The sequence below is a fragment of the Pseudomonas sp. 22526 genome, from assembly GCF_052044735.1.
Lineage (GTDB): Bacteria > Pseudomonadota > Gammaproteobacteria > Pseudomonadales > Pseudomonadaceae > Aquipseudomonas > Aquipseudomonas piscium.
Genome location: NZ_JBQENK010000019.1, coordinates 1 through 55,749, shown reverse-complemented (window position 1 = coordinate 55,749; position 55,749 = coordinate 1). Strand labels below are relative to the sequence as shown.

The following is a 55,749-nucleotide window of genomic DNA, read 5'->3' as shown; positions in this document are numbered from 1 at the left end:
GCCTTCAGTGGCCTCNGATCGCAGCCTGCGGCAGCGGCTACAGGGTTCAGCCTGGACGGCTCATGAACACCACTTGTCTGCGACATGATGTCCTTTCATATGCCATCTAAAACCCGTTGGGTTAGAATGCCCCCCTTTTCTGCCCCGATCCTTGAGGACCGCCATGTTCAGCCGTGATTTGACTATTGCCAAGTACGACGCCGATCTCTTTGCCGCCATGGAGCAAGAAGCCCAGCGCCAGGAAGAGCACATTGAGCTGATCGCTTCGGAAAACTACACCAGCCCTGCGGTGATGGAAGCTCAAGGCTCGGTGCTGACCAACAAATACGCCGAGGGTTACCCAGGCAAGCGTTACTACGGCGGCTGCGAATACGTCGACGTGGTTGAGCAGCTGGCCATCGACCGTGCCAAGGAACTGTTCGGCGCCGACTACGCCAACGTCCAGCCGCACGCCGGCTCGCAAGCCAACGCCGCCGTTTACCTGGCGCTGCTGTCGGCTGGCGACACCATCCTGGGCATGAGCCTGGCCCACGGCGGTCACCTGACCCACGGCGCCAGCGTTTCCTCCTCCGGCAAGCTGTACAACGCCATCCAGTACGGCATCGATGCCAACGGCCTGATCGACTACGACGAAGTCGAGCGCCTGGCGGTCGAGCACAAGCCGAAAATGATCGTGGCCGGTTTCTCTGCCTACTCGCAGGTCCTGGACTTCCCACGCTTCCGCGAAATCGCCGACAAGGTCGGTGCCTACCTGTTCGTCGACATGGCTCACGTAGCCGGTCTGGTCGCCGCTGGCGTCTACCCGAACCCGGTGCCTTTCGCCGACGTGGTAACCACCACTACCCACAAGACCCTGCGCGGTCCACGTGGCGGCCTGATCCTGGCTCGCGCCAACGCCGACATCGAGAAGAAGCTGAACTCCGCAGTATTCCCGGGTGCCCAGGGCGGCCCGCTGGAGCACGTGATCGCAGCCAAGGCGATCTGCTTCAAGGAAGCGCTGCAGCCTGAGTTCAAGGCCTACCAGCAACAAGTGGTGAAGAACGCCCAGGCCATGGCCGGCGTGTTCATCGAGCGCGGTTTCGACGTGGTTTCCGGCGGTACTCAGAACCACCTGTTCCTGCTGTCGCTGATCAAGCAGGAAATCTCCGGTAAAGATGCCGATGCCGCTCTGGGCAAGGCCTTCATCACCGTGAACAAGAACTCCGTGCCAAACGACCCACGCTCCCCGTTCGTCACCTCCGGCCTGCGCTTCGGCACTCCGGCAGTGACCACTCGCGGCTTCAAGGAAGCCGAGTGCAAGGAACTGGCTGGCTGGATCTGCGACATCCTGGCCGACCTGAACAACGAAGCGGTGATCGACGCCGTTCGTGAGAAAGTCAAAGCCATCTGCAAGAAGCTGCCGGTATACGGCGCCTGATTCGCAGAACGTTGCATGAGAAGCCCGGCCTTAGCGCCGGGCTTTTTTTCGCCTGCGAATTGTCTGGCCCGCTATTTGTAGCCGCTGCCGCAGGCTGCGATCGGCCACGCAGTGGTCGTGCTCTTGGGATCGCAGGAAGGCCTTCGGCCTTATCGCAGCCTGCGGCAGCGGCTACAGGAACAGCACCACTGGTCAGACCGGTCATGCCAATTTTCGGATTTACCCTTGTATTCGCGGGAAAATCGGGCATAGACTGCGCCTGCACTGGACATACCGGTAAGACCACAATAATTAAGTCCCGAATCTGATGCGCTCCGCGCACGGCAGCCGGGACACCGACCAGGATTCCCCTCATGCTCAGATGGTGCTCGCGTTCGATTTTCCTCCAGGTAGTCCTCGGACTGATGCTCGGCATCGTGTGCGGACTGACACTCCCCGAATACTCCTCGCAACTCAAGCCACTGGGCGATGCCTTTATCAAGCTGATCAAGATGCTGATCGGCCTGATCGTCTTCTGTGTGGTGGTCAGTGGCATCTCCGGCGCCGGCGACCTGAAAAAGGTCGGACGCATCGGGCTCAAATCGGTCATCTACTTCGAAGTCCTGACCACCATCGCCCTGGTGATCGGCCTGGTCTTCGCCTTCACCACCGGCATCGGCAGCGGCGCCAATATCCATCTGGAGCAGCTGTCCGCCGCCGACATGGGCGATATCGCCCAGCGCAGCCAGCACATGCACGGCACCTCCGATTTCCTGATGGGGCTGATCCCCAACTCGGTCCTGGGCGCCTTCGCCGAAAACAACATCCTGCAGGTGCTGCTGTTCTCCGTGCTGTTCGGCAGCGCGTTGAACCTGGTGGGCGAAGCCGCTTCCGGCATCTCGCGGCTGATCAACGAACTCAGCCACATCATCTTCCGCATCATGGGCATGATCGTGCGCCTGGCGCCGATCGGCGTGTTCGGCGCCATCGCCTTCACCACCAGCAAGTACGGCCTGGACTCGCTGCAGCACCTGGGCAGCCTGGTGGGCCTGTTCTACCTGACCTGCTTCGCTTTCGTGGCGATCATTCTCGGGGTGGTGATGCGCTGTTCCGGCCTGCGTATGCTGCCCTTCCTCAAATACCTGCGCGAAGAGCTGCTGATCGTCCTCGGCACCGCCTCCTCCGACGCCGTATTGCCACAGATCATGCGCAAACTGGAGCACCTGGGCATCGGCAGCTCCACGGTCGGCCTGGTCATTCCCACGGGTTACTCGTTCAACCTCGACGGGTTCTCGATCTACCTGACCCTGGCCATCGTCTTCATCGCCAATGCCACCGGTACTCCGTTGTCGACGTCCGACCTGCTGACCATCCTGCTGGTGTCACTGATCACCTCCAAAGGCGCCCACGGGATTCCCGGCTCGGCGCTGGTGATCCTGGCCGCCACCCTGACGGCGATCCCGGCCATCCCGGTGGTGGGCCTGGTGCTGGTGCTGGCGGTGGACTGGTTCATGGGCATCGGCCGGGCGCTGACCAACCTGATCGGCAACTGCGTCGCCACCGTGGCCATTGCCCGCTGGGAAAGAGACATCGATATTCAACGGGCCAACAAAGTCCTGAGCGGCCAGCAGGGCTATGGTTTCCAACCGCGAAAACCGCTGCCCGGCACGCAGCAGCAGGAGTTCTGAGGCATGCCTTGTGCCTGTCGCCGGCAGGCACAACAATCAGCGCCTGCCATGGGCCTCATCCGCCATATTCCAGGGAGTGAACAGTGATCACCTCGTCAACGGTTGTAAATTCAGTGGTAGAAAAGCTGCGGGCGGCCTTGGCCCGTGGCCAATGGCGCTCCGGCGACATGCTGCCGGGGCAACGTGAATTGGCCGAGCAGCTGGGCATCAGCCGCCCGAGCCTGCGCGAGGCGGTGACTGTTCTGGAAACCCTGGGCCTGGTGCGTTCCATGCCCGGCAAAGGCGTGGTGGTGCTGGAGGCCAGCCTCAACGAACAACCGGCCAGCGACAGCGGCGTGGCGGGCGCCAGCCTCGAGGACGTGCTGCAACTGCGCTACACCCTCGAACCCTTCATCGTCGGCCTGGTGGCGCAGTCCATCAGCAGCAAGGAAGTGGGCCAGCTGCGCCTGACCCTGATGGACATGCGCGAGGCCCTGGAGGCCAACGACAGCGAAGCCGGGATGAACGCCTACATCGCCTTCCATGAAGAGCTGTTCACCCTGACCTCCAACCCGATCTTCCAGAACGTGGTGCAGCAGACCAGCAACGCCCTGAAGCAGAGCGCGGAGATCCTGCGCAACTCGCCGGAGCACCTGGCCGAACGCCTGGAAGAAAACGAAGCGGTGGTCCGGGCGATCCGCAACAAGAACAGCGCGCTGGCCAGTGCCGAAATGCGCCGGCACATCCTCAAGGAAGGCCAGCGCATGGGCATCGAGCTGAACATCCCGGACGACCATCTGGGCAACTGAGCCGCACCCACACTTTCGTATCGGTAACCGGACTGGAGACAGGCCATGGCCAGCTACGCCTTGAATAAACTTGCATTCCCCCTCCCCGGTGCCCTGCCACGGCGCCGCACCGGCGAGAAAAAACTGTTGGTCGACGATGTCTATCCGCAGATTTTCGATGCCATTCTCGAACAACGCATCGCCCCCGCCAGCCGTTTCACCGAAGACAGCCTCGGCGAAGTGTTCGGGGTCAGCCGCAGCATCATTCGCCAGGTCCTGGCGCGCTTGTCCCACCAGCAGGTGATCATCCTGCGGCCCAACCACCGGCCTCAGGTAGCAGCGCCCGATCATGAACAAACGCGGCAGATCCTGCACGCCCGCCGCCTGACGGAAATCACCCTGGTCCGGCTCGCCTGCCAGCAACCGGCACCGCGCAACCTCAAGCGCCTGCGGGAATTGATCGCCGCTGAACGCGACTGCATCGACCGCGGTTTGCGTGGCCCAGCGATCCGTCTGTCCGGCGAGTTCCACCTGCAATTGGCCGAGGTGGCCGGCAACGCGCCGCTGGCGCATTTCCTCGGCAGCCTGGTGCCGCTGACTTCACTGGCAATCGCCCACCATGAAAGCCGTATCTGCAGCCATTGCGCCTGGCAGGAGCACGCGGCGATTGTCGATGCCATCGAAGACGGTGACGTAAAGGCCGCGGTCGCCTTGATGACCGGGCACTTGGATCACCTGGAGGAAAGGCTGCTCAAGGCCAGTGCAGGATCGAAATAACGCGCTGAGCCTGAGATCGTTTCGCGAGCAAGCTCGCTCCTACAGGNTGTCCCCCATGTAGGAGCGAGCTTGCTCGCGATAACGCCGGTACAGACACTATAACGACCCTAGTGCGCCGCCATCCGCGTGAACCCGGCCCGGATCTTCTCTTCCGGCAGATCGTCGGCAATGAACACAATCACGCTTTCCCGCGCCTCGCCTTCGGCCCACTCGGTATCCCAGTCGAAACCGTACAGCTTGAGCACGCCCTGGAACACCAGGCGCCGCGGCTCGCCGGCAATGTTCAGCACGCCCTTGTAACGCAGCAGCTGCTTGCCGTGTTCTTCCAGCAGTTCGTTCATGAACTCGCTGAGCCGGTCGATATCCAGCGGCGCGTCGGTACGCAGCACCAGGCTGGAAATACGATCGATGGAAGGCGCCTTGCTCACCGGGCGCAGACTGACACCGCCCCCCAGGTCGGCATTCAGGTTGAAGCCGCGCACATCCAGCAGCTCGGCCAGATCAATGCGGCCATGCTCGACCACACGGATCGGCGCACGGCGGTTGATCCGGGTCAGGCGCTCGCTCAGCGCATTGAAAGTGGGCTCGTCCACCAGGTCACGCTTGCTCACCAGCAGGCGGTCGGCGAAGCCGATCTGGGCCTGGGCAATGGTCTGGGTCAGGTGATGCTCGGCGTGCTTGGCGTCCACCAGGGTGATGATGCCGTCGAGGATGTAACGCTCGCGCAGCTCTTCGTCGATGAAGAAGGTCTGGGCCACGGGCGCCGGATCGGCCAGCCCGGTGCATTCGATCACCAGCCGGTCGAAGGCGATCTCGCCACTGTCCAGCCGCTCAAGCAGCAGGTACAGCGCCTTGGTCAGATCGGTGTGGATGGTGCAGCAGACGCAGCCATTGGACAGCGTCATCACTTGCACCGGCTCGTCGCCCAGCAACTGGGTGTCGATACCGGCGTCGCTGAATTCGTTTTCGATCACGGCGATTTTCAGGCCGTGCTCGGCCTTGAGCAGATGACGCAGCAAGGTGGTCTTGCCGGCGCCGAGGAAACCGCTGAGAACGGTGACGGGGATTGGAGAGGACAAAAGCGGTTCTCCTGATAAATGGGAACGCAAAAACAACTGTAGGAGCGAGCTTGCTCGCGAAGAACTCAAGGACACCGCATGCGTTCAGAATGAACTCGGCGTCTTTAGGTTTTTCGCGAGCAAGCTCGCTCCTACAGAGACACTAACGAATCAACAGCATTTCGGCCCGGCTTTGCCGCCGTACCGCGCTTCCTGGCGTTCCCGGAAGAACGCCTCGTACGACATCACCGGCTTGTCCGGGTGCTTGGTCTGCATATGCTCGACGTAGTTGTCGTAGTCGGGCATGCCGACCATCAGGCGCGCGGCCTGACCGAGGTATTTACCGAGGCGACTCAGGTCATTGAACACGATTGCAATCCTCGATTACGCATCCGGCAGTGCATGGAATGGCGATTCTTTATCCGTGCGTTCTTTTTTACCCCAGGCGGAGATACCCACCTTGAGTGCGTAGAACAGGATGCTGAATACCACCAGCAGGAACAGCACCGTCAGCGTGGCGTTGGTGTAGGCGTTGAAGATCACGTGCTGCATCTGCGTGATGTCCTTGGCCGGTGCGAGGATCTGACCATTGGCCAGGGCATCGCTGTACTTCTTGGCCAGGGCCAGGAAACCGACTGCCGGGTTGGCGTCGAACAGCTTGATGAGGCCCGCGGTGGTGGTGCAGATCAGCAGCCAGGTGGCTGGCAGCAAGGTCACCCAGATGTAGCGTTGACGCTTCATCTTGATCAGCACCACGGTGCCGAGCATCAGCGCGATACCCGCCAGCATCTGGTTGGAGATGCCGAACAGCGGCCACAGGGTGTTGATGCCACCCAGCGGATCGATCACGCCCTGGTACAGCAGGTAACCCCAGAGGGCCACGCAGCCGGCGGTGGCGATCAGGTTGGCGGTCCAGGACTCGGTGCGTTTCAGTGCTGGCACGAAGGAGCCCAGCAGGTCCTGCAGCATGAAACGACCGGCACGGGTACCGGCGTCCACCGCGGTCAGGATGAACAGCGCTTCGAACAGGATCGCGAAGTGGTACCAGAACGCCATGGTGTTCTCGCCCGGCAGCACCGTGTGCAGGATCTGCGCGATACCGACCGCCAGGGTCGGCGCACCGCCGGCACGGGCCAGGATGGTGGTTTCACCAATGTCCTTGGCCACTGCTTGCAGGGCGTCCGGAGTAATGGCGAAACCCCAGCTGCTGACCGTCTGCGCCACGGTGACCACGTCACCGCCGACGATGGCCGCCGGGCTGTTCATGGCGAAGTACACGCCAGGCTCGATCACCGAAGCGGCGACCATCGCCATGATGGCCACGAAGGACTCCATCAGCATGCCGCCGTAACCGATGTAACGGGCGTTGGTTTCGTTATCCAGCAGCTTCGGCGTGGTCCCGGAAGAGATCAGCGCGTGGAAGCCGGACACCGCGCCACAGGCGATGGTGATGAACAGGAACGGGAACAGGCCGCCTTTCCAGACCGGGCCGGTGCCGTCGGTGAACTGGGTCAGCGCCGGCATTTTCAGCTCGGGCATGGTGATCAGGATGCCGATCGCCAGGGCGATGATGGTCCCGATCTTGAGGAAGGTCGACAGGTAGTCGCGAGGCGCCAGGATCAGCCATACCGGCAGCACCGCGGCGACGAAACCGTAGCCGATCAGCATCCAGGTGATCTGCACGCCGGTGAAGGTGAAGGCCTTGGACCACACGGGGTCCGCGGCAATCTGGCCCCCCAGCCAGATCGAGCCCAGCAGCAGGAGCACGCCGATGATGGAGATTTCACCGATGCGGCCCGGGCGGATGTAGCGCATGTAGACGCCCATGAACATCGCGATCGGGATGGTCGCCATCACCGTGAAGATGCCCCACGGACTCTCGGCCAGGGCCTTGACCACGATCAGCGCCAGCACCGCGAGGATGATGATCATGATCAGGAAGCAGCCGAACAGCGCGATGGTCCCCGGGATCCGGCCCATTTCCTCACGGACCATGTCGCCCAGGGAGCGGCCGTTGCGCCGGGTGGACATGAACAGGACCATGAAGTCCTGCACCGCCCCCGCCAGCACCACCCCGGCAATCAGCCAGAGCGTGCCGGGCAGATAGCCCATCTGCGCCGCCAGTACCGGCCCCACCAGCGGGCCCGCGCCGGCGATGGCCGCGAAGTGGTGACCGAAGAGAATGTGCTTGTTGGTCGGAACATAGTCCAGACCGTCGTTGTTGAGCACGGCGGGGGTGGCCCGGCGCGCATCGAGCTGCATCACGTTGTTAGCGATGAACAGGCTGTAGTAACGGTATGCGACCAGATAGATGGCCACGGCAGCGACCACGATCCACAAGGCGTTGATCGCCTCGCCTCGGCGCAATGCCACTACGCCGAGGGCGCACGCTCCTACGATTGCCAGCACCAGCCAGGGTAAGTGGCGTAGCGGGCTATTATTATTTTTCATTTTATTATTCCAGCCAGGGTGGACAAGAAAGACAGCCACCGGGAGTTTAGCGCTACTGGCCCCAAAGACCACCCCCCACGTTGGTCTAGAGCGTCCTTTTGAGTTTTTTCCTAGGTTTTGCACCGCCGCGGTGCAACCGCCCCTGTAGCACTGAACCACCCGGGCGAAAAAGCGGTCGCACCTGTAAGGACTCGTCGTCTGGAGTGCCCATGTCCTCGCCACCCGATGGACCGCTGCTGTCACCGCCGCTGCTGTATCTGCTGTTCCTGGTGGTGGCGCTGTTGCTTGCCGACGCTGTGCCCCTGCCGGTCCCGGTCAACGGCTGGCTGCGCACCCTGGCCCTGCTGTTGATTATCGGCGGCCAGGGCCTGTCGTTCTGGGCGATGTGGTGTCTCAGGCAACGGCACACCACCAGCAGCAATCTCGGCGAACCCCGGCGCCTGCTGTGCGACGGCCCGTTCGCGATCTCGCGCAACCCCATCAATCTCGGCGACACCCTGGGTTACTGCGCCATCGCCCTGTTGCTGGGCAGCCTGTGGCCGTGGCTGCTGTTGCCGCTGCTGATTTACCTGATGAACCTGACGGTGATCCGGCCGGACGAGATCCGCCTGCTGGAGTTGTTCGGCGACCGCTACCGTGACTATTGCCGCAAGGTGCGCCGCTGGCTGTAGCGGTGGGAGCGCACCCGGGTCTGGTCTATAGTCATTTCACCATGCAGAGGGGCAGCTCATGAGCGAACACCATTCCGATCGTCGTCGTTTCAAACGCATCGCCTTCGATGCCCGCACCGAACTGAGCCAGGGCCCTCATCGCTGGTCCGTGCAGTTGGTCGATCTCTCGCTCAAGGGCATGCTGATCCAGCGTCCTGATCCCTGGCTGGGGGACGAAAGCCAACCGTTCGAGGCCGATATCCATTTGAGCGATGACGCCGAAGTGCGCATGGACGTGCAGCTGGCGCACGACGATCACGGCCAGCTGGGCTTCGTCTGCCTGCATATAGACCTGGAATCGATCGAACACCTGCGCCGGCTGATCGAACTCAACCTCGCCGACCCGCAGGAACTGGAGCGCGAGCTGGGGGCGCTGCTGGAGGTTTGAGCGCCCGCCGCTTCCCGCCAGCCGCTCAGGGGAACGCCGAGGGCTCGGGGAATTCGCTTTCCATATCCCAATAACCGGGCTGTTGCCGACTGGCGGCGGTCCACTGCCCGTCCACCCAGCGATAGATCCGGTAGGTGGTCACAAAATCGTCACCCTCGCTGGCAGGCGCCGAAGACACTTGGGCAATCGCCTCGGTAGCGTCCGCCGCCGCTGGAAGGATCTGCCAGGCCGCCTTGCCGGTCTGGGCCAACCCCAGCGGACGCTGCTCCCCGTCTTCGTCGCGATAGACAACCGGCTCCAGCCGGCTTCGGGTCGGCGCCAGGAGCTGCGTGGCCGGACCGCTGTAGCTGCCCAGCGGAGCCGTCTGATCGACGGTGAGGAAAAACGCCGGGTATGGCAGGCCGCTGAGCGGCGCCTTTTCCACCTTCGCCAGCGGATAGCCCAGGGACTGCTCGGCAAGCACTTCGCCGACCTCCGATACCAGGCGTACCCGGGCCTCCAGTTGCGGCTGATGTTCGCTGTCCGTCGACTCGTCGAAGGTTTCTTCGTCCAGGCCGTTGCCCCAACTCTGCGCGTGCAATTGCGCGGTGATGCGCCGGTCTTCCAGCACCTCGAGCACCGTGCCGTCGCCCACCAGCAACTCCTGGGCGATCCGATAACCCTGCGGCGCATCCTCCTGGCTGGCTACAGCCAGGCCGCTGCCCCACAACAACGCAAAACCGAGGGCACCCAGGCCCGCTCCTGTCATCCGCATGAACTGCATCCTTTCAGTGGCACAAGGGTTATTCGAACAGCGCATCCAGCGCCTGCTCCAGACGAGTTACCGCAATGATCCGCAGGCCCTGTGGCGGCTCTTTCGGGGCATTGCCCTTGGGCACGATGGCCCGTTTGAAGCCGTGCTTGGCCGCTTCCTTGAGGCGCTCCTGGCCACTCGGCACCGGGCGCACTTCGCCGGACAGGCCGACTTCGCCGAACACCAGCAAGTCGTGGGGCAAGGGCCGGTTGCGCAGGCTGGACATCACTGCCGCCATCAGCGCCAGGTCGGACGCGGTTTCCAGCACCTTGACCCCGCCGACCACGTTGAGGAACACGTCCTGATCGTGGGTCGGGATGCCGCCATGGCGATGCAGCACCGCCAGCAGCATCGCCAGGCGATTCTGGTCCAGACCCAGGGTGACCCGCCGCGGGTTGGCCAGGTGGCTGTCATCCACCAGCGCCTGGACTTCCACCAGCATCGGCCGGGTGCCTTCCCAGGTGGCCATGACCACGCTGCCCGGAACTTCTTCCTGGGCACGGGTGAGAAAGATCGCCGAAGGGTTGGAAACCTCTTTCAGGCCGCGATCGGTCATGCCGAACACGCCCAGCTCGTTGACCGCGCCGAAGCGGTTCTTCACCGCCCGCAGCAAGCGCAGGCGGCCGTCGGATTCACCTTCGAAATACAGCACAGTGTCGACCATATGCTCGAGGACCCGCGGCCCGGCCAGCGCGCCCTCCTTGGTCACGTGGCCCACCAGGAAGATCGCCGTGCCGCTCTGCTTGGCGTAGCGCACCAGCAGCGCCGCGCTTTCGCGCACCTGGGAAACACCGCCGGGGGCCGATTGCAACTGCTCGGTGAAGATGGTCTGGATCGAGTCGATCACCATGACCTTGGGCTTCTCCAGCCGGGCCGTGGCGATGATGGTTTCAATACAGGTTTCGGTCATCACCCGCAGCTGGTCCTGGGGCAGGCCCAGGCGCCGGGCACGCATCGCCACCTGTTGCTGCGATTCCTCGCCGGTGACGTAGAGCGCCGCCATGCGGGTGGCGATGTTGCACAGGGTCTGCAGCAGAATGGTCGACTTGCCGATCCCCGGGTCGCCGCCGATCAGCACCACCGAACCGTCGACCAGCCCGCCGCCAAGCACCCGGTCCAGCTCGCCGGAAGCCGTGGAAAAGCGCGGGATCTCTTCGACGCTGACCTCGGCCAGGGTCTTGATCTGCGCCTGCTGGCCGGCCCAACCGGTGCGACCGCTGGGGGCCGCGGCGCCGCCGCTTTCCACCATGGTTTCGGTCAGGGTGTTCCAGGCTCCGCATTCACCGCACTGGCCGGCCCACTTGGGAAAGGTTGCGCCGCACTCGGTGCAGCCGTACATGCGCTTGGCCTTGGCCATCTGATCCCCCGGCAAAAACCGCGATGATAGCTCAGCTGGAGCGGATCAGCGCGGCGCGGCCGTGTGGATTTCACCGTCGGCCAGACGCGCGGCGCTGTTGCCCAGCGGATCTTCGGCATTCAGGTCGGCACCTTTGGTCGCCAGGGCATCGAGCAGCTCCACCCGCTTGAACAGCCCGGCGTACATGGCTGCGGTCTGGCCGGCGCCGTTGCGCTGGTCGGGGTTGCAGTCGGTGGCCAGCAGGCGCCGGGCGATCTTCACCTCGCCCTTGAAAATGGCGCCCATCAGCGCCGTATTGCCTCTTTTATCCTGGGTACAGGCGTTGGCACCGGCGGCCAGCAAACGCTCCACCGCCGGCCCCTGGCCGTGATACGCCGCAAGGATCAGGGCGGTGTAGCCCTTCTCGTCCTGGGTATCGAGGGAATAACCGGCCTCGATAAAGGTATCGAGCATCTCGACGTCGCCGCGACGGGCCGCATCGAAGTAGTAATTCTGTAACTGGGCTTTGACCGCCGCCGGGTCCGTGGGGACCGGTTGCTCGGCATAAGCGCCCAGCGAGCAGGCGGCCAGCAGCAGCGAAATGAACAAGCGCATGGTGCGACTCCCTTGCCTTGCAAAAACCTGTAGGAGCGAGGCTTGCCCGCGATGACTTCGGCCCGGGCAAATGCGTTCGTCAGGGAGAACGCAGTCACCGGTATTGGGGCCGCTGCGCGGCCCATCACGGGCAAGCCTCGATCCTACAGAAAGGGAAGCGTCACGCCTGGGCGTGACGCTGGTTGAGGTTAATCCGACAGCTTGGCGGCCAGGGCCTTGACCCGGGCCAGGTCGCCCTTGGCCACCTTGGTCACTCCGGTGCCGTACTCGGGGTCGGCCTTGTAGAGGAACGACAGCATGATGTGCTTGCTCTCGTCATCGGTGGTCGCCAGGGAGCCGCCAAAGTTCTCGATCAAGTCCTGACGCTCCTTCTGGCTCAGCGAGCGATACAGATCGCCGGCCTGCTTGAAGTTCTGCTCGCGCTGGATCTTCGCCTGCTGGGTACTGCCACTCAGCGCTAACTGGCTGTAACGCGCGCTTTGCGGTTCTTCACGCGGCATCAGGCGGCTCGGCTGGTAGTTCACGCCGGTGCTGGTGCTACCGATGTTCATCGCGCCGTCCTGGTTGCCGTTGTTCACCGCGACTTTCGGCGCGTTGATCGGCAATTGCAGGGCGTTGGCGCCCAGGCGGTACAGCTGGGTATCGGCATAGGAGAACACCCGACCTTGCAGCAGGCGGTCTTCCGACGGCTCGATGCCCGGCACCAGGTTGGCCGGAGCCATGGCTACTTGTTCGGTTTCCTGGAACACGTTGGCCGGGTTGCGGTTGAGCACCATCTGCCCGACCTTGCGCTCAGGCACACCCGGCCAGATCTTGGTGGCATCCAGCGGGTCGAAATCGAACTTGGCCAGATCTTCCGGCTTCAGGACCTGGACATACAGGTCCCATTTCGGGAAATCGCCCTTGTTGATATGGGTGACCAAGTCATTGGTCATATGGCTGTAATCACGCCCCTGCACCTCGACCACTTGTTTGGGATCGAGGTTGTTGATGCCCTGCAAACTCTTCCAGTGAAACTTCACGTAATGCACTTCGCCCTTGGCATTCACCAACTTGTAGGCGTGCACGCCATTACCGTCCATTTCCCGGTAACTGGCCGGAGTACCGGAATTGGAATACAACTCGGTCAGGGTCCGGGTGGCTTCCGGAACATGGGAGAAGAAATCGAAGCGACGGGAATCGTCATCCAGGTTGGTGCGCGGATCAGGTTTGAACGCATGAACCATGTCCGGGAATTTGATCGCGTCACGAATAAAGAAAGTCGGGAAGTTGTTGCCGACCAGATCCCAGTTGCCATCGGCGGTATAGAACTTGGTGGCAAAACCGCGCGGGTCACGCAGGGTTTCCGGCGAATGATTGCCGTGCACTACCGCGGAGAAACGCACGAATACCGGCGTTACCTGGCCGGCGGCGAAGACCTTGGCCTTGGTCAGGTCGCTCAGGCTGTCGGTCACGGTGAAGGAACCATGGGCACCGGTGCCACGGGCATGCACCACCCGCTCTGGAATGCGCTCGCGATCGAAGCGCTGGAGCTTCTGGATCAACTGCACGTCCTGCAGCAATACCGGCCCGGTAGCGCCCGCGGTCTGCGAGTTCTGGTTATCGCCCACCGCGGCCCCGTTATCGCGGGTCAGAGTGGCGGCCTGTACGGAAAGAGAAAGCATACTGGCGGCGAGTACGCCCACTATGCGTCGTTGGGAAAAAGTCCCAAGGCCAATGATCATGGTCATGTTTTATTCCTCTGGTTTTAATCAAACGCATCCAGGTGCGCCATTCAGAGGCTAGTGACCAAAGAGTCGAAATCTAAATAGAAAGGTCGCAACAGTCCGATTGAGAAAATATTCTGGTATGAAAGAAGAAGTGCGGGTATTTCGCGCGCGATTGATGGCACTTTGTAAACTATTTGCCGTTAACTCGGTCGATAACTCCGAACGCTGTAATCCGTTGCTTCAAGCAAGATGCCTTTTGCTGAATTACACTGCGTTCACCAACCTCATCTGTAACAAGGAATAACCTATGGGCGTGCTAAGTGAGTTCAAGGCCTTCGCGGTCAAAGGTAATGTGGTCGACATGGCCGTCGGTATTATCATCGGCGCCGCATTCGGCAAGATCGTTTCGTCGTTTGTGGGCGATGTGGTGATGCCGCCAATCGGCTTGCTGATCGGTGGGGTGGACTTCAGTGATCTGGCGATCACGCTCAAGGACGCAGTCGGCGAGACGCCGGCCGTGGTGCTGGCCTACGGCAAGTTCATCCAGAGCCTGATCGACTTCATCATCGTTGCCTTCGCCATCTTCATGGGCGTGAAGGTGATCAACCGCCTGAAGCGTGAAGAAGCCGTGGCACCGGCCGTGCCTACCAAGGAAGAAACGCTGCTGGGCGAGATCCGCGACCTGCTCAAGGCGCAGAACAACAAGCCCTGAGGCTGCTGCCGCAACAAAAACGGCGCCCCTGCTGGTATTGCAGGCGGCGCCGTTTTTTTACCAGTAGTTTTCCACCGCCACCTGCCCCGGCCGCCGGGTCAGGCTCAGGTGCATGTCGCGCTGCTTGAGCAGGGCGCGGGTGTCGTCGATCATCTGCGGGTTGCCGCAGAGCATCACTCGCGAGTGCTCGGCGCTCAGCGGCACGCCGGCGACGCGCTCCAGCTCGCCGCTCTCGATCAAATGGGTGATCCGCCCATTGAGGCTGCCCGGATGCAATTCCCGGGTCACCGTGGTGATGACTTGCAGCTTGTGCGCGACTTCCGCCAGATAATCGCGCTGTTTCAGCTCGGCCAGCAATTGCTGATAAGCCAGCTCCTTGGCCTCGCGCACGCTGTAGACCAGGATGATCCGCTCGAATTTCTCCCAGACTTCGAAGTCCTGGAGGATCGAAACAAAAGGTGCGATCCCGGTGCCGGTGGACAGCAACCAGAGGTCGCGGCCATCGACAAAACGGTCCAGGGTCAGATAGCCGAACGCCTGGCGGTCCACCATCAGGGTATCGCCCTCCTCCAGCCGGCTCAGTTCGCTGGTGAACTCGCCGCCGGGCACGACGATGGAGAAAAACTCGAGAAACTCGTCGAAGGGCGAAGACACCATGGAGTACGCGCGCCACACCGTGCTGCCATCGGCCTTGGTCACGCCCAGGCGGGCGAATTGCCCGGAACGAAAGCGAAAGCCCGCATCCCGCGTGGCGCGCAGGGTAAACAGGCTGGGAGTCAGGGGCTGGACGTCGAGCAAGGTCTGGCGCGTGTATTTTTCTGCACTGGCAGTCATGGCAGGCTCCAATAAGCGAATGCCCTTAGTGTCCCGCAAAGCGCGCGACAGAAACACCGGCGGTTTGTAATGGCATAGAGCGCGGGCAATCGGGCGCAAAAAAACGTACCATTGGCCCCCTCTTCGGGCAGCTGCCACGCGGCCTGCGCGCCACCTGCCCGAACGGTCCAGCCCGCATCGCGCCCCTCCCGCCGGCAGGACATTCACCGATTACCAAGAGTCCGCCCCATGCCCCTGCTCGAAAGCCCCTTTGCCCAGCTCGACCTGATCCGCCAGCCCGAACAACAGAACGAGCCCCTGCAAGCCTTCGACGCGGCGGACGAGTACCTGCTCAATCACCTGGCCGAACAGCAGCCGACGGCGGACACCCGGGTGCTGGTCCTCAACGACAGCTTCGGCGCGCTGGCGGCCAGCCTGGTCGGACGGGTGCAGGTGCGCAGCAGCGGCGATTCGTTTCTCGGCGCACTGGCGCTGGAGAAAAACCTGGTGCGCAATGGCCAGCCGTTCGACGCCGTAACGGTGGTACCGGCCAGCGAGCCGTTGACCGGGCCCTTCGACCGCGTACTGATCCGCGTGCCCAAGACCCTGGCCCTGCTGGAAGAACAGCTGATTCGCCTGCAAGGCCAACTGGCCCCGGGTGCCCAGGTGGTGGCGGCGGCGATGGTCAAGCACCTGCCGCGGGCCGCCGGCGACCTGCTGGAACGCTACATCGGTCCGGTGCAGGCTTCGCTGGCGGTGAAAAAAGCCCGTTTGCTGATCGCCATACCGGAGGCGAAAACCCCGGCGGTTTCGCCCTACCCAACCCGCTATAAGCTCGACGAGCCCGCCATCGAGCTGCTCAACCACGCCAATGTGTTCTGCCGCGAAGGCCTGGACATCGGCACCCGTGCCTTCCTTCCGCACCTGCCGAAAAACCTCGGCAAGGCCCGGGTCGCGGACCTGGGGTGCGGCAACGGCGTGCTCGCCATCGCCAGCGCCCTGCACAACCCCGACGCCCACTACACCCTGGTGGACGAATCCTTCATGGCCGTGCAATCGGCCCTGGAGAACTGGCGCGCGACCCTGGGCCAGCGCGAAGTGACCGTCCGTGCCGGCGACGGCCTGGCCGGCCAGGAGCCGCAGTCGCTGGACGTGGTGCTGTGCAACCCGCCGTTCCACCAACAGCAGGTGGTCGGCGACTTCCTCGCCTGGCGCATGTTCCAGCAGGCCCGCGAAGCCCTGGTGGTGGGCGGCGCGCTGTACATCGTCGGCAACCGCCACCTGGGTTATCACAGCAAGCTGGCGCGGCTGTTCCGCGGCGTCGAACAAGTGGCCGCCACGCCCAAGTTCGTGATCCTCAAGGCGCGCAAATAGCACCACCCTGCCCCTCTGTAGGAGCGAAGCTTGCTNNCATCGCGAGCAAGCTTCGCTCCTACGGAAGAAAGACATGGAAATATCCCCCAGGCAAAAAAAAAAACCCTCCAAAGGAGGGTTATAAAACCGTGCCGCAAGGCAACGGGATGGGATGAGCGGTGGTGAAAATCAGTGCGTGGTCAGGCCCGCGGCGTTCATGAACATGCGCATCAGGCTGGCGACGATAAACAGCGCCAGCACGCTGCCGACCCAGATCCCGGCGAGCCAGCCCAGACGCTGCCAGAGCGGTTTCTTCTCGGCTTCTTCGATTTCCTGCAATGTGGGTTTGCCAGCCATCATCGAATACTCCTTTCGCTGTGGAGACGATGGCGTCGTTCAGGACGCCATCGCGAGCAAGCTTCGCTCCTGCACAGGAGCGCGCATTGACTAGTGGTAGCCGTCTTCGTGGGTGACCTTGCCGCGGAACACGTAGTAGCTCCAGAAGGTGTAACCCAGGATGAACGGGATGATGAACAGCGTGCCCACCAGCATGAAGCCCTGGCTTTGCGGCGGCGCGGCGGCGTCCCAGATCGAGATCGACGGCGGCACTATGTTCGGCCACAGGCTGATGCCCAGGCCGCTGTAGCCGAGGAAAATCAGCACCAGGGTCAGCAGGAACGGCGTGTAGTGGGCATTGCGGGCCACGGCGCGCAGCAAGCCGTACATGGTCACCAGCACCAGGATCGGCACCGGCAGGAACCAGAACAGATTCGGCAGGGTGAACCAGCGCGAAGCGATTTCCGGGTGGGCCAGCGGCGTCCAGATACTGACGACACCGATCACCGCCAGCAGCACGAAGGCCAATGGCCGCGCCAGGTCATGCATCTGCTCCTGCAGCTTGCCTTCGGTCTTCATGATCAGCCAGGTGCAGCCGAGCAAGGCATAGGCCACTACCAGCGCGACGCCGCAGAACAGGGTGAACGGCGTGAACCAGTCCAGCGAACCGCCAGCGTACTGGCGGTCGACCACCGGCAGGCCATCGATGAAGGCGCCCAGGGCCAGACCCTGAAAGAAGGTCGCCGCCAGCGAACCGCCGATGAACGCCTTGTCCCAGATGTGGCGCTTGGCTTCCTTGGCCTTGAAGCGGAACTCGAAGGCCACGCCGCGGAAGATCAGGCCGATGAGCATCAGGATCAGCGGCATGTACAGCGCCGAGAGCACCACCGAATAGGCCAGCGGGAAGGCGCCGAACAACGCGGCACCGCCCAGGACCAGCCAGGTTTCGTTACCGTCCCAGACCGGGGCGACGGTGTTCATCATCACGTCACGGTCGCGGGCGTCCTTGACGAACGGGAAAAGAATCCCGATCCCCAGGTCGAACCCGTCCATGACCACGTACATCATGATGCCGAAGATGATGATCACGGCCCAGATCAGCGGAAGATCAATACCCATGACTCAATTCCCCTTGTTCAGGCTGGTGCCGTTGTCTTCGGCATCGTCGTCGGCGGCCGACAGCGGACGGGCCGGCGTGCGTTTCTGGCCAGGGCCACCGTGGCTGACTTCCGCGCCTTCGTTGGTCTTCGGCCCTTTGCGCACCAGGCGCATCATGTAGCCGATACCGACCCCGAACAGCGAGAAATACACCACGACAAACAGCGCCAGGGTGATGCTCATCTGCATCAGGCTGTGCCCGGACGAAGCGTCCGCGGTGCGCATCAGCCCGTAGACCACCCACGGCTGGCGGCCGATCTCGGTGGTGAACCAGCCGGCGAGGATCGCGATCAGGCCGGACGGCCCCATCCACAACGCCAGGTAGAGGAACGCACGATTCTCGTAGATGCGGTCACGCTTGCGCAGCCACAGGCTCCACAGGCCGGTGAGGATCATCAGCATGCCCAGGCCGACCATGATCCGGAACGACCAGAACACGATGGTCGAATTCGGCCGGTCTTCCGGCGGGAATTCCTTGAGCGCCGGCACCTGCTTGTCCAGCGAGTGAGTGAGGATGAGGCTGCCCAGATACGGGATCTCGACGGCGAACTTGGTCTTTTCTTCCTTCATGTCCGGCCAGCCGAACAGGATCAGCGGGGTCGGCTCGTTACCGACGTTTTCCCAGTGACCTTCGATCGCGGCGATTTTCGCCGGCTGGTGCTTGAGGGTGTTGAGACCGTGGAAGTCGCCGATCACGGCCTGGATCGGCGCGACGATCAGGGCCATCCACATCGCCATCGACAGCATGCGGCGAATTGCCGGGTTATCGCGGCCGCGCAGCAGGTGCCAGGCGGCGGACGAACCGACGAAGAACGCCGTAGCGACAAAGGCAGCCGTGGCCATGTGCGCCAGGCGGTAGGGGAACGACGGGTTGAAGACAATGGCGAACCAGTCGACCGGGATCACTCGGCCGTCGACGATTTCAAAGCCCTGGGGCGTCTGCATCCAGCTGTTGGACGAGAGGATCCAGAAGGTCGAAATCAAGGTACCGATGGCCACCATCACGGTGGAGAAGAAGTGCAGCTTGCGCCCGACCCGGTTCCAGCCGAACAGCATCACGCCGAGGAAGCCGGCTTCGAGGAAGAACGCGGTGAGCACTTCATAGGTCAGCAGCGGCCCGGTAACGGAACCGGCAAAGTCGGAGAACCGGCTCCAGTTGGTGCCGAACTGGTAGGCCATGACCAGGCCCGAGACCACCCCCATACCGAAGTTGACGGCGAAGATCTTCGACCAGAAGTGGTACAGGTCACGGTAGGTATCGTCGCGCGTCTTGAGCCACAAACCTTCGAGCACCGCCAGGTAGCTCGCCAGACCAATGGTGATGGCGGGGAACAGGATGTGGAACGAGATGGTGAACGCGAACTGAATTCGGGCGAGATCTAGCGCCTCCAAACCGAACATAAGCTTTCCTCTGTCAGGTAATACCGGCTGCCGGCTGGAGGCCTGCACCCACTGCCCCCACGGATCTGGAGTGTGGCGAATTCGAATTCGTTCTTTTTAAACCCATCGCAACGCAGGGAGTCTGGCCATCTGGCCGCCAGACCCAACCTTGGGAAAAGGTTTTGATCTGGATCAATCAACGCTGAAAGAGTAGTCGTATTTTCATCATTGGTTTGTGTGGTCTTTTGTCGCGTGACAGGTTGCCTCACCACGTCAAGAACGGGGTTTTCCCGGAATTTTGCTCACTCTGTAGCCGCTGCCGAAGGCTGCGATCGGCCGGAACGGTCGTGGCGATTTCTGCGCCGCCGAAGGTCCTTTGGCCCTTTTCGCAGCCTGCGGCAGCGGCTACAGGGATTGGGCCATTTCGAATAAACGGGATAGATGCAGAGCTAATGATTCTGCAACTATTGGTTACATCTTGGTGATAACCTCGCCCTACTCCACGCCCAGACCTGCCTTTCAGATGCCCAGCCAAGACCCTCTGCTGCTTCGCCATCACCGTCCGTTCATTGCTTTCTGGCTGGCGCGGATCTTCACCGCCAGCGGCTTCCAGATGCTCACCGTGGCCATCGGCTGGAACCTCTACCAACTGACCGGCAACGTGCTCGACCTGGGCCTGGTCGGGCTGGTGGAGTTCGCGCCGCGGGTACTGTTCATGCTGCACACCGGGCATGTGGCGGACCGCTATGACCGGCGCAAGGTGGCGGCCATCTGCCAGTCGCTGCAGGCGCTGATCGCCCTGTCCCTGGCCATTGGCAGCGCCACCAATCACGTCACTCGCGAGATGATCTTCATCCTCGCCTTCCTGCTGGGCGCCGCCCGCTCCTTCGAGATGCCGACCACCCAGGCGCTGCTGCCGAGCATCGTGCCCAGCGCGCTGTTCCCCCGCCCCGTGGCCGCCGCCCAGTCCGCCCAGCAATCGGCGACCATCGTCGCGCCGGCCCTCGGCGGGCTGCTCTACGCCTTTGGCAGCGTGTGGGTCTATGGCCCGACCGTGCTGCTGTATGTGATCGCCTGCTGCCTGATGCTCAACCTGCCCGCGCGGCAGACGCCGCTGAACAAGGGCAAGGCCACCCTGGACTCGTTGCTGGCCGGGGTGCGCTTCATTCGCAGCCGGCCGGACATCCTCGGGGCGATCTCCCTGGACCTGTTCGCCGTACTGCTGGGCGGCGCTACCGCGCTGCTGCCGGTGTTCGCCAAGGACATCCTGCTCACCGGCGCCTGGGGCCTGGGCCTACTGCGCTCGGCGCCGGCGGTGGGGGCCCTGCTGATGTCGTTGTGGCTGGCGCGCTTTGCCGTCGACCGCCATGTCGGTCGGGTGATGTTCACCGCCGTAGGCGTGTTCGGCGTCGCCACCATCGCCTTCGGCCTGTCGACCTCGTTCTGGTTCTCGCTCTTGGTGCTGGTGGTGCTGGGCGCGGCGGACATGATCAGCATGGTGATCCGCGCCTCCTTCGTGCAGCTGGAAACCCCGGACGAAATGCGCGGCCGGGTCAGCGCCGTCAACGGCCTGTTCATCGGCGCCTCCAACCAGCTCGGCGAGTTCGAGTCCGGGCTCACCGCCCACTGGTTCGGCACCGTGCCGGCGGTGGTCCTCGGCGGAGTCGGCACCCTGCTGGTGACCGGGGTGTGGATAAAACTGTTCCCGACCCTGGCCCGGCGCGATCGCATGCATGGGCCAGTGGAAGAGGCCAAGGCCTGATTCGGGGCAGATAACAGCCGCGTGGAACGTCGCCGTTGATCGTCCGGTTCACGCGCTGCAATACATGTCCGCTGTGAAGAGTGTAAGGTATCGCCTTACACTCGCCGCATGATCACATCCTTTCAGCACAAAGGCCTCAAGGCCTTCTATGAAACGGGATCGACCCGAGGGATCCGGGCCGATCATGCAAGGCGCCTGGCGCGCATGCTGCCTTTCATGGATCACGCGACAGAGCCTGACGATCTCGACCTCCCGGGATGGCGGTTGCATCCGCTCAAGGGTAAGCGTCGCGAATACTGGTCACTGACCGTATCGGGCAATTGGCGGGTGATTTTTCGTTTTACGGGTTCGGATATCGAGCTGGTCGACTATCTGGATTACCACTGAACAGGAGGCAGGATCATGCCCATGCACAACCCGCCACACCCCGGTGAAACACTGCGTGTGGATGTATTGCCCGAGTTGGGAATCAGCGTGACGGAATTGGCCAGGCGTCTTGGCTACGCCCGCCCCCATCTCTCCAAGGTGCTGAACGGCCACGCGCCGATCCGGCCGGAGCTGGCGGTAAGGCTGGAGCGCGCCGGAATAGGTAAAGCCAAGGTCTGGCTGGCGGTACAGGCTGACTACGATATCTGGCATACCGAACAAGACTTGTTACCGCGCATCGAGCCGATTGCCGCTCATGTCTGCTGATCGCTAAACCAGCAACTCCCCCTCCACCACCGCCCGCCGGCCCCTGCCGCACAGTTGCTCCACCAGGGTCAGGGCAAAACTCAGGGCCGCCCCCGAGCCTTGCGCGGTGATGCAGTTGCCATCCACCACCACCGGCTGGTCGACGAAGTTGCAGCCCGACAGCTGATGGCTGGCGCTGGGCAGGCAGGTCATGCGCCGCTGGCGCAGCACCCCGTAACTCTGCAACGCCAGGGCCGGCGCTTCGGCGATGCCGGCGAACAGGCGCCCGGCGGCGGCCTGGTCTGTGACCAATTGCATCAGCGGTTGATGGGCCGCCAGGTGTTGCGCGCCGACGGCGCCACCGGGCAGCACGATCAGGTCGAAGTTCTGGGCCAGTACATCCACCAGCATGCCGTCGGCGGTCATCCGGGTGCCGCGGGCGCAGGTGAGCATGCGCCGCCCTTCGATACTGGCCACCAGCACTTCGACTTGAGCGCGGCGCAGCACATCGATCAGGGTCACGCTTTGCAGGTCGTCGACACCCTCGGCGAGGGGAATCAGGGCTCTAAAGGTCATGGGCTGTGTCCGCGGTGGGGTCTTTAAAGCTTAGTCAGCTTTAAAGCCCTCCGCGTTCGGAGACTGCCGTCACTTGATGTAGATCTGCGCGCTCATGCTGTTGCCCGGCGCATTCAGCGAGGTGTTGCTGAAGGTGAAGGTGCCTTCCTGCTTGCCGGCCAGGTCGAAGGTATAGATGTAGCCGACGGTGATCCCGGAGTTGCCGCACGGCACCAGGCTGGAGCCTTCTTCGCAGACCGCCGCGCGCGTGCCGTTGACTTCGAAGCCGTCCAGCGCCACCCGGGGCTGGCGGCCGTAGCCGATTTCCAGCACATACACCTTGATGTTCGGGCCCTGGTGATCGCAGGCGGTCTTGTCGCGCCCGTCCGACACATCCTCCAGGCCGCAGGACGATGATTCGACCTTGAGAATTTCCACCTGGCTCAAGGGCGGCGCGGAACGGGCCATGGCCGGCGCGGCTCCCAACCACAGGCTGCTGGCCGCTACCGCCAAGGTCATCGCTTTTATAGTGCTGTGCATAAGTCCCCCCAAAACGTCGGCGCAGTATGCCCCAGTCGCCACTCGGGCAAAACATCGCCGACGATCGCAGCCATAGCCTTACGCTGCTGGTATGATGCGCGGCTTTTTCCGGCCCGCACAAAATCCTCGGACGCCTCCAGGCAGTCTGTGCTTTGCTGTTCGGGTCGATACATTCACGGCGCCCAACGCGCCACGGGGAGCAGACATGCTGGAAAGGCTGTTTCAACTCAAGGCACACAACACCAACGTGCGGACCGAGATTCTTGCGGGCATCACGACCTTCCTGGCCATGGCCTACATTCTCTTCGTCAACCCGAGCATCCTCGGCGAGACCGGCATGGACAAGGGTGCGGTGTTCGTCGCCACCTGCCTGGCCGCCGCCATCGGTTCGACCGTGATGGGCCTGATCGCCAACTACCCGATCGCCCTGGCTCCGGGCATGGGCCTGAACGCCTTCTTCACCTACACCGTGGTCCTGCACATGGGCCATACCTGGCAAGTGGCGCTGGGCGCGGTGTTCATTTCGGCGGTGCTGTTCTTCCTGCTGTCGATCTTCAAGATCCGCGAATGGATCATCAACAGCATCCCGCTGCCGCTGCGCTCGGCGATTGCCGCCGGTATCGGCCTGTTCCTGGCGCTGATCGCCCTGCACAACGCCGGCATCGTGGTCGGCAACCCGGCGACCATGGTCGGCCTCGGTGATCTGAAGCAACCAGCCCCGATCCTCGCGACCCTGGGCTTTGCCCTGATCGTCGCCCTGGAAGCCCTGAAGGTCCGCGGCGCGGTACTGATCGGCATCCTGTCGGTGACCATCGTCTCCATCGGCCTGGGCTTCACCCCGTTCGGCGGCGTGACCTCGATGCCGCCTTCGCTGGCCCCGACCTTCCTGCAACTGGACATCAAGGGCGCGCTGGACATCGGCCTGGTCAGCGTGATCTTCGCCTTCCTGTTCGTCGACCTGTTCGACAACTCCGGCACCCTGATCGGCGTCGCCAAGCGCGCCGGCCTGATGGGCAAGGACGGCCACATGCCGAAAATGGGCCGGGCGCTGATCGCCGACAGTACCGCGGCCATGGCCGGTTCCCTGCTGGGCACCTCGACCACCACCAGCTACATCGAATCCGCAGCCGGCGTCAGCGCCGGTGGCCGCACCGGCCTGACCGCCATCGTCGTGGCGATCCTGTTCCTCCTGGCGCTGTTCTTCTCGCCACTGGCGGCCAGCGTCCCGGCCTTCGCCACCGCGCCTGCCCTGCTGTTCGTCGCGGTGCTGATGACTTCGGGCCTGGCGGAAATAGACTGGGACGACATCACGGTTGCCGCGCCCGTGGTGGTCACCGCCCTGGCCATGCCGTTCACCTACTCCATCGCCAACGGCATCGCCTTCGGCTTCATTGCCTGGACCGCGATCAAGCTGCTGTCGGGCCGCGCCCGTGAGCTGAACGCGCCGCTGGTGATCCTGTCGGTACTGTTTGTGATCAAGTTGGGTTGGTTCAACGCATGACTTTCGATTCCCAGGCTTACGCCACCCAGCTCGCCGACAAGGTCGCGCGCCTGCGTGAACTGCTGGCGCCGTTCGATGCCCCCGAGCCACAGGTCTTCGACTCGCCGCTGCAGAACTTCCGCCTGCGCGCGGAGTTCCGCCTGTGGCGCGAAGCCGGCGAGCGCCATTACGCGATGTTTTCCCAGGAAGACAAACGCACGCCGATCCTGATCGAAGAATTCCCGATCGCCAGCCAGCGCATCAATCAGCTGATGCCGCAACTCAAGGCCGCCTGGCAAGCCAGCAGCGCCTTGAGCCACAAGCTGTTCCAGGTCGAGTTCCTCACCACCCTGGCCGGCGACGCGATGATCACCCTGTGTTATCACCGCCCGCTGGACGAACACTGGCACGCCGCGGCGAGCAAGCTGGCGACCGAGCTGAACGTCAGCGTCATCGGTCGTTCCAAGGGCAAGCGCGAAGTGATCGGCCACGATTACGTGGTGGAGAAACTCGAAGTCGGCGGGCGCACCTTCAGCTACCGCCAACCGGAAGGCGCCTTCACCCAGCCCAACGGCACGGTCAACCAGAAGATGCTCAACTGGGCCTACGACGCCCTGGGCGATCGTCCTGACGACCTGCTGGAGCTGTACTGCGGCAACGGCAACTTCACCCTGCCCCTGGCCACCCGGGTGCGCAAGGTGCTGGCCACCGAGATCAGCAAGACCTCGGTCAACGCGGCCCTGAGCAACCTCAGCGAAAACGCGGTGGAGAACGTCACCCTGGTGCGCCTGTCCGCCGAAGAGCTGACCGAAGCCCTGAACGAAGTGCGTCCGTTCCGCCGCCTGCAGGGCGTTGACCTGAAGAGCTACGAGTTCGGCAGCGTGTTCGTCGACCCGCCGCGCGCCGGCATGGACCCGGACACCTGCGAGCTGACCCGGCGCTTCGACAACATCCTGTACATCTCCTGCAACCCGGAAACCCTGGCGGCCAACATCGCCCAGTTGCACGACACTCACCGTATCACCCGCTGCGCGATGTTCGACCAGTTCCCGTGGACCCACCACATGGAATCCGGGGTCTTGCTAACCCGGCGTTGAACCCGCCCCGCACCACCCGAACAGCCGTCCTCGTGACGGCTGTTTGCATTCCACGCTTCCCTGTAGCCGCTGCCGCAGGCTGCGATAAGGTCCGCAGGACCTTCAGCGATTTCAAGACCGCCACGGCCGTTCCGGCCGATCGCAGCCTGCGGCAGCGGCTACAGAGAGCGGTGTCAGCTGACGGGGCGGAAGTAGCCGGCCAGCTGCTGCAAGTCCTGCTCATTGAGCAGGCCGGCGTAGAACCTGAGCTGGATCCGCGCCAGCAGGTAGGCGTGCCGCGCATCGGCCAGGTCGCGCCGGGCGCTGAACAGCTGTTGCTCGGCATCCAGCACGTCGAGGTTGACCCGCTCGCCGCCGCGCACGCTTTTCAGGGTGGCCTGGACCAGGGCTTCGGCCGACTCGACCGCCATCTCATAGGCGCGGACCCGCGCCGCGCCGCTGGTGTTGAGGTTGAACTGCTTGCGCAGCTCGATCAGCACGTTGGCGGTCTGCGCATCCAGCTCGTATTGCGCCTGGGACAGCTGGCTGGCCGCCTGGCGGGTCGACGCCGAGACCGAGCCGCCGGCGAACAGCGGCAGGCTGACCTGGATGCCGACGCTGTTGGTGTCGTATTTCTGGTTGTAGGTGCTTTCTGAATCCGAGCTGGTCTGGCGGCTGCTGGCGTAGAGGCTGACCTTGGGCAGATGCCCCGCGCGCTTGCGCTCCACTTCATATTCCGCAGCCTGCAACGCGTGCTGCTGGGAGGCCAGCTCCGGGTTGTTGGCGATGGCCAGGTCGCGCCAGCTCTCGAAGCGGTTGGGCTGCACCGGCTGGATCGCGAATCGGCGGGCCAGCGGGTCGAGTTCGTCGACCCGCAACGGCTGGCCGACTATCGCTTCCAGCTCGCGCAGGGCGCTGTCCTGCAGGTCGCGGGCCTCGATCTCCTCGGCCAGGGCCAGGCTCAAGCGCGCCTGGGTTTCCAGCACGTCGGTGCGGGTGCCTTCTCCGCCCTTGAGCAAACGCTGGTTGAGTTGCAGGCGCTCGGCATAGGCGCGCCGCTGGGCCTGGCTCAGCTCGATACGCTCCTGGGCCAGCAGGGCCTGGCTGTAGGCGCCCAACAGCCGCACCGCCAGTTCCTGGCTCTTGCTGCGAAAACGCTCGTCGGCGAACAGCGCCTGGGCCGCGCCCTGGCGAAAGCGCGCATAGGCTTCGTAATCCAGCAGCGGCTGCTGCAAGGTCAGGGTCGAGGCGTAACTGCGGTAGTCGCGATCGGTGGAAGCGTCGCCCAGGGGCGTGGTCTGGGTGACCTCGGACTCGTTGCGCGAGTTGTTGTAGTTCCATGACAGGGTCGGCAACAGGGCGGCGCGGCCCAGCGCGCGGTTCTCTTCGCCGGCATCGCGTTCCTGAATCGCCGCCTGGAAGGTCGGGTCGTTGCGTACCGCCAGCGCGTAGGCGTCCAGCAGTCCCAGGGCGTGGGCCGCCGGGGTGCACAGGCCACAGAGGCTGGCCAGCAGCCAGGGGATAAAACGCCGGTTCATTCTTCCACCAGTGCCATGTGCGTGCGGTCCAGCAACGGCTTGAACAGGTAATTGAGCATCGAGCGCTCGCCGGTACGGACAAAGGCTTCCACCGGCATGCCCGGACGGATCTGCAAGCCGCGCAGCTGCTGCATGCCGTCGGCGCTGACCTCGGCGCGCAAGGTGTAGTAGGGCTCGTCGGTGCGCTCGTCCACCTGCCTGTCGGCCGACACCAGGGTCACCTGCCCAGCGACCCGCGGCGTGGTGCTCTGGCTGAAGGCCGAGAACATCAACTCCACCGGCAGCCCGGGGTGCACCTTGTCGATCATCTGCACCGGTACCCGCGCCTCCACCAGCAGCGGCTCGCCCTGGGGTACTATCTCCATCAGCGCCTGCCCCGGCTTGACCACCCCGCCTTCGGTGAACACCTCCAGACCCACCACCACTCCGGCCGCCGGTGCGCGCACCAGGCTGTTGGCCAGCTCGAACTCGGCCGACGCCAGGCGGTTGCGCAGGTCTTCGCTGCGGGTACGGGTTTCGGCCAGCTGGCTGCGCAGCTCTTTCTGGAACTCCTCGGCCAGTTGGCGGATACGCAAGCGCATCTCGAGGATCTGCCGCTGCAACTGGCCGATGCGCCCGAAATCCTCGGAGATCGAGCCGTCGATCTGCGCATACAGGCGCTCGCTGTCCAGCAACCGGTTGCGCGGGATGTAGCCGTCGCGGGCGAGTTCGCGCAGCCCTTGCAGTTGCTCGTTCAAGGCGCTGCGCTGGAGCACCTTGCTCGCCTGGGAATCGCGGGTGCCGCGCAATTGGGCTTCGGAACCGGCGATGCTTTCGGCGATGCCCTGCTGCTCCATGGCCAGGGCCTGGGCGCGGCTGCTGAACAGCTGGCGTTGCAGAGCCATGGTGGCGGCCACTTCCGGGTCATCGGCCTGGGCCAGCAGTTCCGGGGCGAAGGCCAGGACCTGGCTACCATCGCGCTCCGCGTTCAGGCGGGCCTCGCTGGCCAGGGAGCCGAGGAACTGCGTGCGCAGCGACTGTACCTGAGTGCGCAGCGGCAGCTCCTTGAGGCGAATCAACACCTGGCCGGCGCTGACCACTTCGCCGTCGCGCACCTCGATGCGCTCGATGATGCCGCCGCTGGGGTGCTGCACCGCCTTGCGGTGCCCCGAGACCATGACCTTGCCGGCCACCGCCACGCCCTTGTCCAGGGGCGCCAGCGCGGCCCAGCCAAGGAAGCCGGCAAAGCCGCCGAGCACCAGCAGCCAGCCCAGACGCGAGTATTTCTTCTCGTCCAGGGCCAGCAGGTTGCCCGGGGCGCGATGGTTGTTGTCGGCGGTCGGCAGGCGACCTAGGGATTGTGCTTGGCTCATGCTTTTTTTCCTTCGCCGGTGGCGGCCACGCCCAGGCGATAACTGACATTCATGCTGGCCGCCGGGGTGCTCGCCGGGGCCACTGGAGCCGCGGCGGCCTTGGGCTTGTGCATGCTTTCCAGGACCCGCGTCGTCGGTCCGAAAGCCTGTAGCTGGCCCTCGCGCAGGATCATCAGCTGGTCGGTCAGGCTCAGCACATTGGGCTTGTGGGTGATCAGCACCAGGGTGCGGCGCTGCTGCTTGAGCTGGGCAATCGCCTGCAACAGCGCCTGCTCGCCGGCCTCATCGAGGTTGGCGTTGGGCTCGTCGAGCACGATCAGCGCTGGCAGGCCATACAGTGCGCGGGCCAGGGCGATGCGCTGCTTCTGCCCCCCGGACAGTCCGGCCCCGCCCTCCCCCAGGCGGGTGTCATAGCCTTGCGGCAATTGCAGGATCAGCTGATGCACCCCGGCCATTTGCGCCGCCGCCAAAACCTGGTCGGCATTCACCTCGCCAAAGCGCGCGATGTTCTCGGCGATGCTGCCGGCGAACAGCTGGATATCCTGGGGCAGGTAACCGATGTGCGGGCCGAGTTGCTGGCGGTCCCACTGGCTCAGTTCCGCGCCGTCGAGGCGGACCTTGCCCGCCAGCGGCGTCCAGGCCCCCACCAACAGCCGCGCCAGGGTCGACTTGCCACAACCTGAGGGGCCGATGACTCCCAGCACCTGCCCGGCCGGCAGGGTGAACCCCAGGTTGGCCAGGGCCGGCCGGCGACTGCCGGGGGCGCAGGCACTCAACTGCTCGACGCTCAACTCGCCCTTGGGCGTGGGCAGGCTCATGCGCGCAGGGCGTGGCGGATTGGCCTGCAGCATCTCCGACAACCGCGCATAGGCCAGGCGCGCCGAGCTCCACTGCTTCCACACGGCGATCAACTGGTCGATGGGGCTGAGCACCCGGCCCATCAGGATCGAACCGGCGATCATCATCCCCGGGGTGATTTCCCCCTGCACCGCCAGCAGCGCGCCGAGGCCCAGCACCAAAGATTGCAGGGCCAGGCGCACGCCCTTGGACCAGGCGCTGATCAGCGCGGTCTTTTCACTGGCCAGGTTCTGCTGGGCCAGGAACGCCTGGTGCCCGCCGAACCAGCGCTCGCGCAGCGCGGCGAGCATGCCCATGGCTTCGATGGCATCGGCGTTGCGCAGGTTGGCCGTGGCCTGCTGGCTGGTGCTGATGGACAGCTGGCTGGCCTCGGCCAGCGGCGCCTGGCAGATATGCTGGTTGATCCAGGCCAGGGCCACCAACAGCAGCGCGCCACCCAGGGCCAGCAGGCCGAGCCAGGGATGGAACATAAAGATCACCAGCAGGTAGACCGGAAACCACGGCGCATCGAAAAACGCGAACAGCGCATTGCCGGTGGCGAACTGGCGCAGCGCCGTCAGGTCATTCAGGGCCTGGCCGGCGGCTTGCGGGCTGCCCTTGAGCTGGGCCTCGAAGGCCGCGTCGTAGACCCGCTGGTTCAGGCGCATGTCCATCTGCGTGCCCAGGCGGATCACCACCTGGCTGCGCACCCACTCCAGGGCGCCCATCAGGCCGAACAGGCCGACGATCATCAGCGTCAGCATCAACAGGGTCATCTGGTTGCCGGACGCCAGCACCCGGTCGTACACCTGCAGCATGTACAGCGCGGGCGCCAGCATCAGCAGGTTGATCACCGCCGAGAACAGGCCGATGTTGAAGAAGCCGCTTTTATAGGCGGCCAGGGCCGCCAGCGTCTCGGAACCGGCAAGTGGGTTCGGCCTGCTCATCGAGGTGTCCTGTTGGGAGTCGGGAAATACACAGCCACCCGTTCCGTCGGAGCGGGTCGGCAAGAGGCGCGCCGCGTGCGTTGACAGCCATCGCGGCGCTCCCCAGAATTTGCCACCGCCGCCGCCCTGGCCTTCGAAAACTCGGGCGACGGGGGTGATTCAAGCGAACGAATGGAAGAGCGATCTTTCATTCGTTTTTTTATGCCTCAAGCGGCCATTCAGGCTGCCAGCGCCCAGTCCTGGGCCACGTCCTGCACACCCACCAGGCCGATGTCGGCCGCGGCGGCGGATGCCGGGGCGACGTGGGCGACACCGGCCGCGGCCAGGTCGTCGAACGTCGAGTTGATCGACAGGTTCGGGCTGATCGCCTTGAGCAGGGCATCGATCTCGCCGGCCAGCGCCGAGCTGTCGCCGCTCATCAGGCCATAGACCACCTTGTGCACCTCACCGGCACGGCCTTCGTCGCGCAGGCTGTTGAGGCCCAGGTTGGTGAAGCTGACTTCCTGGCTGACCAGGTTGTAGCCGCCGGCGCTCGGGCCACCGGTCAGGGTGTCGCCCAGCGAGACGGTGTTCAGGTTGCCCCACAGGGTGTGGCTCGGGCTCTCGAACAGGGTGTAGTTGAGGTTGCCTTCGGCCACGAACGCGGCGTCGCTGTGGGTGCTCTTCAGCGCGTACTCGGTACCCGAGAACGGGCCCGGGTTGAAGCCGCCGGTGTTGGTGCCATCGACCACCTGGCCCGGGCGATGGTTGACGTCGCCAAAGTAGGCCGACCAGTCATTGAGGTAGTTCGCAACGCTGACGCCGCCGTAGGTAGCGCTGTAGGAAATGGAAATGCTCATGCAAAACTCCAGTACATAGGTTGGTCACTCCGCAGCGGGCCGATGCCCGCTGCGGTTTTGCCCTTCTCTGGGCAAAAGCGGTCAGAACTGATATTCGAGGGTGCCCTGCAAGGTGCGGCCGCGCCCCAGGGTGAAGGCCAGCACGTCGCCCATGGGCACCAGGTAGGCGCGGTCGGTGACGTTCTCCATCGCCAGGCGCAGGGTCAGTTCTTCGGTGGCGCGGTAGCTGCCGTACAGGTCGTAAACGGTGTAGGACTTCCAGTCCGCGGGGTAGACGCTGGTGGTGGTGCGGGTGTTGCTGCCGCCTTCCGAGTAGCCCGCGCTGTAGCGGGCCCGGGCGCCGATATCCAGCTTGCGCTCGAAGAAGCGCGCGCCCAGGGTCAAGGTGCCGCGGTCCATCGGCATGTGTTCGGCCGAGCCGAGGATCGCGCTGCAATGGCTGGCGCTGTTGGCCTGTTGGTCCGGGCGCATGCCGACCACCGGGGCGCGGCCGGCCGTGCTGTTCTTCACGGTCTGGGTCACCCCGCCCAGCCATGCGGTCTTCGAGCAGAAGTCGTTGCTGCCGATCATGTGGGTGTAGGCCAGCTGCCCGTAGGCGCGCCCGGCGTCGTAGTCGAGCTGGTACTCCACGCCCTTGAAGCGGGTGTCCTGCAGGTTGTTGACATAGGCGCTGTTGCCGATCCCGGCCATGCCGTAGCCCGGGGGCTGCATGCCCATGTTCATGAAGATGAAGTCTTCGACGCGGGTGTCGAAGTAGGCGACCTTGATCCCCAGCCGGTCATCGTCGAACCACAGGTTTTCCTTGAACACATTGACCCCGGCTTCCCAGGTGGTGGAGCGCTCCGGACGCAGGAAGGGGTTGGGGTACATGCTCTCGGCGCCACCACCGTGGGGGCGGCCGGTGATCAGGGTCTCGGTGATCGCCGGCGGACGCCAACCCTTGCCGTAGCTGGCGAACAGTTGCAGCCATTCCACGCCGGGCTTGATCGACAGGCCGAAGGTCGGCGAGAAACGCCCTTCCTCGGTGTCCACGTCATAGTTGACCGGCACCGTGGTTTGCCGGGTGGTGCCGAGAATGAAGGTGCGGGTATTGATCCCGGTATCGCCGCGCAGCCGGTAACGGTCGTAGCGCAACCCGGCATTAAGGTTCAGCCAGCCGTCGTAGTCGTAGTCCAGGCGGGCGAACAGGCTGCCAAGCGCGCGGTCGCCCTTGGGCGTCATGCCTTCCGAGGCCGGGGCGTTCACCGCCGAACCGCTCGCCACCGGCTGGCTGGAGTCCGGGCGTACCTTGTCGTAGAAGAACTCCAGGCCGTAGTTGGCCTTGAGCGTCGACAGCTCGCCCAGGGCGAAGGTCGAGATGTTCTGCGCCTGGGCGCCGTAGGTGTCGGTCTGGTAGGTGATCGAATAACCGGGGGTGATGCCCCGTCGCAGGGTGCTCTGGTCGTTGCGGTTGTCGACGTAATAGAGCTTGGCCTTGAAGTCCACCAGCGGGTTGTCCGGGGTGTAGCTGTAGTCGAGGGCGAAGTTCTGCGAGCGCACATCGCTGCTGCCCAGCTTCTCCCACAGCTGGTCCCTCTCGGTGTTGAGCATATTGGCGTCGTCGTAGGACACCTGAGTGGTCAGGTAGCTGAACTGCAGGCGCTGGTCCTGGGGCAGGTTCAGCCCGAGCTTGGCCAGGCGCGAGCGCATCACCGAACCTGAATAGGCCACCGGCGAGTTCTTTACCCGATCGTTGATCGAAGGGTCGCGCCAGCCACCGGTGCGCAGCTCGCCGATGCTGCCGCGGGTCCCCGGGTCGTAGTCGCCCAGGTGCCGCTCGCTGGCGGCGACCAGCATGTCCCAGACTTCAGTGCCGATGGCGAAGGCCGAACTGCCGATAAAGTGCGTGCCGTTGCTGCGCCCGCCCAAACCGGTGGTCAGGCGAATGCGCCCGCCGATTTCCTCGCCCGGCTTGATCAGGTCGCGGGCTTCCAGGGTGCGAAAATTGGCGATCCCGCCGATCACCCCGGCACCGCCCATGCTGGAGGTCGCGCCCTTCTCGATCACCACCTCGGAAAGCAGCTCGGGGTCGACATACAGGGTGCCGTTGCGTTGCTGGTGGCCGCTCTGCTGGTAGTTCTGGCGCATGCCGTCGACCGACATGTTGACCCGGCCGTAATCCTGGATGCCGCGGATGTTCACTGACAGGCCGGGGTCCTGCTGGCTGACCGCCGAGTACACGCCGCTGGTTTCTTCCAGCATGTCCGCCGCGTGCCGGGGCGGGTTGCGGTCGATCTGCTCACGGCTGACGACGCTCACCGAACGCGGCGCGCTGTAGACCCAATCGCTTTTTCGCCCTTCGAGGTTGCCGGACACTGTAGTGGTGGCCAGGGCCAAAGCCCCCTGGTGCTCGGCGGCGACACGGTTCAGGGTGACCTGGCTGTCGCCGGTGAAGCGGTATTCCACCGGCGCGTTGCCCAGCAGCCGCGCCAGGCCTTCCTGGACGCTGTAGCTGCCCTTGAGCGGCGAGCTGTGCAGGCCCTTGAGGCGCTGGCTGTCGAACAGCACTTGCAGCCCGGCCTGTTCGGCGAAGGCCAGCACGGCGCTGTCCAGGGCTTGCGCAGGAATGTCGAACAGCAGGCGGCTTGGCTGCTCGGCGCCAGCAACAGCGGCACTTTGCGCCGCGTGCACCAGGCCGGCATCGAGCAGCAGCCCCGCGGCGCCCAGGTGAATGGCCAGGGCCAACCGGCTTGCGGCGTGAACTCCAGTGCGACTGCTTTTCATACTCGTATTCCTGCGCTGGCTGCTTTTTATTGATGCGAATGCATCTCAGTTAGCTAGACGTGCCAGGCAGGAAAACTCAGTAAGGTTTTTTTCAATTATTTTTCACGGGGAGGAAACAGGCGGCGCCAGGCCTCAGTAAATCAGGCTGACGCCGGCCAGATCGAAGTGCCGCACCTGCAGTTCCCGGGTCAGGGTGGCCAGGGCGGTGTCGAGCATGTCCAGGCGGAATACGCCGCTGACCTGGCGCTGGGCCAGGGCCTCGTTGCCCAGCAGCACCCGGCCGGGGCGATAACGATTGAGCTGTTCGATCACCAGCGCCAGCGGCTGGCGATCGAACACCAGCACGCCACGACGCCAGCCGGTGGCCCGTTGCAGATCGACAGCCTCCAGGGCGACCACCCCCGACAGCGGGTTGTAGCGCGCACTCTGCCCTTCCTGCAGCACCCGTTCGGAAGCGCCCTGTTGCGCCGGCGTATCCAGGCTCACGGCAACGCTGTGTTGCAGCACGCCGACCCAGGCCTGCTCACTGCTCTCACGCCCCACCACGAAACGCGTGCCCAGGGCACGGGTCTGCCCGCCGGCACTCTCGACCACAAAAGGGCGGCTCTCCTCGCCGCCCATGGGCGCCACGTCGAACACCGCGGAGCCGGCAAGCAAATGCACCTGGCGCTGGGTCTGGTTGAAATCGAGGCGAATGGCGCTGGACGAATCCAGCTCCACGGTACTGCCGTCGGCCAGCTGCAGGGTGCGCACTTCGCCTTTGCCGGTGAGGTAGTCGGCCTGCATGTGCAGCAAGGCTTGCGGCCCTTGCCACCAGCCGAGCGCGACGGCCAGCACCAGCACCGCGGCGCTGGCCGCCCGCGGCAGGAAACGCCGACGGCGCGGCCGGGGAAGGGGCATGGCCCTGGCGGCGGGCGCCCGACGCGGTTGCGCCAGTTCCGGCTCCAGGCGCAGCTCGCCCAACGCGTCCCAGGTCTGCCGGGCAAACGCCAGCGCCTGGGCGTGACGCGGGTCCCGCGCCTGCCATTGCTCCAGCTCGGCCTGCTCGGCGGCGCTCAGTCCACCGGCGTGCAAACGCACCGCCCAGTCGGCGGCGGCCTCAGTGATACTGCGCTCTTGCGGACCCTGGCTATTCACGTGTGAATCTCGATTTCTCGTTATATATAAGCAGTGACGACTGACCCCGGTTTTTACCGTAACTCACTCGTCGGCCGCCCGACCGCCGGTAGCCAGGCGCTGCATCACATGGGCCAGGGCCCTGGACAGGTGTTTCTGCACCGAGCTGTCGGAAATCTCCAGATGCCTGGCCACTTCGGCGTGGGTCATGCCTTCGATCCGGTTCAAGCGGAAAATCTCCTGAGTGCGCGGCGGCAACTCCAGAATGGCCTGCTTCAATGCCTTGCGCTGTTGCTGCGCCATCGCCTGAGCCTCCAGACCGGCCTGCTCATCCTCGATCTCGGCCAGGGCTTCATGGGGCACGGTATCGGTCTTGCGCCGTGCTTCCTGACGGACATGGTCGATCAGCAGATTGTTCGCCGTTCGGTAGAGATACCCCTGGGAATTGTCGATGCGCTCGCCGCGCGTCTGTTCGGCCAGCCGCAGGAAACTCTCCTGCACCAGATCAGCGGCCAACTGCGGGTCCCGTACCTTGCGCGCCAGATACCCACGCAAGGTAGCGGCATGCTTGAGAAACAGCCCCTTGAGATCCACGTCCGACAAACCGACTCCCTGGAACTTGAAGGAAATTGGCCGGCATCTTACGGCTTACTAAGAATTGTTTTCAATTGATATGAATACGCATCCTCCTTCGGAAAAGTGAAAGAACCTCTCCACTCATCCGGGTAGTGTTCGATTATCGAACCATTATTTCGGGGCTGTCATCCGGCTCATTGACCAAATTAACTAGTTAGTACAATTTAGCCCCAGCCGCTGGCCGCTCAAGCCGCGCCCACAATAACAACGGAGAATTCCCCTCATGCGCCCTATCGTTCTGGTGCTCAACGGCCCGAACCTGAACCTGCTCGGCACCCGCGAACCCGCCACTTACGGTCACGAGACCCTGGCCGACATTTCCGCCCAATGCGGGCGTGCCGCCGAGGAGTTCGGCCTGACTGTGGAGTTTCGCCAGACCAACCACGAAGGCGAACTGCTGGACTGGATTCACGGCGCCCGTGGCCGTTGCGCCGGGATCCTGATCAACCCGGCGGCCTGGACCCACACCTCGGTGGCGATCCGCGATGCCCTGGTGGCCAGCGAACTGCCGGTGATCGAAGTGCACCTGTCGAACGTCCACGCCCGCGAACCCTTCCGCCATCACTCCTTTGTCTCGGGCATCGCCCTGGCGGTCATGTGCGGCTTCGGCAGCCATGGCTATCGCCTGGCACTGGCGCATTTCAGCCAGCGCTTTCAAGGAGCCCAGGCATGACCCAGCAGAACACCGTACTGGCCGGACTGATCGGCGCCGGCATCCAGGCCTCGCGCACCCCGGCGCTGCATGAGCACGAAGGCGATGCCCAGGGCCTGCGCTACCTGTACCGGCTGATCGACCTGGACCAGTTGCAACTCGACAGCAGCGCCCTGCCCGACCTGCTGCTGGCCGCCGAGCGCATGAACTTCACCGGGTTGAACATCACCTTTCCCTGCAAGCAGAGCATCATCCCGCTGCTCGACGAACTGTCGCCGGAAGCCCGCGGCATCGGCGCGGTGAACACCGTGGTGCTCAAGGACGGCAAGCGCGTCGGCCACAACACCGACTGCCTGGGTTTTGCCGAAGGCTTCCGCCGCGGCTTGCAGGGCGTGGCCCTGGAGCGCGTGGTGCAGATGGGCGCCGGCGGCGCCGGTGCGGCGGTGGCCCATGCGCTGCTCAGCGAAGGCGTGCAGCAGTTGAGCATCTTCGATGTGGAAAGCGCCCGCGCCCAGAGCCTGGCGGACAACCTCAACCAGCATTTCGGCCCCGGCCGGGCCAAGGCCGGCGTCAACCTGCCCACTACCCTGGCCGCCGCCGACGGCCTGGTGAACACCACGCCGATGGGCATGGCCAAGCTGCCGGGCATGCCGGTACCGGTCGAGTTGCTGCGCCCTGAGTTGTGGGTCGCGGAGATCGTCTACTTCCCGCTGGAAACCGAGCTTCTGCGCAACGCCCGCGCCCTCGGCTGCCGCACCCTGGACGGCGGCAACATGGCGGTGTTTCAGGCGGTGAAGGCCTTCGAGCTGTTCAGCGGCATAACGCCGGATGCCCAGCGCATGCTCGCGCATTTCCAGAGCATGAATGGCTGAAAGGCGATCGCGAGCAAGCTCGCTCCTACAAGGATTCCGCAACTTCTGTAGGAGCGAGCTGGCTCGCGATCAATCTCAGGCCTGCAGGTAGCGCAGCACCGACTCGCAGATCATCTCGCGGTGGCGCTGCTTGATCGCTTCGTCGGGCAGGTCGATCTGGAAGATCTCGCCGAAGGTGTGCCGGTTGGACACGCGGTAGAAGCAGAACGAGCTGATCAGCAAGTGCACATCCAGCGGGTCCAGGCCGGCGCGGAACACGCCCTCGTCGACCCCGCGCTGCAGGATCTCGCCCAAGGCATGGAGGATGGTGTTGTTCATCGCCTTGATCGCCTCGGAGCGCTTCACGTACTCGGCGTTGTGGATGTTCTCGATGCTGACGATGCGCACGAAATCGACGTTGCGGTCGTGGTGGTCGAAGGTGAACTCCACCAGCCGGCGAATCGCTTCGCGCGGCGCCAGCTCCGCCAGGTGCAGGCGGCTCTCGGTGCTGCGGATATCGCCGTAGAGCTTCTCCAGCACCTCGACGTACAGCTGCTCCTTGCTGCCGAAGTAGTAATAGATCATGCGCTTGGAGGTGTGGATGCGCTCGGCGATGGCATCCACCCGAGCACCGGACAGGCCCTGCTGCACGAACTCGACAATGGCTTCTTGAAGAATGTTCTCGCGGGTCTTTTCCGGGTTGTTCTTGCGACTCTTGCGCGGCTCGTTCACGGACTGCTCGGGCACTACGGAGAGTTCTGTGGTCATTATCATTCTGGGGCTCACGGCCATCGCTGCACACGCGGGCGATTATGGGCCGCGTCGCGCAGCGAAGGAAAGCAGGACGGCGGCCCTTTGCCGCCGCCGTTACGAAACTCCTACAACTTGGCGTGACGCACCCCGCCACTGCGGGATTTGGCCATGGCCGCCAGACGCACCGCGACGTTTGCCGCGCCATACCCGACATAGCCATTCCTGCGCTGGATGATCTCGAAGAAGAAGCGCCCCTCGAACGGCTCGGTGTAGACGTGGAACAGCTCGCCGCCCTGGGCGTCACGGTCGTAGAGCACGTTGTAGTAGGCCAGCTCGCTGAGGAACTCGTCGTCGAAATCGAAGCGTGCCGCCAGGTCGTCGTAGTAGTTCAGCGGGATGTCCAGCAGCGGTACGCCCACCTCCTTGGCCCGGCTGACCTCGGCAAAGATGTCGTCGCAATCGAAGGCGATGTGATGCACGCCCGAACCACCATAACTGGACAGCGCATGGGAGATCGCGGTCTTGCGATTCTCGGAAATGTTCAACGGCAAACGAATGCTGCTGCACCGGCTGCGCAATGCTCGACTCTTCACCAACCCGTAGGGGTCGGGCAGCACCACTTCGTCGTCGGCGGTGAAATCCAGCAGGCTCTTGTAGAACAGCACCCAGCTGTCGAGGCTGTCGGCCGGCAGCGCCATGGCCATGTGGTCGATGCGCTTGAGGCCGCCCTTGGCCACCACCCCGGGGAGCATATTGAAATCGGTGTCGTACAGGTGCTGGCCGCCCTGCTCCTGATCCACCAGGTAAATCAGGCTGCCATCCAGCTCGCGCACGGCGGCCAGTTCCAGTTCGTTGGGGCCCACCAGCCCGCGGTACGGCTGGCCCTTGTAGGCCACCGCGCGCTCCAGCGCCTTGGCGCTGTCCTTGACCCGGATCGCCGTGGCGCACACCGAGGGGCCGTGGGCTTCGAAGAAGCTGTGGGCAAAGGAGTAAGGCTCGGAGTTGAGGATCAGGTTGATATCGCCCTGGCGCATCAGGCTGACGTTCTTCGAGCGGTGCTGGCCGGCCTTGGCAAACCCCAGGCGCTCCAGCCAGCCGCCGAGCTTGGCGCCCAGCGCTTCGTCCACGGCGAACTCGAGAAATTCGGTGCCGCCGTATTCACTGGCCGGCGGCGGCGCGAACAGCGTATCGATATTGGCCACGGGCGTGGCTTCCTGCGCCAGGCGCTGGCGGGTTTTCTCTTCGAGGTACAGCAGCGAACGCAGGCCGTCCGCGGCATTGGCCCGGGGTGGCGCGGCGCGGAAACCGTCGTTGAAGATCTCCAGGGACAAAGGCCCGGTGTAGCCGCTCTTGATGATCGGCGCGAGGAACCCCGGCAGGTCGAAATCGCCCTGCCCCGGGAAGCAGCGAAAATGCCGGCTCCACTCCAGCACGTCCATGGCCAGGATCGGCGCGTCGGCCATCTGCACGAAGAAGATCTTGTCCCCGGGAATCTCGGCGATCGCCGCCGGGTCGCCCTTGAGCGACAGGGTGTGGAAGCTGTCGAGCAGCACGCCGAGGCTCGGATGGTCGGCCTCGCGGACGATGTCCCAGACCTGTTGATAAGTATTGACGTGCCGGCCCCAGGCCAGGGCCTCGTAGCCGATCCGCAGGCCACGGCTGCCGGCGCGCTCGGCCAGCAGGCGCAGGTCGTCCACCAGGATCTGCCGGTCGCCGACGCTGTCGGCCGCGGCATTGCTGCATACCAGCACCAGGTCGGTGCCCAGTTCCTGCATCAGGTCGAACTTGCGTTCGGCGCGTTCCAGGTTGCGTTGCAGGCGGTCGCGGCGGCAACCTTCAAAATCGCGAAAGGGTTGGAACAGGGTGATGGCGATGCCCAGGTCCGCGCACATCTGGCGGATTTCCCGGGGGCTGCCGTCGTAGTAGAGCAGGTCGTTCTCGAAAATCTCCACGCCGTCGAAACCGGCGGCGGCAATGGCTTCGAGTTTTTCCGGCAGGGTACCGCTCAAGGAGACGGTGGCAATGGAACGCTGCATATTTCAACTCCCGGCAATGACTACAGATCGGGCGCCGTGCCCGTGGCCGCTGCCGCAGGTCCTCCAGTACGCTGAAGATCCCGCGCCCGCTTCGCGGACGATCGCAGCCTGCGGCAGCGGCTACAGGGGCACGTTTGTTATTGGATGGGGCGGATTATTGAGCCGGGCATTGCAGACAGCAATTCAAAGTGTACGAACCAGTTAGTTTTTCGTGCGATTATCGAACAAAATGGCCGTTGGCGAATTGACGATTTTTCGCTCACTGCGCACCATCGACAGCACATTGAGCCGGCACCGAACCACCGGCTTCAATTGCCCAAGACCCAGAACACACCATAAAAATTTCAAAAATCGGGTACACCCTCATGCTTGCACTCAACGCCACACCTCTCTGCCTGGTCCTCTGGCGCTCACCCGGCCACGCCTCCAACAGCCGCCTTCAGACGGACGCACTACGGCCCCTGGGCTGAACCGTGCTTGCACGCTGACCCGACCGCTTTCAATCGCCGCGCCCGATGCGCGTCGAGCAAAGCCCTCAGCCGATCGATCATCGCGTTCACCCGCGGCCCGTCCGCCCAGCCGACGATCGATCACGCGCCCTTGAGTCCCGACGAGTTGTCCCTCGTCAGTCATTGAACGGATGGCACACATGATTCCTTCTCAAAGCTCTCGCATGGCCCCGAGCCTCGGCACCGCCTCCGGCGGCATCGGCGACAAGATCCGCGGCGCCATGGCGGTCGGCAAGACCCGCTGGGGCATGCTCGCCCTGGTGTTCTTCGCCACCACCCTGAACTACATCGACCGCGCCGCCCTGGGTGTGATGCAGCCGATCCTGGCCAAGGAACTGAGCTGGACGGCGATGGACTACGCCAACATCAACTTCTGGTTCCAGGTCGGCTACGCCGTCGGTTTCGTCCTGCAAGGGCGGCTGATCGACCGGATCGGCGTCAAGCGCGTGTTCTTCTTCGCGGTGCTGCTGTGGAGCCTGGCCACCGGTGCTCATGGCCTGGCCACTTCGGCCGCGGGCTTCATGGTCTGCCGCTTCATCCTCGGGCTGACCGAGGCCGCCAACTACCCGGCCTGCGTGAAGACCACGCGCCTGTGGTTCCCGGCCGGCGAACGCGCGGTGGCCACCGGCATCTTCAACGCCGGGACCAACGTCGGCGCCATGCTCACGCCAATGCTGCTGCCGTTGATCCTGCACGCCTGGGGCTGGCAGGCGGCGTTCCTGTGCATGGCCGCGCTGGGCGCTGTCTGGCTGCTGTTCTGGGGCCTGAAATACTTCAACCCGGAGGACCACCCGAGCGTCAAACAGTCCGAGCTCGAGTACATCCAGAAAGAAGTCGAACCGGAACAGACCCGCGTGCCCTTCTCGCGCATCCTGCGCATGCGCGGCACCTGGGCCTTCGCCCTGGCCTACTCGATCACCGCGCCGGTGTTCTGGTTCTACCTGTACTGGCTGCCGCCGTTCCTCAACCAGCAGTACAACCTGGGCATCAACGTGACCCAGATGGGCATCCCGCTGATCATCATCTACCTGACCGCCGACTTCGGCAGCATCGGTGGCGGCGTTCTCTCGTCGTTCCTGATCGGCCGCGGAGTCAACCCGATCAAGGCGCGCCTGATGTCCATGCTGCTGTTCGCCTGCTGCATCGTCAGCGTGGTCATGGCCGCCGGCGCCAGCAACCTGTGGGTCGCGGTGCTCGCCATCTCCCTGGCCATCGGCGCGCACCAGGCCTGGACCGCCAACATCTGGAGCCTGGTGATGGACTACACGCCCAAGCACATGATGAGCACGGTGTTCGGTTTCGGCGGCATGTGCGCGGCCATCGGCGGCATGTTCATGACCCAGCTGGTGGGCCACATCCTGACCGTCACCAACAACAACTACACCGTGCTGTTCACCCTGATCCCGGCGATGTACTTCATCGCCCTGACCTGGATGTACTTCATGGCTCCGCGCAAGATTCCGAAAGTCGAAGACTGACGCTTTCCTCTCGCAGGCCCGGTTCCGGGCCTGCTTTTTTCTCCCCCCTCATCTCTCGGCCGATACCGGCTGGCACCCCCCACGAATTCCGCTCAGCGCCGGCGCTGTTGCCAGGCAGCCGCCAGGCCGCTGAGGCAGATCACCGCGATGCCCAGCTGGGTGATCGGCTGTGGCGTATGGCTGAACAACAACCAGCCCAGCAGCCCGGCGAAGACGATCTGGCAATAGCCGAACGGCGCCAGCAGGGCCGGTGCCGCGAGGCGAAATGCCTGGGTCAGGAACAGGTGGGCGGTCATGCCGCAGGCCCCCAGCGCCAGCATCAGCAGGCCATGGATAAAGCTCGGCACCTGCCAGAAGAAGGGCACCAGCGCACTCATCACCAGGGTGTTGCACAGGCCGGCGAAGAAGTTGCTGGTGGTCGGGCTGTCGTGCTCGGCGAGCTTGCGGGTCAGCAGTTGGTAAAAGCAGAAAAACAGCGCCGAGCAGAAAGGCAGCAGCACCGCCGGGGTGAACAGATCGCCGCCCGGGTGAACGATGATCAGCACCCCGATAAAACCGCAGATCACCGCCAGCCACTGGCCCTTCGTGACCCGCTCGCCCAGCAGCGGCACCGACAGCGCGGTGACCAACACCGGTGCCAGGAAGTTGACCGCGGTGGCTTCGGCCAGGGGGATAAACAGCAGCGCCGAGGTGAACAGCAAGCTGGTGCTGAGCAGGCATAAGGCCCGCGCCAGTTGCAGCAACGGCCGCTTGGTGCGCAACACCCGCAGGCCGGATTGCGGCAGGAAGATCCCGGCCATCAGCAGGGTATGAATCAGGTAGCGGGCCCAGACCACCATCACGATCGGATAGAACCCCGAGAGGTATTTCGACAGGGCGTCGTGACTGGCGAACAGGAAGGTCGCCACGACGACCAGCAGGATGCCCTTGAAGGGCTGGTTGACACCGGAAAGGGGTGTGCTGAGGGTCATCCGCAAGGCCTCTCAAGATAGGTTTTGTTTGTAGAAACAGCTTCGCGGGCAAGCCTCGNCGATAGGGCCATCTGGGCGATCAACTAAAGCCGGGCCAACAACGCCCGGGTCTTGTCCAGGGCCATCTGCGCCCGCTCCAGGGCGCCGACGCCCTGCTCGAGCAACTTCACCGCGGGGATCTCCAGGCTCAACGGCAGGTTGGCCGGCAGACAATGCAAGAGCCCCACCAGGTCGCAATCGCCATCCCCGGGGAAACGCCGCTCGTTGCGGGCCTGGCGCAGGATCTCCTGCATGTCGTCCGGTCGCGGGCCGGCCACGTCGCACAGCTGGGCATAACGCAGCCGTGACGGTGCGACCTTTGCCAGATCCTCCAGGCGCGAGGCCGAACGATCGAAGTGGAACGCGTCCACCAGCACCGCGGCGTTGTCGCGACCGGCGTTCTCCACCACCCGCACCGCCTGCTCCAGGTTGCGCGCATCGGTCCAGGGCATGAACTCCAGGTGCGGATGCAAGCCGTAGATCGACGCCAGGTCGCAAAGTTCGGCGAAGCGTTCGGTCATGCGCCCCTCGTCGGGGTCGTTGCCGGCCACCAGCAACTCGCTGGCGCCGAACTCCGCGCCGACCGCCAGCACCGCCTCGAAATCCGCTACCCGGGTTTGTGGCTTGAGCCGCAGGATCTCCACATCCAGCACGCCGACGCCGGTGTCGCGCAGGCGGCTCAGGGTCTGTCGGCGCAGCTCGGCATCGGCCACCAGGGCAAAGTGATGCTCCTCCGGCGTCGCCGGTACCAGGCGCAAACCGACGTGGCTGTAACCGGCGCGGGCCGCCACCTCGACCATCTGCGGCGGCGAAATCTCCAGCACCGTGAGGCTGGCCAGGGAAAGAATACGCTCGCTCATGCTCATCCCTCGATCAGCGCCGGAGCACAGGCCCGACCGGTCGCCGCCGCTTCGCGGATCGCCTCGATCAGCGCCAGGGTCCGCGCCGCATCGGCCACGCTGACCAGCGGCTCGACCTCACGCTGCGCCACTTTGACGAAATGCTGCAATTGCAGGTGCAGGGCTTCGGCGGCGGTGAAAGGCTCCTCGACCGCCAGCAACGGCTGATGCCAGCCGGTACCGGCCTCGGCGTACTGCCAGCGCTTGAGTTGCGGAATGCTCAGGGCGCCAGCGGTGCCGGCCAGCAGGTAGCACGGCTGGTCGGCCTGGCGCGGGTACACCGGGTTCTCGCCGGAACCCAGTTCCCAGCTCCAGGGCGCCGCCACCGCGTCGGAACCGGTCAGGCTGCCCAGGGCGCCGCTGGCGAATTGCAGCAGGACGGCGGCGCAATCCTCGTTGGCGAAACCGCGCACTGCGTTGCTGGTGACGGCCTGCACCTGACGCACCTCACCACACAGGTGACGCAGCAGGTCGAGGTCGTGAATCAGGTTGGTCAGCAGCATCCCGGCCCCGGGCTCGCGGCGCCAGGGAATCTCGAAATAGCTGTCGGGCTTCTGCAATTGCCAGAGCGCGGTGACCGTGGTCAGCCGGCCCAATGCGCCGCCCTGCACCAACTCATGGGCGCGGACGATCAGCGGGTTGTGCCGGCGGTGATGGCCCACCAGCACCGGCACGCCGCTGTTTTTCACGGCAGCGACCAGTTCACGCGCTTCATCCAGGTGCACGCCGACCGGTTTTTCCAGCAGCACCGGCACTCCGGCCGCCAGGCAATCCAGGGCGGTGCTGACATGCAGGTTGTTCGGGTTGGCGACTATCACCGCGTCGGGGCGGGCCTGTTCGAGCATCTGTCGATAGTCTGGGTAATACGCCACCTCCCACTGCGCAGCGATGCCGGCGGCTTGCGGGCCGGGATCGGCCACGGCGCAGAGTGTGGCTTCGGTCAGGGTCTTGAGGTGCTGGTAATGCTGCTGGCCCATGTTGCCGGCGCCGATCAGGGCAATGCGCAAAGGCGAGTCCAAGGCGGGATCCTCTTGTGATTGTTATCGGAACGCGAGATTGCAAATATTTAGAACTCGGTTCCACTTTCACGCAAGAGCAAAACAAAATAGTGTCCGATCAGCGAACAGCTTTAAGGCTTGAGATCGTGAAGGCCCTTCGGGCCTTATCGCAGGCTACGCCAGCGGCTACAGAAAACACGCAGCCCCTGTAGCCGCTGCCGAGCCCCGCGAGGCTGCGAACGGCTCCGCAGGAGACGCAAAACCTGCCATCGCAGTGTGCCTGGCTAGACTCGGCAGGTTGTTTCACGGCCGCTGCGCGGCCGATCGCAGCCTACGGCAGCGGCTACAGGAATTTCTGCAGATTCAGCTGAAAAGCTCGGAAGCCTGGCTGGCGGCCGAGAGTTCGTCGGTGAACTTCAACAGCAGCGGCGCCAGTTCATGCAGGCGCGCCAATGGCATGCGCGCGCTCGGGCCGGCGATGCTCAGCACTCCGACCACCCGGCCGTCGACCGGATGACGCACCACCGCGGCCACCGCCGAGGTGCCCACTGCCGAACTTTCCTCGACCCAGGCGTAACCCTGCTCCCGGGCCAGGCGCAGGCGTTCGAGCAGCTCGATGTTCGAGCGCGGCGCGTTCGGCCCCAGGTCCGTGGGGATTTCCGCGCCCTGGCGCTCCACCAACGACAAGGCCTCGGCGTCGCTCAGGCAGGCCAGCCAGGCGTGCCCGGAAGCGGTATAGAACAACGGCGCCTCGCGCCCCATGTCGGGGTCGTAGCGCAACCCGGAACGGGCGCCCTGGGACTTGGCGATCCAGGTCTGGCGCTCGTCCTCGATCACCCCGAGGCGCACCAGCTCACCGGTTTCCTGGGCCAGCCGGTCGAGCACCGGCTGGACAATGTCCGCGCCGCTGCTGGACAGGTAGCGAAAGCCCATGGCCACCAGTTTGGTCGACAGGTGATAACGCAGGTTGTCCGGGTTCTGCCGCACGTAGCCCAGGCGGATCAGCTCCGCCAACAGCCGGTGGGTGGCGCTTTTGGGGATGTCCAGTTGCTCGGCCAGGGTCTGCATCGGCAGGCCGCGGGGGTCGCTGGTAAGACTTTCCAGAACGCTGAAGACGCGCTCGATTTGACTGCCGGCCATGGTCGGGTCCAGACGAAATTTGGCCGATTCTAGTGACAACCGGCGCAATGGGAAACACACCGCGGCATCGTTCGATAACCGCCCATAAAAACCTCGGCATGACGCAGATGATCCTGCCCTCGCCTTGCTGCCGACTATTCGACTCCGTATATTTTTTGGAATCAAGTTCCAAAAAACAATAAGTGTTCGTTTAACGGAGTTGCTTCTTCCATGCCTGCCACCGCCACCCTGCACCACCCCGATATCCATTGCGACGTGCTGGTCGTCGGCTCCGGCGCCGCCGGCCTCTCGGCAGCCGTGACCGCGGCCTGGCATGGCCTGAAGGTCATAGTGGTGGAGAAAGACCCGGTGTTCGGCGGCGCCACCGCCTGGTCCGGCGGCTGGGCCTGGGTGCCGTGCAACCCACTGGCGCGACGAGCGGGCATAGTCGAGGACGTGGAACTGCCGCGCACCTACCTGAAACACGAACTGGGCGAACGCTACCAGCCAGCACTGATCGACGCCTTCCTCGAAGCCGGCCCGCGCATGGTGTCGTTCTTCGAGCGCCATACCGCGCTGCAATTCGCCGACGGCAACGCCATCGCCGATATCCACGGCGACACCCCGGGCGCCGGCACCGGCGGACGCTCGGTGATCGCCGCGCCCTACGATGGGCGCGAGGTTGGCAAGCTGCTCAAGCGCCTGCGCAAGACCCTGCGCGAAACCTCGTTCATGGGCATGCCGATCATGGCCGGCGCCGACCTTGCGGCCTTCCTCAACCTGAGCCGTTCGCTGCCGGCGGCCTGGCATGTGAGCAAGCGCTTCGGCCGCCACCTGCGCGACCTCGTCACTCACCGCCGCGCCCTGCAACTGGTCAATGGCGTGGCACTGGTGGCGCGCCTGGCCAAGTCGGCGCAGGACCTTGGCGTGCTGCTCTGGGAATCGGCGCCGGTCACCGAGCTGCTGCGCGACGGCAACGCGGTGACCGGGGCTATTGTCAGCAGCGCCACCCGGGGGCCCATTCGTATCCGCGCCCGCAAAGCGGTGGTGCTGGCGGCCGGCGGTTTCCCCAACGACATCGAGCGGCGCAAGGCGCTGTTCCCACGCACGCCCACCGGCCACGAGCATCTGGCCCTGCCGCCGCTGGCGGTCTCGGGCGACGGCTTGCGCCTGGGGGAAAGCGTCGGCGCCCGGGTCGATACCGACATGGCATCCCCCGTGGCCTGGGCCCCGGTTTCCGCGGTGCCTTACAAGGACGGCAGCCGCGGGCATTTTCCGCACATCATCGAGCGCGGCAAACCAGGGGTCATCGGCGTCTTGCGCAACGGCCAGCGCTTCGTCAACGAAGCCGAGGGTTACTACGACTATGTGCGGGCAATGGTCGCGGCAGCGCCCGAGGGTGAAGAAGTGGCGTCGTGGCTGATCTGCAGCCACAGCTTCCAGCGTCGCTATGGCCTGGGTATTTCCCGGCCCTTCCCGGTGCCGCTGGCGCCCTTTATCCGCAGCGGCTACCTGAAGCGCGGCGACAGCATCGAGGCGCTGGCCCAGGCCTGCGGCATCGATGCGGACGGCCTGCGCGCCACCCTGGCGGAATACAACCGGCATGCCCGACAAGGCCAGGACCCGCAGTTCGGCCGGGGCTCGACGCCTTACAACCGCAAGCAGGGTGACCCGCGCCAGCAACCCAACCCATGCGTGGCGCCCATCGAGCAAGGGCCGTTCTACGCGGTGAAGGTCCAGCCGGGCTGCTTCGGCACTTTCGCCGGGCTCAAGGTCAACCCCCACGCCCAGGTGCTCGACGGCCAGGGCCAGGCCATCGCCGGCCTGTACGCCGCCGGCAGCGACATGGCCAGCATCATGGGCGGCCACTACCCCGCCGGCGGTATCAATCTCGGCCCGGCGCTGACTTTCGGCTATATCGCCGGTCGGCACATTGCTGGCGTCAGTGCTTACGAATAAGGCGGCGATCAATCTCGAAGAGGGCGTGGTGTTTGAGATCGCTTGAAGGCCCTGCGGGCCTTATCGCAGGCTGCGCCAGCGGCTACAGGAAGCGCGTAGCCCTGTAGCCGCTGCCGAGCCCCGCGAGGCTGCGATCGGCTCCGCAGGAGACGCAAACCGGCCGCTGCGGCAGGTCGCGGATGGCCGATCAGAAATCGAAGAACACCGTCTCCCCTTCCCCCTGGATGCGGATATCGAAGCGGTACGCCCGCTGCCCGTCCACTTCGCAGGGATGGGCCAGCAGGGTCTCGCGCCGTTGCGGCTGCTCGATCAGGTTCAACACCGGGCAGGCGGCATTGGCTTCGGCTTCATCGGCGAAATACAGGCGGGTGTGCAGGTGGATGTTGATCCCCCGGGCGAACAGCGCCACGTTGATGTGCGGCGCCATCGGCACCCCGGCGGCATTTTTCACCACGCCCGGCTTGATGGTGTGCAGCGTCCACTCGCCGGCATCGAAGGTGGTGGCCGTGCGCCCGAAGCTGTTGAAGGCTTTCTCCGAATCGAACAGCGGGTCGTAGACGCCCTCGTGGTTGGCTTGCCAGAACTCGAGGAACGAGTCGCGCACCAGATGGCCGTTGCCGTCATACACGTGGCCGATCAGCAGGATCTTTTCCCCCTGGGCATCGGGCCCGGCCATCCGGTTCCAGATCTCGTCGCTGCGGGTCGGGTTGCCCGCGGCGGCCAGCGCCAGGCCGATGTGCACATAAGGGCCGGCCGTTTGCGAGGGGGTTTCAGGCAGCAATTGGATAGGCATGGCAGGCTCCTCAGCAATTCTCGAAGTGGGTTTTGCGCTGGCCGCGCAACACGATGTCGAAGCGATAGGCCAGGCAGTCCATCGGGTTGGCGCTGCTCATGTCCAGGCGCGCGATCAGGCTCTGCACCGCGTCCGGGTTGGCGATCGACTTGACGATCGGGCACAGCGGAATCAGCGGGTCGCCCTCGAAATACAGCTGGGTGATCAACCGCGTGGCGATCGATGGTCCGCTGATGGAGAAATGGATATGCGCCGGGCGCCAGTCGTTCGGGCCGTTGCGCCAGGGGTAAGGACCGGGCTTGATGGTGCGGAAGCTGTAGTAGCCGTCGCGGTCGGTCAGGGCTCGGCCGACACCACCGAAATTCGGGTCCAGGGGCGCCAGGTAGCGGTCGTTCTTGTGCCGGTAGCGACCACCGGCGTTGGCTTGCCACATCTCCACCAGGGTGTGGGGAATCGGCTGGCCGTACTGATCGCAGACCCTGCCGGAAACGATGATTCGCTCGCCCACCGGCAAGCCGCCGTTATTGAAGTTGAGCAGCAGGTCGTTATCGAAACGCCCGGTCTTCAGATGGGAGAAATCGGGGCCACTGGTCTCGCTCAGCGATTGCGGGATGCTCACCAGCGCCTGGCGCGGCGAACGAGCCACGGAGGTCTTGTAGTCGGGGGTCAGGGCCTTGGGATGCCAATTACGGTCACGGATAACGAAACGACTGCTGTCTGCATCAGACATGTCGATCTCCTGTTGTTTGATTTATGGAGCGCAGCCCGCGCAGTTTCAAACAACAGCAGCCCAAGGAATATTGAAAAGGCCTCCCCTATCCATAACCAATAGGTTATGGATAACGCCCCTCGCGATAGGCCTGCCCGACCTCCCGCAGCACCTCGACGCACCATTGCGCCGCCAGCGACAGCGGCAGGCTGGCATTGCTGGAGATGCCCACCGAGCCACCCGGCTCGCGCTGCCCGAGGTCGATCTCGCGCAGCTCGCCATTGGCCAGGTCCAGGCGCACCGCGTCCAGCGGGGCGATCCACAGCGCATCGCTGGACAGCGCATAGCGCCGGCTCAGGGCCACCGAGAGGGTTTCCAGGCGCTGGCGCGACTGGCTGATGCCGCACTGCACAAACAGGCTGTCGGCGAACTTGCGGATGGTGGTGCCGGCCAGCGGCAGCACCAGCGGGTACTGCTCCAGCGCATGCCGCTCCAGCGGCCCGTGCAGCAACGGATGATCGGGACGCGCCACCAGGGTCATGGACTCGCTGTACAGATGCTCGAAGCTCAGGCCCTGGATCTGCGGGCTGTCCGTCATGCGCCCGACCACCAGGTCGACGTCGCCGACCCGCAGCTGCGACAGCAGATAGGCGCTGGGACCGGTGACCACGCTCACCACCAGCGCCGAATGCCGTTCGTGCAGGCGTCGCACCACTTCTGGCAGCAACAGGCTTTCGGCGGTCGAGAGCACACCCAGGCGCACCACGCCGGCGGCATATTCGCCGCCGCGCAAGGTGTTCACCCCCTCGCGCAGGGCCTGCACCGAGGGCCCGGCGTAACGCAGAAAGGCCATTCCCGCCTCGGTCAGGCTGAGCCCGGCCTTGCTCCGGGCGAACAGCCGGGTGTCGAGCAACTCTTCCAGTTCCTTGAGGGTTTTCGACATTGCCGGCTGGCTCACCGCAAGCACATCCGCCGCCCGCGCCAGGCTGCCCTGACGAGATATTTCAAGAAAACATACGAGGTGACGGAATTTGATGCGGGTATCGATGTTCAAAGGAGGCCCCGGATGTGTCGCGACAGGATCGATGCGGCTGCGGGCAATGGTAGCGTGCATGCAAAAGGCTGACGACCGGACTGGCACCAGCTTTACTCACCAGCAACACTGATCAGCAAATAAGAAGAGGATTCACCCATGCTTTGGAAGAAAGGACGGCGCAGCGACAACGTGGTGGATGCTCGCGATGACAGTGGTGGTGGAGGTGGCGGTCTGCGCTTTGGCGGCGGCAAGGGCCTGAGCCTGACTGCCATCATCCTGATCGTCGGCATCGGCTGGGTCACCGGCCAGGACCCGCTGCAAATCCTCGGGCAACTCGTCGGGCAGATGGATCAGTCCTCGGCGCCCGCCACCACCCAGCAGACCCGCCAGGCGCCGCCGGCCAACGACGAGCAGGCGGAATTCGTGCGCTCCATCCTCGGCGACACCGAAGACACCTGGGGCCAGATCTTCCAGCAGGCCGGACGCTCCTACCAGCAACCCAAGCTCATCCTGTTCCGTGGCCGGGTGAATTCCGCCTGCGGCTCGGCGACCTCCGCCACCGGCCCCTTCTACTGCCCGGCCGACCAGCAGGTGTACCTGGACATGGACTTCTTCCGCGAGATGGACCAGCGCTTCTCGGCCGCCGGCGACTTCGCCCAGGCCTACGTGATCGCCCACGAAATCGGCCACCACGTACAGACCCTGCTCGGCGTCTCGGCGAAGATCCAGACCGCCCGCCAACAGGGCCGGCAGATGGAAGGCGACGGCGGCCTGCTGGTGCGCCAGGAACTGCAAGCCGACTGCCTGGCGGGCGTCTGGGCCAACCATGCGCAGAAACGCCTGAACTGGCTGGAGCCGGGGGATATCGAAGAAGCCCTGAACGCCGCCAACGCCATCGGTGACGACCGCCTGCAACAGCAAGGCCAGGGCCGCGTGGTGCCGGACTCCTTCACCCACGGCAGCTCGGCGCAACGGGTGCGCTGGTTCAAGGCAGGCTTCACCCAGGGTCAGGTCGGCCAGTGCGATACCTTCGCGGCGAAGAGTCTGTAATGCGCCGGGCACTGGTGCTGCTCACGTTATGGATGATCTGCGCCGGCGCGCAGGCAGCGGAAAATGGCGTCAAGACGGTCAGCCCCGCGCGGCTGAACCTCGAAGGCGGCGAACTGGCCATCGGCCTGAGCCAGGATTGGCAGCAGCCGCTGCCGGAGATCCAGCGGGCACTGATCATCGTCCACGGGCGCCTGCGCAACGCCCAGACCTACCTGCACAGCGCCGAACAGGCCGCCAGCCAGGCCGGGCAAAGCGCGGCCACCCTGGTGATCGCCCCGCAGTTTCTCAATCAGAGCGATATCGAGCGCCACCAGCTACCCGACTCGCTGCTGCGCTGGCAGGGCAATGGCTGGATGGCCGGCGAGCCGTCCAGCGGGCCCAAGCCACAAAGCTCTTATGCGGTGCTGGACGCGATCATCACGCGGCTGAGCGATCGCCAGCAGTTTCCGTCCCTGACCGAGATAGTCGTCGCCGGCCACTCTGGTGGCGCCCAGGTAGTGCAGCGTTTTGCCCTGCTCGGCAAGCATCATCCGGGCCTGGAGGATGACGGCATCAAATTGCGCTACGTCATCGCCAACCCATCGTCCTATGCCTATTTCGACGAGCAGCGCCCGGCGAAGGTCGACGCCAGCGCGTGCCCCGGTTTCAACAACTGGAAGTACGGCCTGCTCAAACTGCCGGCCTACGCCGCCGGCCAGACCGCGCAGCAACTGGAACAGCGCTATATCAAACGCGATATCACCTATCTGCTGGGCCAGCAGGACACCGACCCGCACCACCCGGCGCTGGACACCAGTTGCGCCGCCGAGGCCCAGGGCGCCTACCGGTTGATTCGCGGGCACAACTACTTCGACTACCTGAAACAGCGCCATCCCCAGGGGCTGCAACAGCAGCTGGTCGAAGTGCCCGGGGTCGGGCATGACGGCGACAAGATGTTCACTTCGCCCGAGGGGCAGAAGGCGTTGTTCGGCCAGTAGGCACGGTGAAATCAGCAATGACGCTATCGCGGGCAAGCCTCGCTCCTACAGGTTCGTTGTCGTANCCCGCGAAGCTTTTCAAGCCAACACCATCTGCCGTAGAACGCCGCAATCCTCGGCATGCCAGTCGGCCAGTTCCGGCCACGGGTTATCCGGCAGGTTCACCAACACCGTGTGGGTGCCCGCCGCGCGACCGCAGTCGAGGTCGAAGCGGTAGTCGCCGACCATCACCATTTCAGCGGGCGCCACCTCCCAGGCCGCAGCCAGTTTCAGCAAGCCGCCGGGATGAGGTTTGGGCGGGGCCTCGTCGCGCCCCAGCACGTCCTCGACGGCAAAGCAGTCGGCCAGGCCGATGGCCTCCAGGGTGACATGGGCCAGCTCCCGCGCATTGCGGGTCAGGATGCCCAGGCGATAGCCCCGCGCCGCCAGCTCCCGCACCAGCTCCACCGCCCCCGGCGCCGGGCGCGAACCCAGGGCCAGATCGCGTTCGTGCTCCAGCAGCCAGGCGTGTTTCGCCGCGGCTTCGGCGGCGGGCAAGGCCGCGAGGTGGGTCAGGATGTCGTGCTCCGGCGGAATCCCCAGCGCTTCGCGAATGGCCGCGAAATCATGCACGGCCACCGTCAGGGTGCCGTCCATGTCGAACACCCAATGACGCACCTCGGCCAGGCTCATGCCCAGTCCTTGCGGTGACGGATCAGGCCTTCCTGGGTCACCGAGGCCACCAGTTGGCCGGCGCGGTTGAACACGCTGCCACGGGAGAAACCACGGGAATTGCCGGCCCAGGGGCTGTCCATGGCATACAGCAGCCAGTCGTCGGCGCGCAGGTCGGCATGGAACCACAGCGCGTGGTCGAGGCTGGCGACCTGCATGTCCTTCTGCCACACCGACTTGCCGTGGGGCAGCATCGAGGTGGTCAACAGGCCGAAGTCCGAGGCGTAGGCCAGCAGGTATTTATGCAGCGCGGGAATGTCCGGCAGCTCGCCGTCGGCGCGGAACCAGACGTATTTGATCGGGTCCGCCGGCTGCGGGTTGTAGGGGTCTTTCTCGGTCACCGGGCGCACTTCGATGGGCTTGGGGCACAGCAGTTTTTCGCGCATGTGCTCCGGGATCAGGTGCGCACGCTGCTGGGTGATCTCCAGCTCCGATGGCAGGTTTTCCGGGCCGACCACCTGGGGCATGGTGTCCTGGTGCTCGAAGCCTTCCTCGTCGTACTGGAACGAGGCGCTGCAGGTGAAGATCGGGTTGCCCTTCTGGATCGCCGTGACCCGGCGGGTGCTGAAGCTGCCGCCATCGCGCACCCGGTCGACCTGGTACACCACCGGCAACGCCGCATCGCCCGGACGCAGGAAGTAACCGTGCAGCGAATGCACATGGCGCGCCTCTTCGACAGTCTGGCTGGCCGCGGACAGGGACTGACCCAACACCTGGCCGCCGAACAGCTGGCGGAAGCCCAGGTCCTGGCTACGACCGCGAAACAGGTTTTCCTCGATCGGTTCCAGGGTCAACAGGTCGACCAGATCATCCAACACGTGGCTCATTCAGACTCTCCTCACACAGAGCAATGCCGCGCAGTCTTGGCTGCTGCGGTCGATTCAATCGGGTTCACACACATGGGCACACTCCAGATGCCCCCGACCTGCTATCCATGCAAGGTTTCCAACCATTGTTCGCGGTTGATGCGATACAGCACATGATGACGCAGCGGATGCTCGCTGCCGAGCTTTGGGTGATCGAAATCGTCGTCTGCATCGTGTTGCATGCCGATGGCCTGCATGACTTTCTGCGACGGCAGGTTGCTGGTGGTGGTAAAGGCGACGATCTCGTTCAGGGCCAGGCGATCGAAGCCGCAACGCAGCGCGGTCCAGGCCGCTTCGCTGGCGTAGCCCAGGCCCCAGTGTTCGCGCGCCAGGCGCCAGCCGATTTCCACCGCCGGGGTGAACGGCGCTTCGAAGCCCACCACACCGAGCCCGGTAAAACCGATGAAGGCCCCGGTATCCTTGCGCTCCAGCGCCCAGGTGCCAAAACCGTGCTCGGCGAAATGCCCACGGATCCGGCCGATCAGCGCGGCGCTTTCCAGGCGGCTCAAGGGGGCCGGAAAGTAACGCATCACCTGCGGGTCGGCGCACATCGCCGCAAACGCCGGCAAATCCTCGTCGCGCCACTGGCGCAACAGCAGTCGAGCACTTTCGAGTTGCAGTATCGGCTCCATCGTCCCCTCCATTTCCATGCGTGCCAGTCTACATCGCTGGTAGGATCCTTTTCGGATTCCTACATGAAATTGCCATGCCACTGCCGCTGATCTACCACGACGACTACAGCCCCGAGTTCCCGGCGGAGCACCGCTTCCCCATGGACAAGTTTCGCCTGCTGCGCGACCACCTGGTGGATAGCGGCCTGACCCGCGATGCCGACCTGCTGCGCCCAGAACTGTGCCCGGCGGAGATTCTCGCCCTGGCTCATGACCCTGGGTATATCGAACGTTACATGGCCGGCGAGTTGTCGCGGGAAGACCAACGGCGCCTCGGCCTGCCCTGGAACGAAGCCCTGGCCCGGCGCACCGTGCGCGCCGTCGGCGGCTCGCTGCTGGCCGCCGAACAAGCCCTGGAGCATGGCCTGGCCTGTCACCTGGCCGGCGGCACCCATCACGCCCACTACGACCACCCGGCGGGCTTCTGCATCTTCAACGACCTGGCGGTGATCAGCCATTACCTGCTGGAAGCCGGGCGGGTCGGCCGGGTGCTGATCTTCGACTGCGACGTGCACCAGGGCGACGGCACCGCGCGGATTCTCGAACATACCCCGGACGCCGTGACCGTCTCGCTGCACTGTGAAAAAAACTTCCCGGCACGCAAGGCCACCAGCGACTGGGACATCCCCCTGCCGATGGGCATGGGTGACGCCGATTACCTGAAGGTGGTCGACGACGCGCTCAATTACCTGCTGCCGCTGTACCAGCCGGACCTGGTGCTGTACGACGCCGGGGTGGATGTGCACAAGGACGATGCCCTGGGTTACCTGAAGCTGACCGACCAGGGCGTCGCCGCCCGCGACGAACAGGTGATGCGCCATTGCCTGGGCCGCGACATCCCGGTGCTCGGAGTGATCGGCGGTGGCTACAGCAAGGACCGCCAGGCCCTGGCGCGGCGCCACGGCATCCTCCACCACAGCGCGCAACGGGTGTGGACGTCATCAGGTTGTCACTGAAAGCTGGGCGCCTTACCCACAATGGCTGTGGAGCCGCTTGTGGATAACCTGAGTGCAAGCGGCTGCAGGCCATGCGGGCTGTACCCTACAGACAGGCGATCATTTTTTGATCAGCCCCGCTAAACACTGCTGAATGCTGCGAAGCGGGAGCGTTGATGGTGAT

The 55,749-nt window shown here is 64.4% G+C and carries 52 protein-coding genes; 20 read left to right on the top strand and 32 right to left on the bottom strand.

The window, feature by feature from the left end; genetic code table 11:
- The first annotated feature begins 163 nt into the window (after positions 1-163).
- The 4 genes from glyA to ACTJKT_RS24615 all read left to right on the top strand — a co-directional run bounded on the left by glyA (position 164) and on the right by ACTJKT_RS24615 (position 4,628).
- Complete coding sequence (gene glyA, locus ACTJKT_RS24630) at positions 164-1,417, top strand: serine hydroxymethyltransferase (protein WP_009050960.1); 1,254 nt, start codon at positions 164-166, stop codon at positions 1,415-1,417.
- Positions 1,418-1,770: 353 nt separating this feature from the next.
- Positions 1,771-3,084 carry a C4-dicarboxylate transporter DctA gene (locus ACTJKT_RS24625; protein ID WP_440788899.1) on the top strand — a complete coding sequence of 438 codons (1,314 nt, stop codon included), beginning with the start codon at positions 1,771-1,773 and terminating at the stop codon, positions 3,082-3,084.
- Between the two features lie 83 nt (positions 3,085-3,167).
- Positions 3,168-3,872, top strand: coding sequence for a FadR/GntR family transcriptional regulator (locus ACTJKT_RS24620; RefSeq protein WP_009050962.1), 705 nt, complete (start codon positions 3,168-3,170; stop codon positions 3,870-3,872).
- A gap of 45 nt (positions 3,873-3,917) precedes the next feature.
- Positions 3,918-4,628, top strand: coding sequence for a GntR family transcriptional regulator (locus ACTJKT_RS24615; RefSeq protein WP_440788898.1), 711 nt, complete (start codon positions 3,918-3,920; stop codon positions 4,626-4,628).
- Positions 4,629-4,735: 107 nt separating this feature from the next.
- On the opposite strand, the gene yjiA is transcribed toward ACTJKT_RS24615, so the two are convergent.
- The 3 genes from yjiA to ACTJKT_RS24600 form a co-directional block, all read right to left on the bottom strand.
- The gene (gene yjiA / locus ACTJKT_RS24610; RefSeq protein ID WP_440788897.1) at positions 4,736-5,707 is read right to left on the bottom strand and encodes a GTPase; all 972 of its coding nucleotides are present in this window, start codon (positions 5,705-5,707) and stop codon (positions 4,736-4,738) included.
- Between the two features lie 150 nt (positions 5,708-5,857).
- Positions 5,858-6,055: a YbdD/YjiX family protein gene (locus ACTJKT_RS24605; RefSeq protein ID WP_007930039.1), complete on the bottom strand. Its 198-nt coding sequence runs from the start codon at positions 6,053-6,055 to the stop codon at positions 5,858-5,860.
- Positions 6,056-6,070: 15 nt separating this feature from the next.
- Positions 6,071-8,137 (bottom strand): carbon starvation CstA family protein, encoded by a 2,067-nt coding sequence (locus ACTJKT_RS24600; protein ID WP_440788896.1) that lies wholly within the window; start codon positions 8,135-8,137, stop codon positions 6,071-6,073.
- 209 nt (positions 8,138-8,346) lie between these two features.
- On the opposite strand from ACTJKT_RS24600, the gene ACTJKT_RS24595 reads away from it, so the two are divergent.
- Together ACTJKT_RS24595 and ACTJKT_RS24590 are read left to right on the top strand one after the other, a co-directional pair.
- The gene (locus ACTJKT_RS24595; RefSeq protein WP_440788895.1) at positions 8,347-8,808 is read left to right on the top strand and encodes a methyltransferase family protein; all 462 of its coding nucleotides are present in this window, start codon (positions 8,347-8,349) and stop codon (positions 8,806-8,808) included.
- A 58-nt stretch (positions 8,809-8,866) separates the two neighbouring features.
- Entirely contained in the window at positions 8,867-9,235 is a 369-nt protein-coding gene (locus ACTJKT_RS24590; protein WP_053281007.1) for a PilZ domain-containing protein, read from the top strand.
- Positions 9,236-9,260: 25 nt separating this feature from the next.
- Here the strand turns inward: ACTJKT_RS24590 and ACTJKT_RS24585 are convergent, their stop codons facing one another.
- The 4 genes from ACTJKT_RS24585 to katB all read right to left on the bottom strand — a co-directional run bounded on the left by ACTJKT_RS24585 (position 9,261) and on the right by katB (position 13,709).
- A complete protein-coding gene (locus ACTJKT_RS24585; RefSeq protein WP_440788894.1) occupies positions 9,261-9,989 on the bottom strand; it encodes a hypothetical protein in 729 nt (242 codons plus the stop codon).
- A 28-nt stretch (positions 9,990-10,017) separates the two neighbouring features.
- Positions 10,018-11,385, bottom strand: coding sequence for a DNA repair protein RadA (gene radA, locus ACTJKT_RS24580; RefSeq protein ID WP_025807574.1), 1,368 nt, complete (start codon positions 11,383-11,385; stop codon positions 10,018-10,020).
- A gap of 45 nt (positions 11,386-11,430) precedes the next feature.
- Positions 11,431-11,979 (bottom strand): ankyrin repeat domain-containing protein, encoded by a 549-nt coding sequence (locus ACTJKT_RS24575; RefSeq protein ID WP_440788893.1) that lies wholly within the window; start codon positions 11,977-11,979, stop codon positions 11,431-11,433.
- Positions 11,980-12,167: 188 nt separating this feature from the next.
- Complete coding sequence (gene katB, locus ACTJKT_RS24570) at positions 12,168-13,709, bottom strand: catalase KatB (RefSeq protein WP_440788892.1); 1,542 nt, start codon at positions 13,707-13,709, stop codon at positions 12,168-12,170.
- Between the two features lie 286 nt (positions 13,710-13,995).
- On the opposite strand from katB, the gene mscL reads away from it, so the two are divergent.
- On the top strand, positions 13,996-14,400 hold the full coding sequence (mscL, locus tag ACTJKT_RS24565) for a large-conductance mechanosensitive channel protein MscL (RefSeq protein WP_440788891.1): 405 nt from the start codon (positions 13,996-13,998) through the stop codon (positions 14,398-14,400).
- Positions 14,401-14,457: 57 nt separating this feature from the next.
- On the opposite strand, the gene ACTJKT_RS24560 is transcribed toward mscL, so the two are convergent.
- Positions 14,458-15,234: a ferredoxin--NADP reductase gene (locus ACTJKT_RS24560; protein WP_106698691.1), complete on the bottom strand. Its 777-nt coding sequence runs from the start codon at positions 15,232-15,234 to the stop codon at positions 14,458-14,460.
- A 228-nt stretch (positions 15,235-15,462) separates the two neighbouring features.
- On the opposite strand from ACTJKT_RS24560, the gene ACTJKT_RS24555 reads away from it, so the two are divergent.
- Positions 15,463-16,587 (top strand): methyltransferase, encoded by a 1,125-nt coding sequence (locus ACTJKT_RS24555; RefSeq protein ID WP_440788890.1) that lies wholly within the window; start codon positions 15,463-15,465, stop codon positions 16,585-16,587.
- A 168-nt stretch (positions 16,588-16,755) separates the two neighbouring features.
- Here the strand turns inward: ACTJKT_RS24555 and ACTJKT_RS24550 are convergent, their stop codons facing one another.
- The 3 genes from ACTJKT_RS24550 to ACTJKT_RS24540 form a co-directional block, all read right to left on the bottom strand.
- Positions 16,756-16,923, bottom strand: coding sequence for a DUF2474 domain-containing protein (locus ACTJKT_RS24550; protein ID WP_023969448.1), 168 nt, complete (start codon positions 16,921-16,923; stop codon positions 16,756-16,758).
- A gap of 90 nt (positions 16,924-17,013) precedes the next feature.
- Positions 17,014-18,021 (bottom strand): cytochrome d ubiquinol oxidase subunit II, encoded by a 1,008-nt coding sequence (gene cydB / locus ACTJKT_RS24545; protein ID WP_063433099.1) that lies wholly within the window; start codon positions 18,019-18,021, stop codon positions 17,014-17,016.
- Positions 18,022-18,024: 3 nt separating this feature from the next.
- Positions 18,025-19,461: a cytochrome ubiquinol oxidase subunit I gene (locus tag ACTJKT_RS24540; RefSeq protein WP_106698693.1), complete on the bottom strand. Its 1,437-nt coding sequence runs from the start codon at positions 19,459-19,461 to the stop codon at positions 18,025-18,027.
- Between the two features lie 502 nt (positions 19,462-19,963).
- Here ACTJKT_RS24540 and ACTJKT_RS24535 point away from each other — a divergent pair.
- The 3 genes from ACTJKT_RS24535 to ACTJKT_RS24525 all read left to right on the top strand — a co-directional run bounded on the left by ACTJKT_RS24535 (position 19,964) and on the right by ACTJKT_RS24525 (position 21,895).
- Positions 19,964-21,202 (top strand): MFS transporter, encoded by a 1,239-nt coding sequence (locus ACTJKT_RS24535; protein ID WP_440788889.1) that lies wholly within the window; start codon positions 19,964-19,966, stop codon positions 21,200-21,202.
- Positions 21,203-21,310: 108 nt separating this feature from the next.
- Positions 21,311-21,589, top strand: a complete 279-nt coding sequence (locus tag ACTJKT_RS24530; RefSeq protein WP_440788888.1) for a type II toxin-antitoxin system RelE/ParE family toxin — start codon at positions 21,311-21,313, stop codon at positions 21,587-21,589.
- A 15-nt stretch (positions 21,590-21,604) separates the two neighbouring features.
- Complete coding sequence (locus tag ACTJKT_RS24525; protein WP_092304861.1) at positions 21,605-21,895, top strand: HigA family addiction module antitoxin; 291 nt, start codon at positions 21,605-21,607, stop codon at positions 21,893-21,895.
- A gap of 3 nt (positions 21,896-21,898) precedes the next feature.
- Here ACTJKT_RS24525 and ACTJKT_RS24520 read toward each other — a convergent pair whose 3' ends face one another.
- Positions 21,899-22,450: a DJ-1 family glyoxalase III gene (locus ACTJKT_RS24520; protein WP_169915612.1), complete on the bottom strand. Its 552-nt coding sequence runs from the start codon at positions 22,448-22,450 to the stop codon at positions 21,899-21,901.
- A gap of 69 nt (positions 22,451-22,519) precedes the next feature.
- Complete coding sequence (locus ACTJKT_RS24515; protein ID WP_440788887.1) at positions 22,520-22,969, bottom strand: DUF4879 domain-containing protein; 450 nt, start codon at positions 22,967-22,969, stop codon at positions 22,520-22,522.
- A 205-nt stretch (positions 22,970-23,174) separates the two neighbouring features.
- Between ACTJKT_RS24515 and ACTJKT_RS24510 the strand changes: the two genes are divergently transcribed.
- Positions 23,175-24,470, top strand: a complete 1,296-nt coding sequence (locus ACTJKT_RS24510) for an NCS2 family permease (RefSeq protein ID WP_440788886.1) — start codon at positions 23,175-23,177, stop codon at positions 24,468-24,470.
- Positions 24,467-25,546 carry a tRNA (uridine(54)-C5)-methyltransferase TrmA gene (gene trmA / locus ACTJKT_RS24505; RefSeq protein ID WP_372437586.1) on the top strand — a complete coding sequence of 360 codons (1,080 nt, stop codon included), beginning with the start codon at positions 24,467-24,469 and terminating at the stop codon, positions 25,544-25,546. The genes ACTJKT_RS24510 and trmA overlap by 4 nt, the downstream gene beginning before the upstream one ends.
- Before the next feature lie 173 nt (positions 25,547-25,719).
- Here the strand turns inward: trmA and ACTJKT_RS24500 are convergent, their stop codons facing one another.
- The 7 genes from ACTJKT_RS24500 to ACTJKT_RS24470 all read right to left on the bottom strand — a co-directional run bounded on the left by ACTJKT_RS24500 (position 25,720) and on the right by ACTJKT_RS24470 (position 35,520).
- Positions 25,720-27,063, bottom strand: coding sequence for a TolC family outer membrane protein (locus ACTJKT_RS24500; protein ID WP_440788885.1), 1,344 nt, complete (start codon positions 27,061-27,063; stop codon positions 25,720-25,722).
- A complete protein-coding gene (locus tag ACTJKT_RS24495; protein ID WP_440788884.1) occupies positions 27,060-28,415 on the bottom strand; it encodes an HlyD family type I secretion periplasmic adaptor subunit in 1,356 nt (451 codons plus the stop codon). Before ACTJKT_RS24495 ends, ACTJKT_RS24500 begins: the two co-directional genes overlap by 4 nt.
- A complete protein-coding gene (locus ACTJKT_RS24490) occupies positions 28,412-30,199 on the bottom strand; it encodes a type I secretion system permease/ATPase (RefSeq protein WP_440788883.1) in 1,788 nt (595 codons plus the stop codon). The genes ACTJKT_RS24495 and ACTJKT_RS24490 overlap by 4 nt, the downstream gene beginning before the upstream one ends.
- Before the next feature lie 218 nt (positions 30,200-30,417).
- Positions 30,418-31,038, bottom strand: a complete 621-nt coding sequence (locus ACTJKT_RS24485) for a heme acquisition protein HasA (protein ID WP_440788882.1) — start codon at positions 31,036-31,038, stop codon at positions 30,418-30,420.
- 81 nt (positions 31,039-31,119) lie between these two features.
- The gene (locus tag ACTJKT_RS24480) at positions 31,120-33,801 is read right to left on the bottom strand and encodes a TonB-dependent hemoglobin/transferrin/lactoferrin family receptor (RefSeq protein WP_440788881.1); all 2,682 of its coding nucleotides are present in this window, start codon (positions 33,799-33,801) and stop codon (positions 31,120-31,122) included.
- 132 nt (positions 33,802-33,933) lie between these two features.
- Positions 33,934-34,938 carry a FecR family protein gene (locus ACTJKT_RS24475; RefSeq protein WP_440788880.1) on the bottom strand — a complete coding sequence of 335 codons (1,005 nt, stop codon included), beginning with the start codon at positions 34,936-34,938 and terminating at the stop codon, positions 33,934-33,936.
- Positions 34,939-35,001: 63 nt separating this feature from the next.
- Positions 35,002-35,520: an RNA polymerase sigma factor gene (locus ACTJKT_RS24470; RefSeq protein ID WP_007928868.1), complete on the bottom strand. Its 519-nt coding sequence runs from the start codon at positions 35,518-35,520 to the stop codon at positions 35,002-35,004.
- Positions 35,521-35,776: 256 nt separating this feature from the next.
- Between ACTJKT_RS24470 and aroQ the strand changes: the two genes are divergently transcribed.
- Together aroQ and ACTJKT_RS24460 are read left to right on the top strand one after the other, a co-directional pair.
- The gene (gene aroQ / locus ACTJKT_RS24465) at positions 35,777-36,226 is read left to right on the top strand and encodes a type II 3-dehydroquinate dehydratase (protein WP_053281029.1); all 450 of its coding nucleotides are present in this window, start codon (positions 35,777-35,779) and stop codon (positions 36,224-36,226) included.
- A complete protein-coding gene (locus ACTJKT_RS24460; RefSeq protein ID WP_440788879.1) occupies positions 36,223-37,077 on the top strand; it encodes a shikimate dehydrogenase in 855 nt (284 codons plus the stop codon). Before aroQ ends, ACTJKT_RS24460 begins: the two co-directional genes overlap by 4 nt.
- Before the next feature lie 75 nt (positions 37,078-37,152).
- On the opposite strand, the gene ACTJKT_RS24455 is transcribed toward ACTJKT_RS24460, so the two are convergent.
- Both ACTJKT_RS24455 and quiC read right to left on the bottom strand, forming a co-directional pair.
- Positions 37,153-37,830: a TetR/AcrR family transcriptional regulator gene (locus ACTJKT_RS24455; protein WP_440788878.1), complete on the bottom strand. Its 678-nt coding sequence runs from the start codon at positions 37,828-37,830 to the stop codon at positions 37,153-37,155.
- A 104-nt stretch (positions 37,831-37,934) separates the two neighbouring features.
- A complete protein-coding gene (gene quiC / locus ACTJKT_RS24450; RefSeq protein WP_440788877.1) occupies positions 37,935-39,845 on the bottom strand; it encodes a 3-dehydroshikimate dehydratase QuiC in 1,911 nt (636 codons plus the stop codon).
- A 649-nt stretch (positions 39,846-40,494) separates the two neighbouring features.
- On the opposite strand from quiC, the gene ACTJKT_RS24445 reads away from it, so the two are divergent.
- On the top strand, positions 40,495-41,832 hold the full coding sequence (locus ACTJKT_RS24445) for an MFS transporter (RefSeq protein WP_440788876.1): 1,338 nt from the start codon (positions 40,495-40,497) through the stop codon (positions 41,830-41,832).
- A gap of 92 nt (positions 41,833-41,924) precedes the next feature.
- On the opposite strand, the gene ACTJKT_RS24440 is transcribed toward ACTJKT_RS24445, so the two are convergent.
- The 4 genes from ACTJKT_RS24440 to ACTJKT_RS24425 all read right to left on the bottom strand — a co-directional run bounded on the left by ACTJKT_RS24440 (position 41,925) and on the right by ACTJKT_RS24425 (position 45,879).
- A complete protein-coding gene (locus ACTJKT_RS24440) occupies positions 41,925-42,803 on the bottom strand; it encodes a DMT family transporter (RefSeq protein WP_169915604.1) in 879 nt (292 codons plus the stop codon).
- Positions 42,804-42,886: 83 nt separating this feature from the next.
- Positions 42,887-43,702 carry a sugar phosphate isomerase/epimerase family protein gene (locus ACTJKT_RS24435; RefSeq protein ID WP_440788875.1) on the bottom strand — a complete coding sequence of 272 codons (816 nt, stop codon included), beginning with the start codon at positions 43,700-43,702 and terminating at the stop codon, positions 42,887-42,889.
- A 2-nt stretch (positions 43,703-43,704) separates the two neighbouring features.
- Entirely contained in the window at positions 43,705-44,760 is a 1,056-nt protein-coding gene (locus ACTJKT_RS24430) for a Gfo/Idh/MocA family protein (protein WP_440788874.1), read from the bottom strand.
- A gap of 342 nt (positions 44,761-45,102) precedes the next feature.
- On the bottom strand, positions 45,103-45,879 hold the full coding sequence (locus ACTJKT_RS24425) for an IclR family transcriptional regulator (RefSeq protein ID WP_440788873.1): 777 nt from the start codon (positions 45,877-45,879) through the stop codon (positions 45,103-45,105).
- 210 nt (positions 45,880-46,089) lie between these two features.
- Between ACTJKT_RS24425 and ACTJKT_RS24420 the strand changes: the two genes are divergently transcribed.
- Positions 46,090-47,817, top strand: coding sequence for an FAD-dependent oxidoreductase (locus ACTJKT_RS24420; protein WP_440788872.1), 1,728 nt, complete (start codon positions 46,090-46,092; stop codon positions 47,815-47,817).
- A gap of 187 nt (positions 47,818-48,004) precedes the next feature.
- Here ACTJKT_RS24420 and pcaG read toward each other — a convergent pair whose 3' ends face one another.
- The 3 genes from pcaG to pcaQ form a co-directional block, all read right to left on the bottom strand.
- Positions 48,005-48,610: a protocatechuate 3,4-dioxygenase subunit alpha gene (pcaG, locus tag ACTJKT_RS24415; protein WP_102676667.1), complete on the bottom strand. Its 606-nt coding sequence runs from the start codon at positions 48,608-48,610 to the stop codon at positions 48,005-48,007.
- Positions 48,611-48,620: 10 nt separating this feature from the next.
- Complete coding sequence (gene pcaH, locus ACTJKT_RS24410) at positions 48,621-49,340, bottom strand: protocatechuate 3,4-dioxygenase subunit beta (RefSeq protein WP_025807624.1); 720 nt, start codon at positions 49,338-49,340, stop codon at positions 48,621-48,623.
- Between the two features lie 103 nt (positions 49,341-49,443).
- Positions 49,444-50,373: a pca operon transcription factor PcaQ gene (gene pcaQ / locus ACTJKT_RS24405; protein WP_440788871.1), complete on the bottom strand. Its 930-nt coding sequence runs from the start codon at positions 50,371-50,373 to the stop codon at positions 49,444-49,446.
- Between the two features lie 138 nt (positions 50,374-50,511).
- Here pcaQ and ypfJ point away from each other — a divergent pair, with 138 nt between their 5' ends.
- Positions 50,512-51,405: a KPN_02809 family neutral zinc metallopeptidase gene (ypfJ, locus tag ACTJKT_RS24400; RefSeq protein WP_440788870.1), complete on the top strand. Its 894-nt coding sequence runs from the start codon at positions 50,512-50,514 to the stop codon at positions 51,403-51,405.
- Positions 51,405-52,382 (top strand): alpha/beta hydrolase, encoded by a 978-nt coding sequence (locus ACTJKT_RS24395; protein WP_440788869.1) that lies wholly within the window; start codon positions 51,405-51,407, stop codon positions 52,380-52,382. Before ypfJ ends, ACTJKT_RS24395 begins: the two co-directional genes overlap by 1 nt.
- 78 nt (positions 52,383-52,460) lie before the next feature.
- On the opposite strand, the gene ACTJKT_RS24390 is transcribed toward ACTJKT_RS24395, so the two are convergent.
- The 3 genes from ACTJKT_RS24390 to ACTJKT_RS24380 all read right to left on the bottom strand — a co-directional run bounded on the left by ACTJKT_RS24390 (position 52,461) and on the right by ACTJKT_RS24380 (position 54,591).
- Positions 52,461-53,054, bottom strand: coding sequence for an HAD family hydrolase (locus ACTJKT_RS24390; RefSeq protein WP_440788868.1), 594 nt, complete (start codon positions 53,052-53,054; stop codon positions 52,461-52,463).
- Entirely contained in the window at positions 53,051-53,920 is an 870-nt protein-coding gene (gene tesB / locus ACTJKT_RS24385) for an acyl-CoA thioesterase II (RefSeq protein WP_009050999.1), read from the bottom strand. Before tesB ends, ACTJKT_RS24390 begins: the two co-directional genes overlap by 4 nt.
- A 101-nt stretch (positions 53,921-54,021) precedes the next feature.
- Positions 54,022-54,591 carry a GNAT family N-acetyltransferase gene (locus ACTJKT_RS24380; protein WP_023969471.1) on the bottom strand — a complete coding sequence of 190 codons (570 nt, stop codon included), beginning with the start codon at positions 54,589-54,591 and terminating at the stop codon, positions 54,022-54,024.
- Between the two features lie 74 nt (positions 54,592-54,665).
- Here ACTJKT_RS24380 and ACTJKT_RS24375 point away from each other — a divergent pair, with 74 nt between their 5' ends.
- Entirely contained in the window at positions 54,666-55,586 is a 921-nt protein-coding gene (locus ACTJKT_RS24375; RefSeq protein ID WP_097305203.1) for a histone deacetylase family protein, read from the top strand.
- Positions 55,587-55,749: the final 163 nt, after the last annotated feature.

Bases quoted from the DNA above. Each gene is read 5' to 3' on its own strand.
- ACTJKT_RS24425 (WP_440788873.1), bottom strand. From the start codon at position 45,879: ATGGCCGGCAGTCAAATCGAGCGCGTCTTCAGCGTTCTGGAAAGTCTT.
- ACTJKT_RS24390 (WP_440788868.1), bottom strand. From the start codon at position 53,054: ATGAGCCTGGCCGAGGTGCGTCATTGGGTGTTCGACATGGACGGCACC.
- ACTJKT_RS24485 (WP_440788882.1), bottom strand. From the start codon at position 31,038: ATGAGCATTTCCATTTCCTACAGCGCTACCTACGGCGGCGTCAGCGTT.
- radA (WP_025807574.1), bottom strand. From the start codon at position 11,385: ATGGCCAAGGCCAAGCGCATGTACGGCTGCACCGAGTGCGGCGCAACC.
- ACTJKT_RS24435 (WP_440788875.1), bottom strand. From the start codon at position 43,702: ATGAGCGAGCGTATTCTTTCCCTGGCCAGCCTCACGGTGCTGGAGATT.
- ACTJKT_RS24520 (WP_169915612.1), bottom strand. From the start codon at position 22,450: ATGACCTTTAGAGCCCTGATTCCCCTCGCCGAGGGTGTCGACGACCTG.
- ACTJKT_RS24595 (WP_440788895.1), top strand. From the start codon at position 8,347: ATGTCCTCGCCACCCGATGGACCGCTGCTGTCACCGCCGCTGCTGTAT.
- ACTJKT_RS24600 (WP_440788896.1), bottom strand. From the start codon at position 8,137: ATGAAAAATAATAATAGCCCGCTACGCCACTTACCCTGGCTGGTGCTG.
- mscL (WP_440788891.1), top strand. From the start codon at position 13,996: ATGGGCGTGCTAAGTGAGTTCAAGGCCTTCGCGGTCAAAGGTAATGTG.
- quiC (WP_440788877.1), bottom strand. From the start codon at position 39,845: ATGCAGCGTTCCATTGCCACCGTCTCCTTGAGCGGTACCCTGCCGGAA.
- ACTJKT_RS24375 (WP_097305203.1), top strand. From the start codon at position 54,666: ATGCCACTGCCGCTGATCTACCACGACGACTACAGCCCCGAGTTCCCG.
- aroQ (WP_053281029.1), top strand. From the start codon at position 35,777: ATGCGCCCTATCGTTCTGGTGCTCAACGGCCCGAACCTGAACCTGCTC.
- ACTJKT_RS24540 (WP_106698693.1), bottom strand. From the start codon at position 19,461: ATGTTCGGTTTGGAGGCGCTAGATCTCGCCCGAATTCAGTTCGCGTTC.
- tesB (WP_009050999.1), bottom strand. From the start codon at position 53,920: ATGAGCCACGTGTTGGATGATCTGGTCGACCTGTTGACCCTGGAACCG.
- ACTJKT_RS24490 (WP_440788883.1), bottom strand. From the start codon at position 30,199: ATGAGCAGGCCGAACCCACTTGCCGGTTCCGAGACGCTGGCGGCCCTG.
- ACTJKT_RS24530 (WP_440788888.1), top strand. From the start codon at position 21,311: ATGATCACATCCTTTCAGCACAAAGGCCTCAAGGCCTTCTATGAAACG.
- ACTJKT_RS24380 (WP_023969471.1), bottom strand. From the start codon at position 54,591: ATGGAGCCGATACTGCAACTCGAAAGTGCTCGACTGCTGTTGCGCCAG.
- ACTJKT_RS24575 (WP_440788893.1), bottom strand. From the start codon at position 11,979: ATGCGCTTGTTCATTTCGCTGCTGCTGGCCGCCTGCTCGCTGGGCGCT.
- ypfJ (WP_440788870.1), top strand. From the start codon at position 50,512: ATGCTTTGGAAGAAAGGACGGCGCAGCGACAACGTGGTGGATGCTCGC.
- ACTJKT_RS24495 (WP_440788884.1), bottom strand. From the start codon at position 28,415: ATGAGCCAAGCACAATCCCTAGGTCGCCTGCCGACCGCCGACAACAAC.
- ACTJKT_RS24525 (WP_092304861.1), top strand. From the start codon at position 21,605: ATGCCCATGCACAACCCGCCACACCCCGGTGAAACACTGCGTGTGGAT.
- glyA (WP_009050960.1), top strand. From the start codon at position 164: ATGTTCAGCCGTGATTTGACTATTGCCAAGTACGACGCCGATCTCTTT.
- ACTJKT_RS24420 (WP_440788872.1), top strand. From the start codon at position 46,090: ATGCCTGCCACCGCCACCCTGCACCACCCCGATATCCATTGCGACGTG.
- ACTJKT_RS24440 (WP_169915604.1), bottom strand. From the start codon at position 42,803: ATGACCCTCAGCACACCCCTTTCCGGTGTCAACCAGCCCTTCAAGGGC.
- ACTJKT_RS24395 (WP_440788869.1), top strand. From the start codon at position 51,405: ATGCGCCGGGCACTGGTGCTGCTCACGTTATGGATGATCTGCGCCGGC.
- ACTJKT_RS24460 (WP_440788879.1), top strand. From the start codon at position 36,223: ATGACCCAGCAGAACACCGTACTGGCCGGACTGATCGGCGCCGGCATC.
- pcaH (WP_025807624.1), bottom strand. From the start codon at position 49,340: ATGTCTGATGCAGACAGCAGTCGTTTCGTTATCCGTGACCGTAATTGG.
- ACTJKT_RS24515 (WP_440788887.1), bottom strand. From the start codon at position 22,969: ATGCACAGCACTATAAAAGCGATGACCTTGGCGGTAGCGGCCAGCAGC.
- ACTJKT_RS24625 (WP_440788899.1), top strand. From the start codon at position 1,771: ATGCTCAGATGGTGCTCGCGTTCGATTTTCCTCCAGGTAGTCCTCGGA.
- ACTJKT_RS24560 (WP_106698691.1), bottom strand. From the start codon at position 15,234: ATGACTGCCAGTGCAGAAAAATACACGCGCCAGACCTTGCTCGACGTC.
- ACTJKT_RS24535 (WP_440788889.1), top strand. From the start codon at position 19,964: ATGCCCAGCCAAGACCCTCTGCTGCTTCGCCATCACCGTCCGTTCATT.
- ACTJKT_RS24590 (WP_053281007.1), top strand. From the start codon at position 8,867: ATGAGCGAACACCATTCCGATCGTCGTCGTTTCAAACGCATCGCCTTC.
- ACTJKT_RS24510 (WP_440788886.1), top strand. From the start codon at position 23,175: ATGCTGGAAAGGCTGTTTCAACTCAAGGCACACAACACCAACGTGCGG.
- ACTJKT_RS24550 (WP_023969448.1), bottom strand. From the start codon at position 16,923: ATGGCTGGCAAACCCACATTGCAGGAAATCGAAGAAGCCGAGAAGAAA.
- ACTJKT_RS24445 (WP_440788876.1), top strand. From the start codon at position 40,495: ATGATTCCTTCTCAAAGCTCTCGCATGGCCCCGAGCCTCGGCACCGCC.
- ACTJKT_RS24615 (WP_440788898.1), top strand. From the start codon at position 3,918: ATGGCCAGCTACGCCTTGAATAAACTTGCATTCCCCCTCCCCGGTGCC.
- katB (WP_440788892.1), bottom strand. From the start codon at position 13,709: ATGACCATGATCATTGGCCTTGGGACTTTTTCCCAACGACGCATAGTG.
- pcaG (WP_102676667.1), bottom strand. From the start codon at position 48,610: ATGCCTATCCAATTGCTGCCTGAAACCCCCTCGCAAACGGCCGGCCCT.
- ACTJKT_RS24500 (WP_440788885.1), bottom strand. From the start codon at position 27,063: ATGAACCGGCGTTTTATCCCCTGGCTGCTGGCCAGCCTCTGTGGCCTG.
- ACTJKT_RS24455 (WP_440788878.1), bottom strand. From the start codon at position 37,830: ATGATAATGACCACAGAACTCTCCGTAGTGCCCGAGCAGTCCGTGAAC.
- trmA (WP_372437586.1), top strand. From the start codon at position 24,467: ATGACTTTCGATTCCCAGGCTTACGCCACCCAGCTCGCCGACAAGGTC.
- ACTJKT_RS24585 (WP_440788894.1), bottom strand. From the start codon at position 9,989: ATGCGGATGACAGGAGCGGGCCTGGGTGCCCTCGGTTTTGCGTTGTTG.
- cydB (WP_063433099.1), bottom strand. From the start codon at position 18,021: ATGGGTATTGATCTTCCGCTGATCTGGGCCGTGATCATCATCTTCGGC.
- ACTJKT_RS24555 (WP_440788890.1), top strand. From the start codon at position 15,463: ATGCCCCTGCTCGAAAGCCCCTTTGCCCAGCTCGACCTGATCCGCCAG.
- ACTJKT_RS24480 (WP_440788881.1), bottom strand. From the start codon at position 33,801: ATGAAAAGCAGTCGCACTGGAGTTCACGCCGCAAGCCGGTTGGCCCTG.